General features: G+C 69.5%; 47 protein-coding genes and 5 pseudogenes (1 of these 52 cut by a window edge). 30 read left to right on the top strand and 22 right to left on the bottom strand.

Going from position 1 to position 56,431, the window contains the following annotated elements; genetic code table 11:
* The 7 genes from ACTWQI_RS00260 to ACTWQI_RS00230 all read left to right on the top strand — a co-directional run.
* On the top strand, window positions 1-59 hold the final stretch of the coding sequence (locus tag ACTWQI_RS00260; RefSeq protein WP_443266214.1) for an alpha/beta fold hydrolase. Its footprint begins 856 nt before the window's first position; only the last 59 of its 915 coding nucleotides appear in the window; its start codon lies beyond the left edge, outside the window; its stop codon occupies window positions 57-59.
* 354 nt (window positions 60-413) lie between these two features.
* A complete protein-coding gene (glnA, locus tag ACTWQI_RS00255) occupies window positions 414-1,775 on the top strand; it encodes a type I glutamate--ammonia ligase (protein ID WP_443266213.1) in 1,362 nt (453 codons plus the stop codon).
* A 346-nt stretch (window positions 1,776-2,121) separates the two neighbouring features.
* Window positions 2,122-2,661: a PadR family transcriptional regulator gene (locus ACTWQI_RS00250; RefSeq protein WP_443266211.1), complete on the top strand. Its 540-nt coding sequence runs from the start codon at window positions 2,122-2,124 to the stop codon at window positions 2,659-2,661.
* Window positions 2,658-3,350, top strand: coding sequence for an ABC transporter ATP-binding protein (locus tag ACTWQI_RS00245; RefSeq protein WP_443266209.1), 693 nt, complete (start codon window positions 2,658-2,660; stop codon window positions 3,348-3,350). The genes ACTWQI_RS00250 and ACTWQI_RS00245 overlap by 4 nt, the downstream gene beginning before the upstream one ends.
* A complete protein-coding gene (locus ACTWQI_RS00240) occupies window positions 3,347-4,981 on the top strand; it encodes a hypothetical protein (RefSeq protein ID WP_443266207.1) in 1,635 nt (544 codons plus the stop codon). The genes ACTWQI_RS00245 and ACTWQI_RS00240 overlap by 4 nt, the downstream gene beginning before the upstream one ends.
* A 214-nt stretch (window positions 4,982-5,195) precedes the next feature.
* Entirely contained in the window at window positions 5,196-5,444 is a 249-nt protein-coding gene (locus ACTWQI_RS00235) for a hypothetical protein (RefSeq protein WP_443266206.1), read from the top strand.
* 126 nt (window positions 5,445-5,570) lie between these two features.
* Entirely contained in the window at window positions 5,571-8,645 is a 3,075-nt protein-coding gene (locus ACTWQI_RS00230; protein WP_443266204.1) for a bifunctional [glutamine synthetase] adenylyltransferase/[glutamine synthetase]-adenylyl-L-tyrosine phosphorylase, read from the top strand.
* Window positions 8,646-8,830: 185 nt separating this feature from the next.
* On the opposite strand, the gene ACTWQI_RS00225 is transcribed toward ACTWQI_RS00230, so the two are convergent.
* The 6 genes from ACTWQI_RS00225 to ACTWQI_RS00200 form a co-directional block, all read right to left on the bottom strand.
* A complete protein-coding gene (locus ACTWQI_RS00225) occupies window positions 8,831-9,697 on the bottom strand; it encodes a phosphatase PAP2 family protein (RefSeq protein WP_443266201.1) in 867 nt (288 codons plus the stop codon).
* A gap of 84 nt (window positions 9,698-9,781) precedes the next feature.
* Window positions 9,782-10,804, bottom strand: coding sequence for a LacI family DNA-binding transcriptional regulator (locus tag ACTWQI_RS00220; RefSeq protein WP_443266199.1), 1,023 nt, complete (start codon window positions 10,802-10,804; stop codon window positions 9,782-9,784).
* A 25-nt stretch (window positions 10,805-10,829) separates the two neighbouring features.
* The gene (locus tag ACTWQI_RS00215; protein WP_443266195.1) at window positions 10,830-12,458 is read right to left on the bottom strand and encodes a glycoside hydrolase family 13 protein; all 1,629 of its coding nucleotides are present in this window, start codon (window positions 12,456-12,458) and stop codon (window positions 10,830-10,832) included.
* Between the two features lie 96 nt (window positions 12,459-12,554).
* Window positions 12,555-13,409 (bottom strand): sugar ABC transporter permease, encoded by an 855-nt coding sequence (locus tag ACTWQI_RS00210; RefSeq protein ID WP_443266193.1) that lies wholly within the window; start codon window positions 13,407-13,409, stop codon window positions 12,555-12,557.
* Window positions 13,406-14,425 (bottom strand): carbohydrate ABC transporter permease, encoded by a 1,020-nt coding sequence (locus ACTWQI_RS00205; protein ID WP_443266191.1) that lies wholly within the window; start codon window positions 14,423-14,425, stop codon window positions 13,406-13,408. Before ACTWQI_RS00205 ends, ACTWQI_RS00210 begins: the two co-directional genes overlap by 4 nt.
* Before the next feature lie 120 nt (window positions 14,426-14,545).
* Window positions 14,546-15,850, bottom strand: coding sequence for an extracellular solute-binding protein (locus tag ACTWQI_RS00200; RefSeq protein WP_443266189.1), 1,305 nt, complete (start codon window positions 15,848-15,850; stop codon window positions 14,546-14,548).
* 324 nt (window positions 15,851-16,174) lie between these two features.
* Between ACTWQI_RS00200 and ACTWQI_RS00195 the strand changes: the two genes are divergently transcribed.
* Entirely contained in the window at window positions 16,175-17,578 is a 1,404-nt protein-coding gene (locus ACTWQI_RS00195; protein ID WP_443266187.1) for an alpha-amylase, read from the top strand.
* A gap of 293 nt (window positions 17,579-17,871) precedes the next feature.
* A pseudogene (gene pulA, locus ACTWQI_RS00190) lies at window positions 17,872-20,445 on the top strand (pullulanase-type alpha-1,6-glucosidase); the annotation flags it as partial.
* A gap of 330 nt (window positions 20,446-20,775) precedes the next feature.
* Here the strand turns inward: pulA and ACTWQI_RS00185 are convergent.
* Together ACTWQI_RS00185 and ACTWQI_RS00180 are read right to left on the bottom strand one after the other, a co-directional pair.
* Window positions 20,776-21,357, bottom strand: a complete 582-nt coding sequence (locus tag ACTWQI_RS00185) for an HD domain-containing protein (protein ID WP_443266186.1) — start codon at window positions 21,355-21,357, stop codon at window positions 20,776-20,778.
* A gap of 13 nt (window positions 21,358-21,370) precedes the next feature.
* A pseudogene (locus ACTWQI_RS00180) lies at window positions 21,371-22,485 on the bottom strand (helix-turn-helix domain-containing protein).
* Between the two features lie 143 nt (window positions 22,486-22,628).
* On the opposite strand from ACTWQI_RS00180, the gene ACTWQI_RS00175 reads away from it, so the two are divergent.
* The 3 genes from ACTWQI_RS00175 (at window position 22,629) to ACTWQI_RS00165 (ending at window position 24,042) form a co-directional block, all read left to right on the top strand.
* Window positions 22,629-22,997, top strand: coding sequence for a DUF6415 family natural product biosynthesis protein (locus ACTWQI_RS00175; protein WP_443266184.1), 369 nt, complete (start codon window positions 22,629-22,631; stop codon window positions 22,995-22,997).
* A gap of 284 nt (window positions 22,998-23,281) precedes the next feature.
* Window positions 23,282-23,776, top strand: coding sequence for a glycine-rich domain-containing protein (locus tag ACTWQI_RS00170; protein WP_443266183.1), 495 nt, complete (start codon window positions 23,282-23,284; stop codon window positions 23,774-23,776).
* A 26-nt stretch (window positions 23,777-23,802) separates the two neighbouring features.
* A complete protein-coding gene (locus ACTWQI_RS00165) occupies window positions 23,803-24,042 on the top strand; it encodes a hypothetical protein (protein WP_443266181.1) in 240 nt (79 codons plus the stop codon).
* Window positions 24,043-24,163: 121 nt separating this feature from the next.
* Here the strand turns inward: ACTWQI_RS00165 and ACTWQI_RS00160 are convergent, their stop codons facing one another.
* The 3 genes from ACTWQI_RS00160 to ACTWQI_RS00150 form a co-directional block, all read right to left on the bottom strand.
* The gene (locus ACTWQI_RS00160) at window positions 24,164-24,892 is read right to left on the bottom strand and encodes a TetR/AcrR family transcriptional regulator (RefSeq protein WP_443266179.1); all 729 of its coding nucleotides are present in this window, start codon (window positions 24,890-24,892) and stop codon (window positions 24,164-24,166) included.
* 74 nt (window positions 24,893-24,966) lie between these two features.
* Complete coding sequence (locus ACTWQI_RS00155; RefSeq protein WP_443266177.1) at window positions 24,967-26,952, bottom strand: hypothetical protein; 1,986 nt, start codon at window positions 26,950-26,952, stop codon at window positions 24,967-24,969.
* Between the two features lie 71 nt (window positions 26,953-27,023).
* On the bottom strand, window positions 27,024-30,161 hold the full coding sequence (locus tag ACTWQI_RS00150; RefSeq protein WP_443267122.1) for an alpha-N-acetylglucosaminidase: 3,138 nt from the start codon (window positions 30,159-30,161) through the stop codon (window positions 27,024-27,026).
* 248 nt (window positions 30,162-30,409) lie between these two features.
* On the opposite strand from ACTWQI_RS00150, the gene ACTWQI_RS00145 reads away from it, so the two are divergent.
* The gene (locus ACTWQI_RS00145; RefSeq protein WP_443266175.1) at window positions 30,410-30,904 is read left to right on the top strand and encodes a hypothetical protein; all 495 of its coding nucleotides are present in this window, start codon (window positions 30,410-30,412) and stop codon (window positions 30,902-30,904) included.
* Window positions 30,905-31,073: 169 nt separating this feature from the next.
* Here the strand turns inward: ACTWQI_RS00145 and ACTWQI_RS00140 are convergent, their stop codons facing one another.
* Window positions 31,074-32,579: a DUF1996 domain-containing protein gene (locus ACTWQI_RS00140; RefSeq protein ID WP_443266173.1), complete on the bottom strand. Its 1,506-nt coding sequence runs from the start codon at window positions 32,577-32,579 to the stop codon at window positions 31,074-31,076.
* Window positions 32,580-32,917: 338 nt separating this feature from the next.
* Here ACTWQI_RS00140 and ACTWQI_RS00135 point away from each other — a divergent pair, with 338 nt between their 5' ends.
* Complete coding sequence (locus tag ACTWQI_RS00135) at window positions 32,918-33,691, top strand: hypothetical protein (protein ID WP_443266171.1); 774 nt, start codon at window positions 32,918-32,920, stop codon at window positions 33,689-33,691.
* A gap of 323 nt (window positions 33,692-34,014) precedes the next feature.
* Window positions 34,015-35,550 carry a PepSY-associated TM helix domain-containing protein gene (locus ACTWQI_RS00130; RefSeq protein ID WP_443266170.1) on the top strand — a complete coding sequence of 512 codons (1,536 nt, stop codon included), beginning with the start codon at window positions 34,015-34,017 and terminating at the stop codon, window positions 35,548-35,550.
* A 127-nt stretch (window positions 35,551-35,677) separates the two neighbouring features.
* Here ACTWQI_RS00130 and ACTWQI_RS00125 read toward each other — a convergent pair whose 3' ends face one another.
* The 3 genes from ACTWQI_RS00125 to ACTWQI_RS00115 all read right to left on the bottom strand — a co-directional run bounded on the left by ACTWQI_RS00125 (window position 35,678) and on the right by ACTWQI_RS00115 (window position 38,314).
* Window positions 35,678-36,262: a winged helix-turn-helix domain-containing protein gene (locus tag ACTWQI_RS00125; RefSeq protein WP_443266168.1), complete on the bottom strand. Its 585-nt coding sequence runs from the start codon at window positions 36,260-36,262 to the stop codon at window positions 35,678-35,680.
* A 437-nt stretch (window positions 36,263-36,699) separates the two neighbouring features.
* Window positions 36,700-37,719 carry a glutamine synthetase gene (gene glnII, locus ACTWQI_RS00120; RefSeq protein WP_443266166.1) on the bottom strand — a complete coding sequence of 340 codons (1,020 nt, stop codon included), beginning with the start codon at window positions 37,717-37,719 and terminating at the stop codon, window positions 36,700-36,702.
* A 202-nt stretch (window positions 37,720-37,921) separates the two neighbouring features.
* Window positions 37,922-38,314, bottom strand: a complete 393-nt coding sequence (locus ACTWQI_RS00115) for a VOC family protein (protein WP_443266165.1) — start codon at window positions 38,312-38,314, stop codon at window positions 37,922-37,924.
* Between the two features lie 277 nt (window positions 38,315-38,591).
* Between ACTWQI_RS00115 and ACTWQI_RS00110 the strand changes: the two genes are divergently transcribed.
* The 6 genes from ACTWQI_RS00110 to ACTWQI_RS00085 all read left to right on the top strand — a co-directional run bounded on the left by ACTWQI_RS00110 (window position 38,592) and on the right by ACTWQI_RS00085 (window position 45,918).
* Window positions 38,592-38,909 carry a MazG-like family protein gene (locus ACTWQI_RS00110; RefSeq protein WP_443266164.1) on the top strand — a complete coding sequence of 106 codons (318 nt, stop codon included), beginning with the start codon at window positions 38,592-38,594 and terminating at the stop codon, window positions 38,907-38,909.
* A gap of 65 nt (window positions 38,910-38,974) precedes the next feature.
* Window positions 38,975-39,481 carry a DinB family protein gene (locus tag ACTWQI_RS00105; protein WP_443266163.1) on the top strand — a complete coding sequence of 169 codons (507 nt, stop codon included), beginning with the start codon at window positions 38,975-38,977 and terminating at the stop codon, window positions 39,479-39,481.
* A gap of 917 nt (window positions 39,482-40,398) precedes the next feature.
* Window positions 40,399-40,845, top strand: coding sequence for an NUDIX domain-containing protein (locus ACTWQI_RS00100; RefSeq protein ID WP_443266162.1), 447 nt, complete (start codon window positions 40,399-40,401; stop codon window positions 40,843-40,845).
* Window positions 40,846-41,294: 449 nt separating this feature from the next.
* Window positions 41,295-44,129, top strand: a complete 2,835-nt coding sequence (locus ACTWQI_RS00095; RefSeq protein ID WP_443266160.1) for a hypothetical protein — start codon at window positions 41,295-41,297, stop codon at window positions 44,127-44,129.
* 199 nt (window positions 44,130-44,328) lie between these two features.
* Complete coding sequence (locus tag ACTWQI_RS00090) at window positions 44,329-44,853, top strand: GNAT family N-acetyltransferase (RefSeq protein WP_443266159.1); 525 nt, start codon at window positions 44,329-44,331, stop codon at window positions 44,851-44,853.
* 78 nt (window positions 44,854-44,931) lie between these two features.
* The gene (locus tag ACTWQI_RS00085; protein WP_443266156.1) at window positions 44,932-45,918 is read left to right on the top strand and encodes an LLM class flavin-dependent oxidoreductase; all 987 of its coding nucleotides are present in this window, start codon (window positions 44,932-44,934) and stop codon (window positions 45,916-45,918) included.
* A gap of 68 nt (window positions 45,919-45,986) precedes the next feature.
* Here ACTWQI_RS00085 and ACTWQI_RS00080 read toward each other — a convergent pair whose 3' ends face one another.
* Window positions 45,987-46,310, bottom strand: a complete 324-nt coding sequence (locus ACTWQI_RS00080; RefSeq protein ID WP_443266154.1) for a hypothetical protein — start codon at window positions 46,308-46,310, stop codon at window positions 45,987-45,989.
* A gap of 389 nt (window positions 46,311-46,699) precedes the next feature.
* Window positions 46,700-46,876: a hypothetical protein gene (locus ACTWQI_RS00075; protein ID WP_443266152.1), complete on the bottom strand. Its 177-nt coding sequence runs from the start codon at window positions 46,874-46,876 to the stop codon at window positions 46,700-46,702.
* A gap of 385 nt (window positions 46,877-47,261) precedes the next feature.
* On the opposite strand from ACTWQI_RS00075, the gene ACTWQI_RS00070 reads away from it, so the two are divergent.
* The gene (locus ACTWQI_RS00070) at window positions 47,262-47,714 is read left to right on the top strand and encodes a GntR family transcriptional regulator (RefSeq protein WP_443266150.1); all 453 of its coding nucleotides are present in this window, start codon (window positions 47,262-47,264) and stop codon (window positions 47,712-47,714) included.
* A complete protein-coding gene (locus ACTWQI_RS00065) occupies window positions 47,711-48,613 on the top strand; it encodes a phosphotransferase enzyme family protein (protein WP_443266148.1) in 903 nt (300 codons plus the stop codon). Before ACTWQI_RS00070 ends, ACTWQI_RS00065 begins: the two co-directional genes overlap by 4 nt.
* A gap of 149 nt (window positions 48,614-48,762) precedes the next feature.
* Here ACTWQI_RS00065 and ACTWQI_RS00060 read toward each other — a convergent pair whose 3' ends face one another.
* Window positions 48,763-49,758, bottom strand: a complete 996-nt coding sequence (locus ACTWQI_RS00060; protein WP_443266146.1) for a hypothetical protein — start codon at window positions 49,756-49,758, stop codon at window positions 48,763-48,765.
* 117 nt (window positions 49,759-49,875) lie between these two features.
* A complete protein-coding gene (locus ACTWQI_RS00055; RefSeq protein WP_443266144.1) occupies window positions 49,876-51,249 on the bottom strand; it encodes a hypothetical protein in 1,374 nt (457 codons plus the stop codon).
* Between the two features lie 1,079 nt (window positions 51,250-52,328).
* Between ACTWQI_RS00055 and ACTWQI_RS00050 the strand changes: the two genes are divergently transcribed.
* From ACTWQI_RS00050 to ACTWQI_RS00025, 6 genes are all read left to right on the top strand, one after another.
* The gene (locus tag ACTWQI_RS00050; protein WP_443266142.1) at window positions 52,329-52,592 is read left to right on the top strand and encodes a DUF6284 family protein; all 264 of its coding nucleotides are present in this window, start codon (window positions 52,329-52,331) and stop codon (window positions 52,590-52,592) included.
* Window positions 52,592-53,713 (top strand): conjugal transfer protein, encoded by a 1,122-nt coding sequence (locus ACTWQI_RS00045; protein WP_443266140.1) that lies wholly within the window; start codon window positions 52,592-52,594, stop codon window positions 53,711-53,713. Before ACTWQI_RS00050 ends, ACTWQI_RS00045 begins: the two co-directional genes overlap by 1 nt.
* A complete protein-coding gene (locus ACTWQI_RS00040) occupies window positions 53,713-54,081 on the top strand; it encodes an RRQRL motif-containing zinc-binding protein (RefSeq protein WP_443266138.1) in 369 nt (122 codons plus the stop codon). Before ACTWQI_RS00045 ends, ACTWQI_RS00040 begins: the two co-directional genes overlap by 1 nt.
* Before the next feature lie 102 nt (window positions 54,082-54,183).
* The gene (locus tag ACTWQI_RS00035) at window positions 54,184-54,450 is read left to right on the top strand and encodes a hypothetical protein (RefSeq protein WP_443266136.1); all 267 of its coding nucleotides are present in this window, start codon (window positions 54,184-54,186) and stop codon (window positions 54,448-54,450) included.
* A gap of 103 nt (window positions 54,451-54,553) precedes the next feature.
* Window positions 54,554-54,874: a DUF6251 family protein gene (locus tag ACTWQI_RS00030; RefSeq protein ID WP_443266133.1), complete on the top strand. Its 321-nt coding sequence runs from the start codon at window positions 54,554-54,556 to the stop codon at window positions 54,872-54,874.
* On the top strand, window positions 54,871-55,068 hold the full coding sequence (locus ACTWQI_RS00025; RefSeq protein ID WP_443266131.1) for a hypothetical protein: 198 nt from the start codon (window positions 54,871-54,873) through the stop codon (window positions 55,066-55,068). Before ACTWQI_RS00030 ends, ACTWQI_RS00025 begins: the two co-directional genes overlap by 4 nt.
* Window positions 55,069-55,255: 187 nt before the next feature.
* Here ACTWQI_RS00025 and ACTWQI_RS00020 read toward each other — a convergent pair.
* Window positions 55,256-55,579, bottom strand: a pseudogene (locus tag ACTWQI_RS00020) (transposase); the annotation flags it as partial.
* On the opposite strand from ACTWQI_RS00020, the pseudogene ACTWQI_RS00015 reads away from it, so the two are divergent.
* Window positions 55,575-55,774: pseudogene (locus ACTWQI_RS00015) on the top strand (IS5/IS1182 family transposase); the annotation flags it as partial. The pseudogenes ACTWQI_RS00020 and ACTWQI_RS00015 overlap by 5 nt on opposite strands.
* 23 nt (window positions 55,775-55,797) lie before the next feature.
* On the opposite strand, the gene ACTWQI_RS00010 reads toward ACTWQI_RS00015, so the two are convergent.
* Window positions 55,798-56,139 (bottom strand): hypothetical protein, encoded by a 342-nt coding sequence (locus ACTWQI_RS00010; RefSeq protein WP_443266129.1) that lies wholly within the window; start codon window positions 56,137-56,139, stop codon window positions 55,798-55,800.
* A gap of 165 nt (window positions 56,140-56,304) precedes the next feature.
* A pseudogene (locus tag ACTWQI_RS00005) lies at window positions 56,305-56,431 on the bottom strand (IS5 family transposase); the annotation flags it as partial.

Here is a 56,431-nt window from a genome sequence, read left to right as displayed (position 1 = left end):
CGGTCCTGGGCAGCGGGCCCCGCCTGGGCCAGGACGGCGGCCGGGAGGGTCTGGCCTGAGGCCGCGGGCCGTGCCGGGACCTCCGGAGCGTACGAGCAGCGGGCCCCGCAGGCAGCCGGGCGGTGACCGATCACCTGGCCGGTGTCCGGAGCGTCCCTTACCATGACCATGAAGCTCCCGCACCCCTACCGGAGTTCGTGACCAGCGGCTCGTCACTTATGTTGTGGGCCGCCTGCGGTGGTCGGGCTGCGGTGGGGCGGTCGGAGTCCGGACGAGGGCCGAGTGCGCGGATGCGAAACGCCCTCGAAACGGAGTGGAGCCATACTGGTGTGCCCCGGGTGATGTCCCGAGCTTGCTGCGCGAGCGGCCTGATCAGCTCCTGACCTGCGGTTACGTGTAAGGGATAGGTAGTTATGGATAAGCAGCAGGAGTTTGTGCTCCGTACGCTCGAAGAGCGCGACATCCGCTTCGTCCGCCTGTGGTTCACCGATGTGCTCGGCTTCCTGAAGTCGGTCGCCGTGGCCCCCGCGGAGCTCGAGCAGGCCTTCGACGAGGGCATCGGCTTCGACGGCTCGGCCATCGAGGGTTTCGCCCGGGTCTACGAGTCCGACATGATCGCCAAGCCCGATCCGAGCACCTTCCAGATCATCCCGTGGCGCGCCGAGGCCCCCGGCACGGCCCGGATGTTCTGCGACATCCTCATGCCGGACGGATCGCCCTCGTACGCGGATCCGCGGTATGTCCTCAAGCGCATCCTGGCCAGGACCTCCGACCTCGGGTTCACCTTCTACACGCACCCCGAGATCGAGTTCTTCCTGCTCAAGGACAAGCCGGTGGACGGCTCCCGGCCCATTCCCGCCGACTCCTCCGGCTACTTCGACCACACCCCGCAGAACGTGGGCATGGACTTCCGCCGCCAGGCGATCACCATGCTCGAGTCCATGGGCATCTCGGTGGAGTTCTCCCACCACGAGGGCGCCCCGGGCCAGCAGGAGATCGACCTGCGGTACGCGGACGCGCTGTCCACCGCCGACAACGTCATGACCTTCCGGCTCATCATGAAGCAGGTGGCGCTCGAGCAGGGGGTCCACGCGACGTTCATGCCGAAACCGTTCTCCGAGCACCCCGGCTCGGGCATGCACACCCACCTCTCGCTCTTCGAGGGCGACCGCAACGCCTTCCACGAGTCGGGCGCCGAGTACCAGCTGTCGAAGGTCGGCAAGTTCTTCATCGCCGGTCTGCTGCGCCACGCGGGCGAGATCTCCGCCGTGACGAACCAGTGGGTCAACTCCTACAAGCGCATCTGGGGCGGCTCCCAGCGCACGGCGGGCGCGGGCGGCGAGGCCCCCTCGTACATCTGCTGGGGCCACAACAACCGCTCGGCGCTGGTCCGGGTGCCGCTGTACAAGCCCGGGAAGACCGGGTCGACGCGCGTCGAGGTGCGTTCCCTCGACTCCGGGGCCAACCCCTACCTGGCGTACGCGGTGCTGCTCGCCGCCGGGCTCAAGGGCATCGAGGAGCAGTACGAGCTCCCGGCGGGCGCCGAGGACGACGTGTGGGCGCTGTCCGACTCCGAGCGCCGCTCGCTGGGCATCGAGCCGCTGCCGCAGAACCTGGGCGAGGCCATCGCGCTCATGGAACGCAGCGAGCTGCTCGCCGAAACGCTCGGTGAGCACGTCTTCGACTTCTTCCTGCGCAACAAGAAGCAGGAGTGGGAGGAGTACCGCTCCGAGGTCACCGCCTTCGAGCTGCGCAAGAGCCTCCCGGTGCTGTAACCGCAGGTCAGCACCGGCATCGCAGCTCTACGGCACTCCGGGCCGACGGTCTCGAACCGTCGGCCCGGAGGCGTCTTTAGTCGCTCTGGGCCGCCTGTGGGCCGTCTATGGACCGACCGTCGGCTCTCCGGCTGACTGAGCTGAGGACTGCGGAGACGCTGCCGTAGACGACACGGCGGTACGACGACGCGGGTACGGCACGTTCCAGCTCGCTCAGCCAGTCCCTGATGTGGCCAGGCTGGAACGAGCCGAGCGGGCGTGCCCCTCGACGTACGGGATCGCGTGGCGCCGGAGCTGCTGTCAGGCAACTTGACATCTTCTATTCTCTCAGAGAATAGTAGCGATCATGTCATTGGCGGCCAACGTTCTACTCGGGCTCCTTTCCGCTGGGCCCCAGCACGGCTACGAACTCAAACGGGCATACGACCAACGCCTGCCCAGAGCAAAGCCGCTGGCGTTCGGGCAGGTCTATGGCACCCTCGGCAGGCTGGAGCGTGACGGCCTCGTTCAACAGGCCGGTCGCGACCGCGAGGGAGGACCCGACCGCACGCTGTACACCATCACCGACGCCGGCCGCAGTGCGCTGGCCGGGTGGCTCGACACGGTCGAGACCCCGGCGCCGTACGTTTCCAGCACCCTGCTCGCCAAGGTCGTCGTCGCCTTGCTGGTGACCGGGAGCGACCAGGCCCGTGGCTATCTCATCGCGCAACGGGCCGCCCACACCGTACGACTGCGGGAACTGACATCGGTCAAGACCGACCCGTCGGCGTCGCTCGGTGATGTGATCGCCGCAGACTTCGCCATCGCTCATCTCGACGCCGACTTGCGTTGGTTGCGAACCACGCTCGACCGCGTCGCCGACCTGCACCAGGAGGTGCACTCATGACGCTTCTGCAGGCACGCGGCGTCGTGAAGTCGTACGGGCTCACACCCGCGCTTCACGGCGTCGATCTCGACGTGGCCGAGGGGGAACTCCTCGCCATCACCGGCCCGAGCGGCTGCGGCAAGTCGACTCTTCTGCACTGTCTGGCCGGCATCCTGCGCCCGGACGCCGGAGAGGTGCACTACGGCGGCCGGCGCCTTGACACTGCTTCGGAAGCGACCCGGTCCCGGCTCCGGCGCACGGACTTCGGGGTGCTGTTCCAGTTCGGCCGACTGGTCCCCGAACTCACCGCGGCCGAGAACGTCGCGCTGCCGTTGCTCCTCGCCGGCAGGGGGCGGCGCGAGAGCCGTGAGGCGGCACTGACCTGGCTCGAAAGACTCGGTGTCGACGAGCTGGCAGACGCCCGGCCGGGCGAGATGTCCGGCGGCCAGCAGCAGCGGTGCGCCGCCGCCAGGGCACTGGTCACCGAGCCCCGGGTGCTGTTCGCCGATGAGCCCACCGGCGCCCTCGACACGCTCGCCGGCGAGCAGCTGCTCGGCCTCGTGGTCCGGCTGGCCCGCGAGCAGGGCATGACCGTCGTCCTGGTCACCCACGCTGCCGGAGTGGCCGGCTACGCCGACCGCGAGATCGTTCTGCGGGACGGCACCGTCGATCCGACGGGGATCGGCATGACCGCGCAGGCCGCGTCGTGAGCGCCCCGACCACGACCGGCGACGCCCCGGTCGGCACGCAGGAACCCCGCGGCGGTCTTCCCGGCATCGAGATAAAGCCCGTGCCTTTGCTGCAGCTGGCCCTGGCCGGCACCCGGACCGACACGCTCCGCGTCCTCCTCACGGCGGTCAGCGCCGCGCTCGCCGCGGTCGCCGCCCTGGCCGCCCTTACCGTGCTGGCCATCCCGGCACCCCACGGCCTCGGGCCCGCTGACGGATCGGACGCGTGGTCCCGGCAGTACACCAACGCCCTGTTGCGCGAGCCGGGGTTGCGGCCCGGAGTGGCCTTCACCCTGTTGCTGCTGACCATCCCGGTGCTGGCACTGGCCGGTCAGTGCACCCGGCTGGGCGCCCCGGCCCGCGAACGTCGGCTCTCCGCGATCCGGCTGGCGGGCGGCACACCCCGCCAGGCGGTCGCCGTCGCCGCCACGGAGACCGGAGCGGCGGCGCTCCTCGGCAGCCTCGCCGGCCTCGGGATCCATCTGGCCGGGCGTGCACTGCTGCACCGGCCGGACGAGCACGGCATGCTGCCGCTGCCGACCGACGTGATGCTGCCCGTCGTGGCGCCGATCGCCGTGGTCGTCGGTATCCCCCTGCTCGCGATGGCCGCCGCCTGGGTGCTGATGCGCCCGGTCACCGTGAGCCCGTTCGGGGTGAGCCGTCGGTCCGCGCGCCGGCGGGCACCCCGGCCGTGGCCCGGCATCCTCGTCGCGCTCGGCGTCGGCGCGTACGTGCTGGGGCTGCCCCTGACCGCCCTGGGCGGGCGGGAGGACACGGGCCTGCCCATGTGGACGCTGCCTGTGCTGGTGTTCGGCGGTGCGCTGCTCGCCACGCTGGGCGTGGTCCTCGGGGTCGCCTGGGTCTCCCACACCGCGGGCCGCGTGCTGCACCGGTTCGCCCGCCGGCCGGCCACGCTGCTGGCCGCCCGGCAGCTGATGGCCGACCCGTGGAGCGGCAGCCGCACCTTCGGCGCCCTGCTGGCCGCCGTCGTCTTCGGCGCCGGAGCGGCAGCGGTGCGCGCCTTCTTCGTCGCCCGGGCCGAGGCGGACGACGCGATGCAGCGGCTGTCCGACACCGCCGCCGGCCGGCCGCACACCCCCGACCCGGCCGACGGCGACTTCTACCTCCGCAGCATGGACCTGGTGAACACCGCCGTGCTGGTGGCGCTCGTCGTGGCGGCCGGCGGCCTGCTCGTCGCGTTCGCCGAAAGCGTCCTCTCCCGCCGGCACACCCACGCCGCGCTGGTCGCCACCGGAGTGCCCCGGGGCGTGCTGAGCCGCGCGGTCGCCTGGCGGATGCTCGCTCCGGCCGTCCCGGCCATCGTGCTGGCACTGACCATCGGGACCCTGCTGGGGCGGGGGCTCGGGTCGGAGGCCAAATCCGGGCCATGGACCGTGGAAAGCTGCACACCGGGACGGGAGGTCTGCGCGGACGACGATGGGATCCGCGGGCGACTGGTGGAGATACCCGAAGTGGTGCGCGTGGCCGATTTCCCGCTCGCCGAAATAGGGGTCCTGGGAGTCGGCGCGCTGGCCCTGGTGCTGGCGACCATGGGCGCCGGACTGCTGTTCCTCCGGACCAGCACCGCGCCGGAGGAACTGCGAACCGGCTGACGTTCGACGGTGTTGCGCTGCTTTTAGACCTCTGGGTCGAAGGCGGGTGGGTGTCCGCCGTCGCGGCGGCGCCGCAGGCGGTGGCCCATCTGGTCTGAGAAGCCGTTGTCGCATCGAACGTGATCTTCTGGTCTTCGCTGGTCAGGCATGAACTCCAGGTCGCCAAGGGAGAGATGGGCTGTTCTGTCGCTCCTGAATGACACGGAGGGGCCCGATGGCTTCCGTCATGGGCTTGCTGGGGGCGCGGGAGGCGGATGCCCGCGTGCGGGTTGAAGCACTTCGTGCGGAGGCGGACCGGATTCTGGCCAAGCTCCAGCAGGCCGAGGCGGTGCTGGATCGACGGGGCATCGCTCGGGCAGAGCTGGCTGAGGCCCTGGCCACGCCCGAACCCGAAGAGGAAGCCGGGCAGGCCGCGGCCCTGAGCCTGGAGCTGGTTGCGGCGCGGATCGAGGGCGTCCCGTAGCTGGTCAGGGCCGGAGGTTCGTAAGCTCGTAGAGGTGGTGACCTCGCAACCGCGTCCGCCCACCCGGACGGTTAGGCTCGGCACCGGATCCGACGGGGCGCGGCTCGACGGACGGGAGACGAGGCGATGTCCGTATCACAGGGACGCACCAGCAGTACCTTCACCCGGCTGCTCCGGCACGGATTCACCGATCCGTCCACCGCGGAACGGCTGCTGGACGCCCCCGAGTTCTCCACCGTCCGTTCCGACCCCGTGCTGCTCGACGCGCTCGGCGCGACGGCCGATCCCGATCTCGCGCTGACGGGGCTGGTGCGCCTGGTGGAGGCGCTGTCCCTGCGGGACGAAGTGCGGGCGGCATCCGGAACGAGCGGGCGGCGGACGGAGGCCCAGACGCTGCTCGACACCCTCGTCTCCGCCAAGCCGCTGCGCGACCGGCTGCTCGGCGTCCTCGGCGCGTCCGAGGCCCTCGCCGACCACCTCAGCCGGCACCCGCTCGACTGGCACGCCCTGGTCACGTACGAGTCCGCGGACCTGCACCCGGGGATCGACGACTTCGAGCGCTGCCTGGCCGACGCCGCGAACCCTGACACGCTGCGCGCCGCCTACCGCCGCTGTCTGCTCACCATCGCCGCCCGGGACGTCTGCGGGACGATCGACGTCGCCGAGACCGCCGCCGAGCTGGCCGACCTGGCGACCGCCACGCTCCGCGCCGCCCTCCGCATCGCCGCGCTGCACGCCGAGGACGACGACGCCGCCTGCCGGCTCGCGGTGATCGCCATGGGAAAGTGCGGCGGCAACGAGCTCAACTACGTCTCCGACGTGGACGTCATCTTCGTCGCCGAGGCCGCGGACGGCGCCGACGAGGCCAAGGCCCTCCAGTCCGCCACCCGGCTCGCCTCGCACATGATGCGGATCTGCTCCGACTCCACCGCCGAGGGCACCATCTGGCCCGTGGACGCCAACCTGCGCCCGGAGGGCCGCAACGGCCCGCTCGTCCGGACGCTCTCCAGCCATCTCGCCTACTACCAGCGGTGGGCGAAGACCTGGGAGTTCCAGGCCCTCCTCAAGGCCCGCCCGGTCGCCGGCGACGTCGCCCTCGGCCAGGAGTACGTGGACGCGGTCTCGCCGCTGGTCTGGCAGGCGGCCGAGCGCGAGAACTTCGTCCCCGACGTGCAGCAGATGCGCCGCCGGGTCGTCGACAACATCCCCGCCGCCGATGTGGAGCGCGAGCTCAAGCTCGGCCCCGGCGGGCTGCGCGACGTGGAGTTCGCGGTCCAGCTGCTGCAGCTCGTGCACGGCCGCACCGATGCCACGCTGCGCAGCAGCACCACCCTGGACGCGCTGTCCGCGCTCGCCGCCGGGGGCTACGTGGGACGGACGGACGCCGCCGCCCTCGACCGGGCCTACCGCTTCCTCCGCTCGATGGAACACCGCATCCAGCTGTACAAGCTGCGCCGGACCCACCTCGTCCCCGAGGACGAGGTCGATCTGCGTCGCCTAGGCCGCTCCCTGGGACTGCGCACCGACCCCGTGACCACGGTCACCGGCGAGTGGCGGCGGCGCGCCCGCGAAGTGCGGCGGCTGCACGAGAAGATCTTCTACCGGCCGCTGCTCGACGCCGTCGCCCGGCTGGAGCCCGGCGAGGCCCGGCTCAGCCCGCGTGCCGCCCGCCAGCGGCTGGAGGCGCTCGGCTACGCGGACCCGGCCGCGGCCCTGCGGCACCTGGAGGCCCTGGCCTCGGGCGTCACCCGCAAGGCTGCGATCCAGCGCACGCTGCTGCCGGTGCTGCTGGGCTGGTTCGCCGACTCCGCCAACCCCGACGCGGGACTGCTGAACTTCCGCAAGGTGTCCGACGCCCTGGGAAAGACACCCTGGTACCTGCGGCTGCTCAGAGACGAGGGCGCGGCCGCCGAGAACCTGGCCCGGGTGCTGTCGGCCGGCCGCTTCGCCCCCGACCTGCTGCTGCGCGCCCCCGAGGCGGTCGCCCTGCTCGGCGGCCCCGACGAGCTGGCGCCCCGCGGCCGGGCGCACCTGGAGCAGGAGATTCTCGCGGCAGTCGGCCGGGCCGACGGGGCCGAGCAGGCCGTCGCCGCGGCCCGTGGCGTACGGCGCCGCGAGCTGTTCCGCACGGCCGCCGCCGACATCGTCGGGGCGTACGCCCTCGAGAGTGCCCCGGCCGCGGAAGGCGCGTACTCCTCGGTTGCAGGGCACGAGGTCGACGTGGTCGGCAGCGCGATCACCGACCTGACCGCCGCCACCATCGCGGGCGCCCTGCGGGCCGCGGTGCACGACACCTGGGGCGACGAGCTGCCCACCCGCTTCGCCGTGATCGGCATGGGCCGGTTCGGCGGCCATGAACTGGGCTACGGCTCCGACGCGGACGTGCTGTTCGTGCACGAGCCGCGGGACGGCGTGGACGGGCAGGAGGCGGTACGGGCCGCCGTCGCCGTTGCCAACGAGATGCGCAGGTTGCTCCAGCTGCCCAGCGCCGACCCGCCGCTGCTGATCGACGCCGATCTGCGCCCCGAGGGGAAATCCGGCCCGCTGGTGCGCACCCTGACCTCCTACGCCGCCTACTACCGGCGCTGGTCCCTGGTGTGGGAGAGCCAGGCGCTGCTGCGCGCCGAGCCCGTGGCGGGCGACCCGGAGCTGGGAGCGCGGTTCATCGAGCTGGTCGACCCGCTGCGGTACCCGGCGGAAGGCCTGGGCGAGGACGCCGTACGGGAGATCCGGCGGCTCAAGGCCCGCATGGAGTACGAGCGGCTGCCGCGCGGTGCCGACCCCACCTTGCACGCCAAGCTGGGCCGCGGCGGGCTGTCCGACGTCGAATGGACCGTACAGCTGCTGCAGCTGCAGCACGGCTGGGCCGAGCCCGGCCTGCGCACCCCGCATACCCGCGAGGCGCTGCACGCGGCCCACGCGGCCGGGCTCATCAGTACCGAGTACGCGCAGATCCTGGACGAGGCGTGGGTCCTCGCCACCCGGGTCCGCAACGCGGTGATGCTGGTCCGCGGGCGGCCCGGCGACACCTTCCCGACTGACAGCCGCGAGCTTGCGGCGGTCGGGCGCTATCTGGGCTACGGCCCGGCCGCCGCCGGGCGGAAGCCGGGGTCCGGCGGCAGCGGCGAGATGCTGGACGACTACCGGCGCGTCACCCGGCGTGCCCGGTCGGTCGTGGACGAGCTGTTCTACGGCGCGTAGCGGCGTCTGGCCCGCCAGGGCCTTTGTGCGGCCGATCGCCCCGGGCTAGCGCGCCGCTCCCAGCTACCCCAGTGGTTGCTGGCGAGGTAGGCCCCTGGCCTACGGCCTGGGGAACCCCAGGAGATGCCCCCTGGAGAGGCCCGCTCGACGGCCGTGAGGATGCCCCACCGCGGGGCTCAAACCGCTCAGACCGCGGTTCTGAGTTCGGGCTGCATCGTCACCTGGCGGGGCAACCGGTGCGGTACCCGCCCGTACCAGGCGTACGACAGCAGGTAGCCGAAGGACAGGCAGAGCACCCCGCCCACCGCGTCCAGCCAGAAGTGGTTCGCCGTCGCCACGATCACGACCAGGGTGAGCGTCGGGTAGCAGATGCCGAGCATCCGCACCCACATCACCCGGGACAGCATCACTATCGTGATCCCGCACCACACCGACCAGCCGATGTGCATCGAGGGCATCGCCGCGTACTGGTTGGACATGTTGGCCAGGTTGCCGGACGCCATCGACCCCCATGTCTCATGCACCAGCACGGTGTCGATGAAGCCCCGGCCCGACATCAGCCGCGGCGGGGCGAGAGGGTAGAGGTAGTAGCCGAGCAGGGCGACACCCGTGGTGATGCAGAGGACCATCCGCGTCGCTGCGTAACGCCCCGGATGCCAGCGGTAAAGCCACACGAGCACCGCGACGGTCACGATGAAATGCAAGGTCGCGTAGTAGTAGTTCATGCCCACGATCAGCCATTCCACCGAGTTCACGGCGCGGTTGACCGTTCTCTCCACGGCGATGCCGAGGGCCTCCTCCGCGCGCCAGATCCAGTTGGCGTTGCGCAGCGCCTCGACCTTCTGCTCCGGGACGGCATTGCGGATCAGCGAGTACGTCCAGTAGCTCACGGCGATCAGCAGAATCTCGAACCACAGGCGGGGTCTGTGAGGAGTCCGCAGCCGGTCGACCCAGGATCGCCGCAGCTGCGACGGAGGGGCCGAACGCTCCTCGATGGGTGGCGGAGTGGCCGTGCGGCGGCCTTCCAGAGTCCTCACAGTCGCTTCACCCATAGCGCGACAGTCTGCCAGATACTCGCCTGCTACCGATCATCCATCGGTCGGTTCCTCTTCACCCACGCTACGCCTTGGCATGCCCTAGTGCCCCTTGGGCCCCGCCGCAGTTGAACCCCGCACGACCAGCTCGGGAAGGAAGACGAACTCACTGTGGGGGGCGGGCGTCCCGGCGATCTCCTCGAGCAGCGCGCGGACCGCCGCCTGCCCCATCGCGGGGACCGGCTGACGGATCGTGGTCAGCGGCGGATCGGTGAAGGCGATCAGCGGGGAGTCGTCGAAACCGATCACCGAGATGTCGCTCGGCACCTCCAGGCCGTGCTGGCGGGCGGCCCGGATCGCGCCGAGCGCCATCATGTCGCTCGCGCACACCACCGCCGTACAGCCCCGGTCGATCAGCGCCGAGGCGGCCGCTTGCCCGCCCTCCAGGGTGTACAGGGAGTGCTGCACCAGCGACTCCGCATCACCGGCGGACAGGCCCAGTTGCTCGTCCATGCTGCGCAGGAAGCCTTCTATCTTGCGCTGCACCGGTACGAACCGCTTGGGCCCCAGCGCCAGCCCGATCCGCTCGTGCCCCAGCGCCGCGAGGTGCGTGACCGCGAGCCGCATCGCCGCCCGGTCGTCGGGCGAGACGAACGGCGCCTGCACCTTGGAGGAGAAGCCGTTGATCAGAACGAACGGCACGCCCTGGCCGCGCAGCTGCTCATACCGCTCCATGTCGGCCGAGGTGTCGGCGTGCAGCCCGGAGACGAAGATGATCCCGGAGACCCCCCGGTCCACCAGCATCTCGGTGAGCTGGTCCTCGGTGAAGCCGCCCGGGGTCTGGGTGGCGAGCACCGGTGTGTATCCCTGCTGGGTGAGCGCCTGCCCGATGACCTGGGCGAAGGCCGGGAAGATCGGGTTCTCCAGCTCCGGTGTGATCAGCCCGATCAGGCCCGCGCTGCGCTGCCGGAGCCGCACCGGCCGCTCGTAGCCCAGCACGTCCAGCGCGGCCAGCACGGACTGGCGGGTGGTCGCTGCGACGCCCGGCTTGCCGTTGAGGACCCGGCTGACTGTTGCTTCGCTGACTCCCGCCTGGGCTGCGATGTCAGCGAGCCGCGCGGTCACAGGATTGGACTGTACCGGTCGCATCTCAGACCGCCCACCAGACGCAGGTGTCGGCCGGAATGTGGACACTCCCGCCGGTGAAGTGCAGGGCCGCGGTGGCGAGCACCGGCCGTCCCGGCACCGGGAGTTCCACCTCCCGGTCCAGGGTGTTGAGGATGCAGACGAAACCGGGGCGGGACAGCGCGAGCACCCCGTCCGGCGCGTCCAGCCAGCTCATCTCGCCGTCGCCGAGCCCCGGCAGCCGCCGGCGCAGCGCCAGCGCCGAGCGGTACAGCTCCAGCGTGGAGCGCGGGTCGCCGGACTGCGCTTCGACCGACAGCTCGCGCCACTCGGCGGGCTGCGGCAGCCAGCTGCCGCCCGGCCCGAAACCGTACGGCGCCTCCTCGCCCGACCACGGGATCGGCACCCGGCAGCCGTCGCGCGTGCCGTCCTGTCCTGTCCCGCGGAAGAACGCGGGGTCCTGGCGCACCTCGTCGGGCAGGTCCACGACCTCCGGCAGACCCAGTTCCTCGCCCTGGTAGACGTACGTGGACCCGGGCAGCGCCAGCATCAGCAGCGCGGCGGCACGCGCTCGGCGCAGACCCGGCTCGCCGCCCCCATAGCGGGTGGTGTGCCGTACGACGTCGTGGTTGGAGAGCACCCAGGTCGTGGGCGCGCCGACGGAGGCCGTCGCGGCCAGCGACTCGTCGATCACCGAGCGCATCGCCTCCGCTTCCCACGGGCAGGTCAGGAAGTGGAAGTTGAACGCCTGGTGCAGCTCGTCCGGGCGTACGTACAGCGCCAGCCGGTCGGAGCTCGGCGCCCACGCCTCGGCGACCCCGATCCGGCCGTCGCCGTAGGAGTCCAGCAGCCTCCGCCAGGAGCGGTGGATCTCGTGCACCTCGTCCTGGTCGAAGAACGGCAGCACCTGCGCGCCGATCATCTTCGCCTGCTCGCGGGCCCCGATGTCCGGCATGTCCGGCGCCTTGACCATGCCGTGCGCGACATCGATCCGGAAGCCGTCCACGCCCAGGTCCAGCCAGAAGCGCAGAATCGACTCGAACTCCTCTCGTACCTCCTGGTTGTTCCAGTTGAGGTCGGGCTGCTCGGGGGCGAAGAGGTGGAGGTACCACTCGCCCGGGGTGCCGTCGGGCTCGGTCGTACGGGTCCAGGCCGGGCCGCCGAAGACCGACTCCCAGTCGTTCGGCGGCAGTTCGCCGGCCACACCCTTGCCGGGCCGGAAGTGGTAGCGGTCCCGGGATGCCGCGCCCGCCCCCTCCGCGAGCGCGGCCCGGAACCACACGTGCTGGTCCGAGGTGTGGTTCGGGACGATGTCCACGATCACCTTCAGACCGAGCTCATGGGCTCTGCGCATCAGGTCGTCCGCGTCCGACAGATCGCCGAACAGCGGGTCCACGGCGCGGTAGTCGGACACGTCGTATCCGCCGTCGGCCTGCGGGGAGGCGTAGAAGGGGGTGAGCCAGACGGCGTCCACGCCCAGGTCGGCGAGGTGCGGCAGGCGCTCGCGGATCCCCCGCAGATCGCCGATGCCGTCGCCGTCGCTGTCCGCGAACGAGCGCACGTACACCTGGTAGATGACGGCGCTGCGCCACCAGCCGGCCGCCTGGGGCTCGGCGGTGTGCTCGCGGACGGACGGGGCGAGGTCCTGGGTCATGGTGCGTCCCTATCGGGTAGGCCCAACCAACGGGGCAACAGGTGCGGTGGCTTGACGATGCGGGTCGATGCGCGGGGATGACGGACGGTGCGTGGCTCAGCCCTTGGTGCCGCCCGCGGTGAGTCCGGCGACCAGGTGCTTCTGGGCGTAGAAGAACAGCAGCCCGGCCGGGACCATGATCAGTACGGACGAGGCGGTCATCAGACCCCACTCGGCCCGGTGCGGTCCGACGAAGGTCTGCAGACCCACGGCGAGGGTGTAGTTCTCCTCGCTGCTCATGAACTGGGTGGCGAAGGCGACCTCGCTCCACGCGGTGAGGAAGGTGTAGAAGGCGGTCACGGCCAGGCCCGGCCGGGCCAGTGGGACGATCAGCCGCCAGAAGGTGCCGAACGGGGTGAGGCCGTCGACCCGCCCCGACTCGTCGATCTCGGCCGGGATGGTGTCGAAGTAGCCCTTCAGCATCCAGGCGCAGAACGGCACGGCCACCGAGCAGTAGGTGAGGATCAGGCCGCCGTAGCTGTCCAGCAGGCCCAGCTTTCCCAGGGTGTTGTAGAGCGGCACGATCAGCACCGCGACCGGGAACATCTGGAAGAGCAGGAAGGACCACATCAGCGACCCGTGGCCGGGGAAGCGCATCCGGGAGAGGGCGTAGCCGGCGCTCGCCGCGATGAGGACGCCGACCAGCATCGTGCCTGCGGCCACGACGACCGAGTTGGCGAACCACGGCAGGAATGCGGTGTCGCCCAGCACATGACCGTAGTTGGCGAGGGTGAACCCGGTCAGCTCGGTGGGGTGGGTCCAGCCGTTCTCGCCGCGCAGCGAAACCAGCACGATGAAGACGACGGGGAACAGCGCGATCAGCGAGGCCAGCACGAGCGTGGCGTGCAGGGCGACCGAGGCTCCCGTGGAGCGCTCGCCGCGCCCACGGACGCGTACGGCGGGGGCACTCATCGGACCGCCTCCTGACGGGTTAGCAGCTTGCGGTAGAAGACGGAGAAGACCAGCAGCAGGGAGAGGATGACGATGCCGTACGAGGCGGAGGCCGCGTAGTCCCGTACGCCCTGGAAGGCCAGCCGGTAGGCGTACGTCACGAGGATCTCGCTCTCGGTGCCGCCCGCCTGGCCGATCACCAGATAGATGATCGGGAACATGTTGAAGGTCCAGATGGTGCCCAGCAGGATGATGGTGCTGCTGACCGGCCGCAGGCCCGGCAGCGTCACATTCCGGAACCGCTGCCAGGGCGAGGCGCCGTCCATCTCGGCCGCCTCGTGCAACTCCCTCGGGATCGCCTGCAGCCCGCCGAGGATCGCGACCATCATGAACGGCACGCCCAGCCAGGTGTTGACGGCGATGACCGAGATCTTCTGGATCGTGGGGTCGCCGAGCCAGTCGACCGCGCCGATGCCCACCTTGCCGAGCAGCGCGTTGAGCACACCGTTGTCGGTGTTGTACATCAGCTTCCAGGCGAAGGCGGCGACGAACGCCGGGACGGCCCAGGGCAGGATCAGCAGCACCCGGTACAGGGACCGCCCCCGGACCGGCCGGTTGAGCAGCATCGCAAGACCCAGGCCGATCGTGTAGTGCAGGAACACACAGCTCGCGGTCCAGATCACGGTCCATGTCAGCCGCGGGTAGAACGACCCCTCCCGGCCGGAGAGGATGTTCCAGTAGTTGTCGAGGCCGATGAACTTGTAGGTCGCCGGGACCTCGAAGTCGCCGATCACCCGGCCGATGTTGGCCTCGTTGGCGTCCGTGAAGGACAGGAAGATGCCGCGGCCGAGCGGGTAGCCGACGAGCACGGCCAGCACCACGACGACGGGCAGCACCATCGCCCAGGCGTACCAGTGGCTCCGGTACGAGCGCCGGGCCCGGGTGAGCAGCCCGGGGCGTTGCGGCCGCTTCGGGCCGGAGCCCGCGGGCGCTTCCGTCGGCTCGATGCCACCGGGCAAGGTGTCGGCTGTGGTCATGGTTCCGGCTTTCTGCGGTTCTGCGACGGGGACGGGACCGGCTCGGCCGGCCGGGCGCGTGGGTCCTTCCCGCGCGAGGTGGGAGGGACCTCCGGCCGACCGAGCCGGGGTTGGTGTCGGTTACTGGCCGGCGATCTCGTAGTCCTTGATCAGCTTGGACTTCCACTCCTCGGCGAGGGCGTCGAGCCCGGCCTTCGGGGTGGCCTGCCCGCGCAGGATCTTCACGTAGTGCTGGTCGAAGGCGACGAACAGGTCACCGACGCCGGGGATGGCGGGGCGCGCCTTGGACATGGCGAGGGCGCCCTGGAACGCCTTCTTGACCGGGTCGGCCGTGACCTCTTCGGTGTAGGCCGACTTCCGGGTCGGCAGCGTGCCCAGCTCGGTGGCGGTGTACTCCTGGCTCGTGGCGGAGGTCATGAACTTCACGAAGAGGAGAGCGGCGTCGAGGTTCTTGGTGCCTCGGTAGATCGTGTAGTTGTGGCCGCCGATCGGGGCTGCGCCCTTGCCCGTGGAACCGGCCGGGACGGGCGCGATGCCGAGGTTGTCCTTGTCCTTGAAAGCCTTGCCGGTGTAGTCCTCGGCGGTCGACCAGGGGCCGTTGACCACCATGGCGACCTTGCCGTCCTTGAAGGCGGTCTGCATGTTGACGTAGCCGTCGGTGGTGGCCGGCTTCAGCGAGACGCCGGACTCGACCATCTCTACGGCGGTCTCAACGCCCTTGACGGCCTCGGGGGAGTTCACGGTGATCTTCTTGCCCTTGACGTCGAGCATGTCGCCGCCCTCGCCGTAGACGAACGGCAGGGAGAAGTAACCCTCGGGGTTGAGCTGGGTGCCCGCGATGCCGGTCTTCTTCTTGATGGTCTTCGCGGTCTCGATGAACTCGTCCCAGGTGGCCGGAGGCTTCGCGATCCCGGCCTTCTTGAAGATCTCCTTGTTGTAGAGGAGACCGAGGGTGTCGGTGACCTGCGGGACGCCGACCGTCTGGCCCTTGTATGTGGCAGTCGACATCGGACCGGGGAGGAAGTCGTCCGCGCCCTCCAGGGCCGCCGTGCCGTCAAGCGGCTGCAGATACCCGAGGTTGGCGAAACCGGCGGTCCAGCCCACGTCCGTACGCATCACATCGGGCGCGCCCTTGCCCGACTGGGCGGCGGTCTTGAACTTCTGCTCGGCGGCGTCGAAGGACACCGGGACCCGCTTGACCTTGATCTTCGGGTACTTCGCCGAGAAGTCCTGCACCAGCTTCTCGTACGCCGGGCCCTCGGCCTCGTTGGAGGTGTCCCACCAGGTCACGGTGCCGGAGACGCTGCCCGGGTCCTTGGCGGCCTTGGACCCGTCGCTCGCGTTGCCTCCACTGCCGCCACCGCAGGCGGCCGCGCCGAGGGTCACAGCGGTGACCGCGGCGGCGATCGATATGCCACGTCGCATAGGTACTCCTGATCGAAGAAGGCCCGGATCGCCCGTCTTCGGGTTTCTGCGTGCCGCCTGTCCCTGGCGGCCCGGGCTGGGCAGGAAGGTAACAGGGCTGCAAGCCTTGCGAAAGAGCTTGCAGCGAGAAACCCCCGAGATTTCCGGGCTGTGACCCCCTTGTGTCCTGGGTCTTGACCCGAATGGTTGAGGCTCGTACGGTCTCGGACGCGGAAAGCCGCTGTCGGCTTGCTGCAAGAACCATCATTCCAATGGCCTTACGGGCATGGCGCGTTGCCACAAGGCTGCACCATCACCCGCACCTCCCCCCACGCAGGAGGAATCATGGCCAGGAGATCTCTGGCGGCCGCCCTCGCCCTCGCGGCCGCAGTGGCGGTCACGTCGGCGGCAGTCCTCACCGCGCCCGCCGCGACCCCCCGGGCGCAGGCGTCGCCGCCGGGGAGCAAGGACGTCACCGCCGTGCTCTTCGAGTGGCGATTCGACTCGATTGCCCGGGAATGCCGGGATGTACTGGGTCCGGCCGGCTACGGCTACGTCCAGGTCTCGCCGCCCCAGGAGCATGTCCAGGGTCCCCAGTGGTGGACCTCGTACCAGCCCGTCAGCTACCAGATCGCCGGGCGGCTCGGCGACCGCGCCGCCTTCAAGAAGATGGTCGACGCCTGCCACGGGGCCGGCGTGAAGGTGGTCGCCGACGCCGTGATCAACCACATGACGGCCGGCTCGGGCACGGGCACCGGCGGCTCGTCGTACACGAAGTACGACTACCCGGGCACATACGCGGGCTGGGACCTGGACGACTGCCGCCATGAGGTCAGCAACTACCAGGACCGGTACCACGTCCAGCACTGCGAGCTGCTCAAACTGGCGGACCTGGACACGGGCGAGGAGTACGTCCGCTCCCGGATCGCCGCCTATCTCGACGATCTGCTGTCGCTGGGCGTCGACGGCTTCCGCATCGACGCCGCGAAGCACGTTCCGGTCGCGGACCTGTCCGCCATCAAAGGCAGGCTCAGCAACCCCGGCGCGTACTGGAAGCAGGAGACGGTCTACGGCGCGGGCGAGGCCGTGTCGCCGACCGAGTACCAGGGCACCGGCGATGTGCAGGAGTTCCGCTACGCCCGCGACCTCAAGCGGGTCTTCAACGACGAGCGGCTGGCGTACCTCAAGAACTACGGCGAGGGCTGGGGGTACATGGAGAGCGGCAAGTCCGCCGTCTTCGTGGACAACCACGACACCGAGCGCGGTGGCGACACGCTCAGCTACAAGGACGGCGCCAACTACACGCTGGCCAACGTCTTCATGCTGGCCTGGCCGTACGGAGCCCCGGACGTGCACTCCGGCTACGAGTTCAGCGACCGCGACGCCGGGCCACCGAACGGCGGCACGGTCGACGCCTGCTGGCAGGACGGGTGGAAGTGCCAGCACAAGTGGCCCGAGATCAGGAAGATGGTCGCCTTCCGCAATGCCGTGCGCGGCACCGGCGTCACCGACTGGTGGGACAACGGCAATGACGCCATCGCCTTCGGGCGGGGCGACAAGGGCTTCGTCGCCATCAACCACGAAGCCGGGCCGCTCACCCGTACGTACCAGACGTCGCTCCCGGCGGGCGGCTACTGCGATGTGCAGGCCAACCGGAGCGTCACGGTGAACGACTCCGGCCAGTTCACCGCGACGCTCGGCGCGAACACGGCGCTCGCGCTGCACGTCGGTGCGCGCACCTGCGGGTAATCCACGCCCCGTCGTCCGCACCCGAACCGCGCCTGCGGCGCGGCCACTTCCCACCCACCCGCGCCAAATGTGGGGCGGGTGGGTGGAAGACCGGCGCGAAGCGCCGGTGCATAGGTAGTGGCCAACCCATGCCACGTACCCGTCCAAAGGAGATGCCGACTGTGAATGGTTCTTCCCTGCGCAGTGCGGCCGCCACCGCGGCAGCGCTCTGCGTGGCGCTCGCGCCCCTGCTTCCGCCCGCCGCGGAGGCGAACGGGGCGCCCTCGCCTGCGTACGCCGTCCGGGACGACCTCGACCTCACCAAAGCCGAGGCGCAGTGGATCGACCGGGACACCGTGGTCTGGAAGGTGCAGGCCACGGACGCCACCCGTCAGCAGCTCGGCTACGCCCCAGAGGGCGGCGTCACCGTCGAGGGCGGTGCGCTGTCGGGCGAGGGCCACCGGTTGCGCCTGAGCCCGTCGTCGCTCACGGATGCGCAGAAGGCCAAGTACCCGCACCTGAAGGACTATCCGGCCTTCACCGTGGACCCGCGCGACCGGGACAGGATCCGTACGGCGCTCAGGGGCCAGCTCACTGCCACGCAGCGGGCGGCCTCCGGAGAGCTGCTCGCGGCGACGGGCGTGCAGATCGCAGGCGTGCTCGACGACCTGTACGCGGGCGAAGCCGCCCATGCGAAGCTCGGCCCGGTGTTCCGCAACGGCCGACCCACCCTGTCGGTCTGGGCGCCCACCGCGCGGAGAGTGTCGCTCGACCTGGACGGCAGGACGGTGCCGATGCGGCGGGACGGGGCGAGCGGCGTGTGGAGCGTCGCGGGCGCCGCGAGCTGGCGGGGTAAGCCGTACCGCTACGCCGTGACCGTCTGGGCACCGTCCGTCCAGAAGCTCGTCACCAACAAGGTCACCGACCCGTACTCCACAGCCCTCACGGCTGACTCCCGGCGCAGCCTGGTCGTCGATCTCGCGGACCCGAAGCTCGCCCCCAAGGGCTGGTCGACGCTGAAGAAGCCGTTGGCCGTGGCACTGCGCGATGCACAGATCCAGGAGCTGCACATCCGCGACTTCTCGATCGCGGACCATGCATCGAAGCACCCGGGGGAGTACCTGGCCTTCACCGACCGCGGCTCGGCCGGGATGACGCATCTGCGGAAGCTGGCCGAGGCCGGCACCTCGTACGTCCATCTGCTGCCGGCGTTCGACATCGGCACCATTCCGGAGCGGAAGGCCGACCAGGCACAGCCCGATTGCGACCTGGGTTCGTATGCCCCCGACTCCGAGAAGCAGCAGGAGTGCATCGGCAAGGCCGCGGCCTCGGACGCGTACAACTGGGGCTACGACCCGCTGCACTACACCGTGCCGGAGGGGTCGTACGCGAGTGATCCGGACGGCCCGGGCCGGACCGTCGAGTTCCGTCGGATGGTCCAGGGGCTCAACGAGTCCGGGCTGCGCACCGTCATGGACGTCGTCTACAACCACACGGTGGCCGGCGGCCAGCACGAGAAGTCCGTGCTGGACCGGATCGTGCCCGGCTACTACCAGCGGTTGCTTGCGGACGGCACCGTCGCCACCTCCACCTGCTGCGCCAACACCGCACCCGAGAACGCCATGATGGGCAAGCTCGTCGTCGACTCCGTCGTCACCTGGGCGAAGGAGTACAAGGTCGACGGCTTCCGCTTCGACCTCATGGGCCACCATCCGAAGGCCAACATCCTCGCCGTCCGCAGGGCGCTCGACGCCCTGACCGTCGAGAGGGACGGGATCGACGGCAAGAAGATCATCCTCTACGGCGAGGGCTGGAACTTCGGCGAGATCGCGAACGACGCCCGCTTCGTCCAGGCCACGCAGAAGAACATGGCGGGCACCGGCATCGCCACCTTCTCCGACCGCGCCCGTGACGCGGTGCGGGGCGGCGGGCCGTTCGACGAGGATCCCCGCATCCAGGGTTTCGCGTCGGGCCTCTTCACCACCCCTAACGGCTCTCCGGCCAACGGCAGTACGGCAGAACAGAGGTCACGTCTCCTCCACTACCAGGACCTGATCAAGGTGGGGCTGACGGGCAACCTCGCCGACTACTCCTTTACGGACAGCGGTGGCAAGCACGTCAAGGGCTCGGAGGTCGACTACAACGGCGCCCCGGCCGGTTACGCCGCTGCACCCGGCGATGCCCTCGCCTACGCCGACGCCCACGACAACGAGACGCTCTATGACGCCCTGGCCTTCAAGCTCCCGAAGGGCACTTCGGCCGCCGACCGGGCCAGGATGCAGGTCCTGGCGATGGCCACGGCCGCCCTCTCCCAGGGCCCGGCGCTCTCCCAGTCAGGGACGGACCTGCTGCGCTCGAAGTCGCTGGACCGCAACTCCTACGACAGCGGCGACTGGTTCAACGCCATCCACTGGACGTGTGCCCCGGCCGGCAACGGGTTCGGCCGCGGGCTGCCTCCGGCGGCGGACAACAAGCCCAAGTGGCCGTACGCCAAGCCACTCCTGGCCGAACCCGCCCTGCGCCCCGGTTGCCCGGAGATCACGGGTTCCTCGGCGGCGTACCGGGACCTGCTGAGGATCCGCACCAGTGAGCGCGAGTTCAGCCTGGCCACCACAGCGGAGGTCCAATCCGCCCTCTCCTTCCCCCTGTCGGGCAAGGACGAGACCCCGGGCGTCATCACCATGAAGCTCGGCAGGCTGGTCGTCGTCTTCAACGCCACGCCCGACCGGCAGAAGCAGACGGTTGCTTCACTGGCGGGTACGGCCTACGCCCTGCACGGCCGTCAAGCGAACGGCTCGGACCCGGTGGTGAAGACCTCGTCCTACGACCCCAACTCGGGCACTTTCACGGTCCCACCCCGCACGGTGGCGGTCTTCGAGCGGCACTGAAGCCCCCGGCCCTCGCCGCATGTGGGCGGCGAGGGCCCGGGTGCACCGAGTTCAGCCCACCGCAGCCGCCATGCCCTGGCTTCGTCCAGCATGCGTCGCACACCCCGGAGGAATTCATCCTCACCGCCCGCGAGTTCCGCGACCTGCTCGCGGTGACCGGTGTCATTCCACCTCGCAAACCCGGTCACTGGCCCATCTCCTTTTCCGTTCCGTCACGTACTGGTCGTAGAGCGTGTCCACAGCCGTCTGCTGCCCCCTCCCCGTCGTCCGGACGGGGAGCGCGTCCCTTCCACGGATAGCGCTCACGTGGCGGGCCGTTCGTATCTGGGGTCAGTGCTGCTTCTCCTCCATGGCAGCGCGTAGCCAGTCCATCGAGCCCTGGCTCAGCAGCTCGTCCGCGAGGCGGTTCGCCGTCTTGGTGACGAGTCGGCCGCGGCTGTTGTCGATCCACCGCTGCGCGTTCTCGTAGCCCTGCGCCTTGTACTCAATCCCTTGCAGCAGGCACTCGAGCTTGTCCGCGTCCCGCGCGCAGATGGCCTCGGGCGACTCCTTCGCCTCGTACTCGGCAACCAGCTCGCGCACCGTCGCGGCCAGCACCTCGGGCATGCCCGCCGTCTGGTCGGCGGTCACCTCGCGTGGGTCGGCTGACGGAGCGTACTTCTTCGCCAGGTGGTTCACGTCTCCGGTGCGGGTCTCCTGGCTGTCGTGCCACACCGCCAGGAACGCGGCTCGCGCCGGGTCGGCGCCCTCGAGCTTGGCGATGACCGAGGCGATCAGCGACGTGCGCCAGGCGTGCTCGGCGACGCTTTCCGGATCCCGCACTCCTGCCATCCACCAGCCGGTGCGACGGGCCTGCTTGAGCGTGCCCGCCTCGTACAAGAAGTGCGCCACCGCGGACAGATCGTCTGTCACCGTCCGTCTCCTCTCACGCCTCGGCGAGGCGGACGCGTACCGGATGCCCTCGAGTTCGCGGCGCCCGCGCGCCGACGACTCTCGGCTATCCAACATCACCGGCAGCCGGTCCCGCAGGGTACTGGCCGTGTCACTGGACCGCAGAAGGGCCGGCCGGACGGTGAGCAGCGCCCACAGCGTGTGAATGTTCAAGTCCACGTAGTCGTGGTGCGGTGCCAGGCCCCGTACCAAGTGACGCAGCAACTTGTCACCTTGCCACGGGCCCGGGTGGCGGGATGCGATGAAGTCGTCGGACAGCTCGAGGTGGTGAGCCTCGCCGATCCAGTACGCCCAATAGTTGAGGTTCGCGGCCTCGCCCGCGTCGTCGTCGGCGAGCGTGGTCGCGATGAAGTGTCCCATCCGTTCTCGGTCACCCTGTCGGGCCGCGACGGCGGCAACGGAGCGGGCATTGAGCCATCGGGTGAGCCAGTCGTCTGGACGCCCGGTGCCCTGCTGGTTCGCGAGCCAGTCGGAGGTGTCCGTCTGGTCGTCGTAGCCGGACAGGTACAGGGCCTGACGTCGGAGGAGGAACTGGTCCGGTCTGCAGGCCTGTTCCGCGGTACGGCGCATCTGCGTAAAGAATCGGTGCCGGTCGGAGGCTGGTAGCTCCGGGGCTGGGGGGACGGGTCCGCGCCGTGGTCGGGGCGGTGCGGGCAGGGAGCGGACGGGCTCGGGTGGCACGCCGTTGAGGGGCCAGGCGAGCAGTTCGACGAGGTCCCGCTGCATCACCCATGCCCCGAGCGGGCTGTCCTCCAGCGGCGCGTCCTCATCCAGCACGCTGGACAGGAGTACGTCGGCCTCCATCGCCCGCTCGAGAGCTGCCAGGAGCACGGGAGCGGTGCCCATCTGCAGGAGCCGGTGCCGGTGGACGAGCATCTGCCCGACCGGTACGGCAGTGAGCGGGCGCCGACCGGACTCCCATCCGGCGACGGTGTCAGCGGACACCTGGAAGCGCTCGGCTAAGGCTTCCTGAGTGAGGCCGTGCTGCTCCCGGATGAGGCGGAAGACGTAGCCGGAGACAACCCCGCCACGGGGCCGTGAGGAGGTTCCCTGACCGCCGGTCAGGGTGGACCGCGGTTTGGTCGACATTGCTCCCCCAGTGGCCCCGGATCGCGGTCGGCCACCCGTACCCGCGGTCACTACAAGCGCTGATCGCCGCTTCTTAACGTCGTAACCGTAGTGATGACCCGGCAACTCAGCGTAATAGGAAGGGTGCCTCCTTGAATGCCCCAATGCCTAAGACCAAGGGCACACGTAACCAGGGTGACGAGATCGACGTTGCCCGCATCGGGCTGACTATTGACCAGGCTCTGGCCGAGCGCCGCGTGCTTCCCCCGTATGAAGAGCTCTCCGACCTGGAGCAACGGCTGCGCGGACACATCCAGCTCCTCCTGCCGGTCGTACAGGAACACACCAGAGGCATGGACCGGGGCAGCGCGATGTGGTACCAGCGCCAGACCACCCTGGACAGCGTCCGCCACTTGCTTGACGGCGGAATGGGCGAAGGCCTGATGTCCGCCACGGTCCACGTGCACGAGCTCGGGCGCACCTGCCGCTTCCTGCTCGACTACTACCAAACCTCATGCGCGGCGCGCTCGTAGCCACCACGACGATGGACGCGCACACCGTCCGTATCGGCGACATGGTGACCGTCGCGGGAGACGTCCAGCGTGTGCGAGACATGCGCACCGTGTCAGGCGGCGGGGAGCGTTTTGACCTTCGCAGACGGCAGCGCAACCCTCCGCCAGGCGGTCGCCCTGACCGCCCACCGTCCGCGCAGCGCGACGGACAACGAAGCCCCCGCCCCGGTCGATCGGAGCCCTGGACAGGTCGAGTGACCGGGGCGGGTCAGGTAGCACCAGCCACCTACACCAAGGAGTACACCATGAGCATCCCAGGACCCGACCCGGACCCGATCCCTAGCGCCCGCGCGTTACTCGCCGAGCAGCAGTTCACAAGCGCCCGCAGCACGGTCATGGACGCCAACCCGGGCATGCCCGAGGACATGGCCGGCCGCATCGTCGAGGAAGGCATCAAGTTCGTCGTCGCCTGTGCCCGCTTCCCCGGCGTTGGCCTGGCCCCGTCGCGCATCGTCGACGAGGGATGGCACGCCCTGCTCCTCCACTCGGAGCTGTACGCCGACCTGTGCGCCCGCTTCGGTGAGTTCGTGCACCACTACCCCGGCTGGGACCCCACGCACTACGACCCGCCGATCCTCGAGCGCACACGGACCATGATCGGCGAGTGCGGGTACACGCCAGACGAGGAGCTATGGGGCCACCCCACTGAGGGCATGCTCGTGTCTGTGGCCGCGAACTGCCAGCACGCCCCCGAGTGCACCATCCAGCCCATGCCCGAGCCACGAGACCCCCGCGGCTGACAACCGCCCGCGCGTACGCTGAGGCCATGACCCGAGATCAGGCAAGGCACGTCGAGCGATTGCTGCAACTCTGCGGCAAGCCAGGCGTAGCAGCTGCGGTAGACCCGGCTGACCCGGACGGGGAATGGCGCATCTACGACCGGGTCGAGGAGCCCCGCAGGGACATCACCGACGCGTCCCGGAAGGCCCTGTACGCCGGAGCCCAGTCGTTCCCGAGCCCGTCTTCTTCCGGGGCGGTTCGCGGGTTCATCGTCCCCGGCTCCTAACATCCACCTACCGGCCCCGGTCGTCTGCTTCCCCGTGAGGGATGGCCGGGGCCCTCGCGCGATCCGCTCCTGCGTGTCCTCAGCGCACGCGACGCTCGGGATGCCGGCGCTGTCGCGTGCTTCAGGCGGAGGAGTCCAGAGAATCCTGCGGGGCGAGGGCGATCAGGCGGGTCACCAGGTCGCCGAGGGTGCCGTCCACCGACTCCTGGGCGACGATCCGCCGTACCAGCTCCGCACACTCCTCGTCATACGCCGCGCTCACCGACAGCAGTGCCATGAAGTCGTGGACCAGCTGCAACTCCAGCTCCGCCCGCGGGATGCAGCGCCCGTCGAGCCACGACAGGGCCGTCGTCTCACACACGCCGATCCAGGAGCGCACCATCAGGGCGACCCGTGGGCCCGGGGCGGTGACGCCGAGGTGGGCGAGCATGTGGTTGTACGCGGCCTGCCGGACCTCGTCGATCATCGCGGTCGCGCGCTCCGAGCCGACGGACATACTGCCGGACATGCCGCCGCGCAGGAGCGCTTCGAAACCGGGGCCGTGGTCGGCGACGAAGTCGAAGAAGCGGCCCATGACCCGCAGCAGCCGTACGCCGAGCGGGCCTTCCTGCGGTTCGACGAAGCGGCGCGTCAACTCGTCGGCCGCGCGGCGCACCACCTCGTCGTACAGACTGTCCTTGCCCGGGAAGTAGTGGTAGACGAGCGGCCGCGATATCCCTGCGGCGGTGGCGATGTCGTCGATGGACACCTCCGCGGGGGACCGTTGGCTGAACAGTTCCTGCGCCACCGCGATCAGCTGCTCGCGCCGTTCCTCCACGCCCATTCTGCGCCGGCGCACACCAGTCGTCATGCGCACACCTTAACTGCCACGCCGGGGGGACCGGCAGGCACCGGTGCTCAGGGATGCCCCGTGGCAGCGCCCGGTCAGCGCAGGGCCGTGAGCCTGCCTCCGTCGGCGAGACGAGCCGCCAACTCGGCCCGGGTGCCCGCCGAGGCGGTCAGGGCGAGCAGGCTGCCGCGTGCTCGGCCCTTCACCCCGCCCGAGGCCGAGATCGAGGTCACCTGGTGGCTGCCAGCGGCCACCACGTACCACTGCCCGGTGCGCGACTTCCAAAGCACGCCCGCCAGCACGTGCGGTGCGCGAGGGCCGCAGGCCGTCGTGTCCTCGGCGCGCGCGGCGACCGCACCCGGGTGGTTCGCCTTCGCGGCCGGTGGATGGAACTGCGCCATGACGCGGGTGCCCTTGCCCCGCCAGGTCTCCGCGCGTGTGCACACCCAGGCTGCCCTCCCGGCGCCCCCGGGCAACGGCTGCTCCGCGAACTGCCAGGCGTTCACCGCTCGTACGCCCATCGAGCGCACCGTCGGGAGGTGGCAGGCCGTACGCGACCAGCTCGTCCGTGCCGCGCTGTCGGTCACATCGCGCGCCGGCTCGGCGGGACTGCCGTACGTCAGCCGGGCCGGGGTCAGTTCGCCGAGGTCCGTCAGCAGCAGCGGGGTCTCGGCGCTCCCGGCCGCCCGAGCCGTCCGCAGCTCCAGCGCGAACCACGACGAGCAGACCGTCGCGGTCGCCGGGCTGGGCATCGGGTCGGTCACTCCGTCCCCGGTGCGGCGCAGCCGGTGCCCGGCGGCCGTGGGGCGCAGCAGATCGCGCAGCGTCGCGCCGGACACCCAGGGAGCCGTCAGATAGCGGACGTTGCCGTCCGTGCGCCCCACGACGAGAGCGGTCGCCGATGCGGCGTCCGCGCCGTCCGTCCGCGCGAAGTCCAGTGCCGCGCCGCCGTGGCGCTCGCCGTCCTTCGCCTCCGCGTAGCGCACCACCCGCAGTCCGTCGTACAGCAGCACCACGGCGGCCCGGTCCACCTCGCCCGCGTACAGCAACTGGGCGGGGCCGGGCGGCGGACCCGACGCGGTCCCCGGGGTCGCCGACACCTGCACCGCCCGGCCGGGCCGCGCCCAGACGGCGAGCGCACGGCGCAACAGGGGCCGGTCGTCGGTGCGATTGCCGCGCGCCGGCCAGGCGGAGAAGTCCATCCGGCCCGCGGTCCGCCAGGCGGCGTGCTCCGCCCGGGTCAGCTCGGCGGGGTCCAGGGCCTTCTCGGAAACCGGGTTGCGGGCATACGGCGGCGCGGCGGCGCCGTCCCTGCCCCAGCCTCCGCCAGGAAGCCCGAGCAGAGCGCCGCAGACGATCACCGCCGCCGTCACGACCAGGACCGCTCGCTGATGCTGTCGGCGGCGCAGCAGGTCGGTCGGCCGGGCCTGGAGCGAGCAGGGATCGAACTCCGGTGATTCCAGGAGCAGTTCGTCTCGGCTGCCGCCCGGCACGGCCACCCGATCCGCCTCGGTCAGCGCGGCCCGGGCGTCCCGGACCCCGGCGGCCTCCAGCAGCCGGCGCACCTCCCGGCTGGAGAGACGCTCCAGACCGCGCAGGACGTAGGCCGCCCGGGCGGCGGGGGACAGCGCCGACAGCGACTGGTCGAGGGCGAGCTCGTCGGCCCCGCCCGAGCGGGGGAACAGCCGGAGCCCCCACACCTGGGGGAACAGCGGGGGCAGCTGCGCGCGCCGCGGCAACTCCCAGCGCCGCCGCGGCCGCCCGACCGCCAACGCGGCCCGCAGCACACGGAGGCGTACGTACACATAGCCCGCGCCGGAGGCGCTCTCCTCCCCGCGCGGCGCGGGCAGCGCGGCATCCGTGGTGCCGTCGGCGCCGCCGCGGGGGAGCGCGCGCTGGGCGAGGGCGTGCGCGGTGAGCACCCTGCGGCTGCGTCCCAGGCTGGGCGGCAGCACGAGGTAGGCGATCCGCACGAGTCGCGGGTAGTGCTCGACGAGTGCGGCCTCGGCCTGCTCGAGCCCGACGGGCTCGACCCCGGCCGGGAACGTGTGGTGAGCGGCAGTCGCTTCCCGAGGAGTCACATTCAGCAGAACGAGCGAATCGTCCGATGGTCACCTGGCCGGCGGCGCGGCAGGGGGCCGACCGGCCCACCTCAGCTCAGCCGCCACCCGCTGAACTCGACCGTTCCCCGCGCCCCGCCGCCCCCGTTCGCGGCAGTCATGAAGATCCCCACGTCCTGGTGTGCATCGGCTCCCGGCACGGTCACGGTGGCGACCGTGCGCCAGCTCGTGCCGTCCACCGAGAACTCCCCGGTGTACGCGCCCGAGTCGGCGGCGCGCGACAGGCGCAGCAGCACCGGGGCCGTCGGTCCCGTGACCCGGCGGTACGCGTCGAGCGTGCCGTCGCCGTTGGTGTCGTACGACAGGACCACGCCGTTGGCCGGGGTCACCGCCAGGTTCACAAAGCCCGGGGAGCCCGCGGTCGCCAGGCGGTTGCGGACGATGATCCCGGCCCGCGCCCACGGCCCGGTCGCCTCCTGCGCGTCGACCCGTACGGTCGCGGCCCCGCCCATGGTGAGGCCGCCCTCGCGGTACGCCGCGCCGAACTCCGCCGTCCCCTTCCACAGGTCCGCGCCCGCCCCGTCGATGCCGATCCGGTCCGCCAGCTGTCCGAAGACCGCGGCGTTGTTGGTGACCGTCCGCCAGCCCGCCTCCAGCGGGTGCGCGACGAAGAGCGTGCCGGGCCGGGTGACGCGTACCCGGGCCTCGCCCTGCGGGCCGTACTCGGTGGCCAGTTCGTACGGCAGCGGCGTGAGAGGCCGGTCCAGGGGGCCGCCGGGAGCGGTCACCCGCCAGCGGACCGTGCCGCTGCCGCCCGCCGCCACCCGGGGCAGGGAGGTCGGCCCCTCGGGCGCGGCGTCGAGCCCGGACAGAGTGAAGTCGACGCGACCGGTCGCCGAAAGGCCATTGACATTGCGGAAGAGCGCGGTGACCTGCGCCCTGCCGCCCGGTGGCAGGGTGGACGGCTCGGCCGTGACCGCCACGCTTCCCTGGTACGGGGCCTTGGCCAGCACCTCGTGCACGCGTCTCGCGGTGCGATGGGCATCGGTGACCGGCCGCTGCGGATACTCCTTCCGCTCCCGCGTCCACGGTTCCTCGATCGCGTACCAGTCGAAGGCCCGCGGTGCACGGTCCTCGGCGAGGGCGTCCTCCAACTCGTCCAGGTAGGCCTGCCACTGCGGCAGATGGAAGTCGCCGATGAGGCCGTGCCAGTCGCGGTTGGCGTAGTTGGCGAGCCGTCCGCCGTCGGCCGTGACGCGGTCCGCCCAGGTGGTGACGAGCGTGCGGGCGGTCCGCTCCAGCCCGGCCGACTCCTCCTCACCGGCCGCCATCCGCCGGGCGTCGGCCAGCCACGGGCCGAGCAGGAACAGCCGGTGCGCGCCGGTCATGTCCTCGCTCAGGCGCATGAGCTTCAGCCACAGCCGGGACAGTGCGCGGAAGGTGTCCTGGTCCTTGCGCTGGTACGCGCTGCGCAGCTGGGGCAGCAGCTGCCAGGAGCGGTTGGCCAGCGCCTGCCGGGCGGCATCGGTGAGGTCGTAGCGGTAGGCGTCGGAGCCCCGAAGCTCCTCCCGTACGCCGAGCAGGGCGGCGAACGCGGTGTCGAAGCCGGCGGAGTCGAAGGCGGGGGTGTGGGTGGCGTAGTACGTGCCGGAGGCGGCGGTCAGGCTCGGCCGGGCGGCGAAGATGCTGTCGTGCGGGCGGCCGTCGCGGCTGCTGATCTCGTATGCGGTGGTGCGCAGCGCCGCGAAGGCCGCGCGTGCCTGCCGGTCGCGCCCGCCGTAGCGGAGCTCCGCGTAGTCCTCGAACCACGCCGCGCGCTCGACCGGTTCGCGGCGCCAGGCCAGCTCGCTGAAGAGTTCCAGCGCCGCCGGGTCGCGCTCGGCGGCCTCGGGCATGTAGGCCGTGCCCACGAGCTTGCTGCCCGGTTTGTCGCGCCAGGTGGTGAAGCGCTCCGCCCACATGTGCGTCTTGGCGCCGACCGTCGTCCGGCCACCGAAGTTGGGGATGGTGCCGAAGGCGTACGGCGTGTCACCCCAGTCCTTCTCCCGGTCGGTGACCCGCTCCAGGTCCGAGAGGCCGTCCACGACCAGCATCCGGTCCTTGTCCAGGGCGTCGAGGAGATCGCGGCGCGGATTCTCCTGCCAGCCGAGGATCACCCAGGTCGCCCCGGGACGGGCGGACTGCAGGGCCTTCTCGACGGCCCGCGCCGCCTCGGCCACGGGTACGTCCCCGGCGTCGCCGCCCTCGTGCAGCAGATCCATCTTGAAGTGGTCGACGGGGCCGAAGAGATCGTGCTGGTGCCGGTAGAAGGCGGCGGCCACCCGCGGGAAGGCCGTCGTGCGCGGGTCGAGCCAGTCCGGGCGTTTCAGGCCCGCCCAGGTGCCCTGTGGGACGGTACGCGCACCGGGGTTGCGCTGCTCGAAGCCGTCCGGGACGGTGCCGAAGTAGCCGGGGAGCACGGGCGCCATGCCCAGCTCGCGCATCCGGTCGCAGATCCGTCGGCCCAGCTCGGTGCGCTTGGCGAGGAGATCCGGGCTGACCGGGCCGCCGTACCCGCTCATGTTCTGCAGCAGCCACCACGGCTGGTGGGAGGGCGCCGGAAGCCACGCCCTGGCCTCCTCGTCCGGATAGCCGAAGTCCTGGAGCAGACGGTGGTAGACGGCCTCCTGCCCGGGGGTGACGAGGACCTGGTTGAAGCCGTGCAGCGCCATGACGTCGATCAGCCGTTCCCAGCGCGGCCAGTCGGCGTACGGTCCGGTGTAGCCGTCGTGCGTGTCGTTGAGTGCGAAGCGGATGGGGACCGTCGCGGAGCGCTCCAGGGGACGGGACGGCGCAGGCAGCCGACGGGGGAGGGCCAGCTGGCTGCCGGCCCAGGAGATATGTGCCCCGCACACGTACTTCAGGTACCAGTGGACACCCGTGAGCAGGACCGCCGGGCTGGTGGCCGATACCTCGATACGGCCGGTCGAACCGGAGACGCGGAAGCGCTCGCCGCTGTTGCCGCCGTCACGGCTGGGGGCTGCTTTGTCATCGGCGAGGGTGCCGAGCAGGAACTGGTCGGCGTGGCCGGGCAGCAGCCGCCTCAGCGCCGAGCGTGCCGGGGAGTCGTCCTCCGACGTGCCGGAGCGGGTGCCGTCGCCGGTGCCCGCGGCCACGGAGGCGGCACTGCTGCCGAGGGCCGCGGCGGCCCCGAGCGCTCCGGCGGTCCCCAGCAGTGTTCTTCGTGCCATGGTGCGGCGCCCGAGCTTCTCGGGGCGGTGCGTTTCGGTCACATGCGCTCCCACGGTGTGGTGGTGCGACGTCAGGAGTGTCCGGGGTGCACGTTAATGAGCCGGGTTGGGGGGAGCAATGGGGCGCGATTGAGACATGCGCGGGTGAACCCCGTATCGGGTAGTGCCGACGTATGCCGGCTGCCGTCCGGACCGTGCCCGCGATCCCGATTCGGAGCACCGTCCAGAAGCCATCCAGAAGGAGCAACATGCGTACAGCGAGCCGGGCCGTTCTCACGTCCACAGCGCTGGCGGGCGCCCTCCTCCTCGCGTCCGGGTGCTCCGGTGGCGAGGAGGAGACGGAGCAGAAGGTGCCGAAGGCCGCGACCGGCACCGTGGAGCAGCTGGCCGCGAAGGTGAAGTGCAAGCCGGAGATGCAGATCGACGCCGAGGAGCTGCGGCAGGGCATCTGCGAGATGAAGGACGGGAAGATCGTCCTGGCGACCTTCACCACCAACCAGGGCCAGCAGAACTGGCTGAGCGAGGCGCAGAACTACGGCGGCTCGTATCTGGTGGGACCGAAGTGGGTGGCCGTGGGAGAGATCAAGGTCCTCGGGTCGCTGCGCGGCCGGCTCGGTGGGCAGGTGGAGAAGTCCAATGCGCACGGGGGCGCGCACGGCGGCCACGGGGGCGGGGGCTCGCATGGCGGCGGGGGCGCGCACGAGGACGCCGAAGGCTCGCACGGAGGGGCAGGCTCCCACTGAGGCGGGAGTTCCCGCTCAGGCGGAGATTCCCACTGAGGCGGAGATTCCCGCCAAAGCACCGTGACCGGTGACGCCGGGACCCACTCCGGCGGCACCGGTCACGGTGACCAGGGAACGGCGGTCGGGCAAGCTGACCGCCCCAGGTGTTCCCAGGCAGGGCCGGGGCTGACTAGCTGCAGTCCCGGCCTTCGTTGATGCAGGCCACGGCTTCCTGCATCAGGTCCTCGGAGAAGGCGTTGATGAAGTCGCCGTGGTCGGTGATCGGCTTGTGCAACTGCTCGGGGAAGCTGTCGACCGCGAAGTTGCGCTCCGGCTGGACGTCGTAGACGAGCCGCTGCACCAGCTGCGGAATCGCCTGGAAGCCGTTGTCGCAGGAGCCGTCCTCATTGGCGAAGTCGACGTGCGTGCGGTGGTTGGCGCTGTCGATATTCTGACCGTCCCAGCAGCTCTGGAACTTGGATGTGCGCACCACCTGGCTGCCCTCCGGGCAGAGCGGGTACTTGTCCGCCAGCTGCACCTGGTCCTCGAATCCGGTGCAGCTCCACGAGGCATTGGCGTTGGCGTCACCGTTGGTGAACGCCTTGGCGTCGCCGGTGATGATGCGCAGGAAGCGCGGCATCTCCACGACGTCGCCGACCGGGCTTCCCTTGAATTCGAGGGTGACCTCCGACGGCGTCTGGATCTGGCCGATGTTGTCGTCCTGGCCGCCGCCGGGGGCATTCGCGTCCTGCTCGTTCTGGCCGTTCTGTACGCGCAGCACCGGCCAGTAGTAGGTGGACTGGTCTCCCTGGTTCTGGCAGCTGGTCCCACCATTGGCCAGGTCGTCGTCGGTCACGAAGGCGCCGATCGCCTCGTTGCCCACGTAGTCGTGCATGTGCTGGGCACCGTTGCTGACGCCGGGGGCGACGATGACGTTGTCCGAGTTGCGATTGCCGTTCTCGTTGACGCCGCAGTTGGTGGCGAAGGTGCCGGTGGACGCGTTGGCCTGCTGTTCCGGCTCGTTGACGTTCGGCTGGACCGTGGTGATGTCGACGAAGTCGTCGGGTGAAGGCCCGCCGACCTCGCCTTGGCCCTGATCCTGGCCCTGGTCCTGGCCTTGATCCTGACCTTGGTCCTGTCCCTGGTCTTGACCTTGGTCCTGGCCGTCCTGGTTCTGGCCGTCCTGGTTCTGGCCGTCCTGGTTCTGGTCCTGGCCGCCTCCTCCTAGTGCGTCGTTCTCCTTCAGCTCACATCCGGCCAGTTGCTCCAGCTCCTGCGGCCGGTCACCGCTGCGGTCCAGGATGGTCCCGATACGATCGATCGTGGCCTGGCGCTTGGCGGCGAGCGGGCCCATAACCGAGTTCTGCACCCAGTTCGGGTCGCGTTCGGCGGCCTCACGGTTATCGACCATGCGCTGGTACGCGTCGCCGACCTGGCGGTCCAGCAGCGCGAGATTGCGGTCTACTTCCAGCCGCGACTGCTGCGGCACGTTGGAAATCTCGTTGACTACCTCCGGACAGACGATGGTGGAGGCATTGCGCGCCGCGACCGGCTGGTCCTGGGAAGCGCCGCCATCTTGGTGTGCGTTGGCGGTGACGTTGATGGCGATCAGCCCGCCACCACCCAGCAACAGGGCCGCCGCCGCGGCGATGGCCCTTCCCGCAAGCGGGGAGCGTTTATGCGTTGTGTGTTTCATGGAACCCCTCTACGCGTCGTTCCGGAAGATGGGGGGACTCCCGGTCGAGAAGCTCCGTTTCATACGGTGAGCGTTCGCACGGCGTTCACGGGCGCACGAGGTTTTGTGGGATGCGCCAACGGCAAGTGACCGCAGAGCCGTTCAATTCCGGCACGAAAGCCGCCGCGACCCCGCGGCGGCTACGCCCGCTCGAGATCAGGTGAGAACGGCCGACACCTGGCAGTCGCCGTCGCCCCGACGCCACACGACCCGGCGCGTCGAACGAGGACCACCTCTTTCTCGGATAATTCGCTCTGGGCCTCATGGCTGAAACTCGGGAATGGCAACATGTCCGCACCATGACGAGCGCCCCTGGTTCGCTGACGCGACACGTGCGGGCCGCGGTCTTCGCCGCGGTGTGCGTGGTGCTGGCGGGTGCCGGGCACGTTGTGATTCAGGGTGACCACATACCGTGGCCCGCGCTGCTCGCGGCGTTCGGTCTGACGGCGGCCGCCGCCTGGTGCGCCGGGGGCCGTCGCAGGGGCGTCCTGCCCATCGGGGGAGGGCTGCTGGTGGTGCAGGGGGCCCTGCACCTGATCTTCACGGGCGGCCAACAAGCGGCCCGGCTCGACGAGATGCACGGCGTGCGGAGCGGCCACGGTTCGAGCGCCATGCCCCGCGTGGACGTCACGGCCGCCATGGACGCCGTTCCAGGAATGGCAGCCGCAGCCGCCACGACATCCGAGCCCGGGACGATGTCCGGGATCGTGACGCACCTCGAACACACCGGCCATGCCGGGTACGGATCGGCGGCGATGTTCGCTGCACACCTGCTGGCCGCCGTGTGCTGCACCCTGTGGCTGTGGCGCGGCGAAGCTGCGTTCTTCCAGCTGCTGCGCTGCCTGGGCGCACTCGCCTTCGTCCCATTGCGGCTGTTGCTGGCAGCCGCCCGGCGCCCGGCCGCGCCCCGGCCAGCACGGCCCCGGCCAGCACGGCCCCGGCCGGGCACCGGCGCCGCCGTCGCGCGGCTGCGGAGCGCACTCCTTGCGTACGCCCTCTCGCGGCGCGGGCCGCCGTACGCCGCGGTGTACAGCACCACCGCGCTCGTCTGCCCGCACGCACGAGGGATCTGAACCGGACGTCCTCGCTGCGGGCGGTGCGGCGAGCGTGACACCGCCACCGGTCCCGGCCGTCGGCCGGCCCGGTGAGCGGGCCCGCCCCCGGCCACCCGGCCGCGGACCAACGGCATCGGTGCCCATGGACGGCGCTGCGATCGTCACGCCGGAGACCGACGAACCACGGTCGTCGACAGCGGGGTTGCGCCCCTCCCCGGCGCATCACCGTTCCCTGCCTGCCGGTGTTCCGCCGTACCCGTGCCCCGGACTGCGCCGGGTGGCCGCTTCACCCTCCAGCTCTCTGCGGCATGCCCTGCGCATCCGCTGAAACGAGGAACACCATGTCCGTTGACGACCCCGCCCAGGGGACCGTGAAGAACCTGCCGGTACCCCGTGAGACCAAGCCGGAGCCCCCGGACCCTGATGCCCCGGAAATCCTCGACACAGCGACCGACCCCGACCCCGACCGCGACCCCGATCCCGGTGTCGGCAGGCACGGCGGATGGGCGGGCCCGCGCCCCCTCGTCGTGCGTCTGCACTTCTACGCCGGTCTGCTCGTCGCGCCCTTCCTGCTGATAGCCGCCCTGACCGGGACGCTCTACGCCACCTCCTACCAGGTCGAGAAGGTCCTCTACGCCGACGAACTGACGGTCCCGGTCGGCGAGTCCACCGTCCCGCTGTCGCAGCAGGTCGAGACCGCCCTCGACGCCCACCCGAACGGCACGCTCACCGCGGTCCGGCCATCCGCCGAGGAGGGCGCCACCACCCAGGTCGACCTCAGCGACCCGAGCGTGGCCGAGGAGAACGCCCTCACCGTCTTCGTCGACCCGTACACCGCCGAAGTGCGGGGCGCCGAGGAGACCTCGTTCGGCGCACTGCCCTTCCGCACCTGGGTCTCGGACCTGCACGGCAATCTGCAGCTGGGCGAGCCGGGCCGCATCTACAGCGAGCTGGCCGCCAGCTGGCTGTGGATCGTCGCCTTGGGCGGGCTGCTGCTGTGGATCAAGCGCAAGCGCGCCACTCGGGGCCCGCGGGGGCTGCTGCTCCCGGATCGCGCGGCGCAGGGCCGTAAGCGGACGCTCTCCCGGCATGGCGCGGTGGGCATTTGGGCCGTCCTGGGGCTGGTGTTCCTCTCGGCGACCGGTCTGACCTGGTCGACGTACGCGGGCGAGAACATCGACGTGCTCCGCGCCGAGCTGCGCAGTGCCACCCCGGCGATCACTGCCACGCTGGACGGCGGCGACTCCGGCGGCGGGCACGGCGACCACTCCGGCCACGGCGGTCACGGAGGCGAGGGGCACGAGGCCGGCAAGGGTCGGGACATCGGTATCGACCGGGTGCTCGAGACCGCTCGTGAGCAGCAGCTGACGGGCGCGCCCGTCGAGATCGCCGCGCCCGCGGATGGGACCAGCCCGTACGTAGTCAAGCAGATCGACAAGCAATGGCCGGTCCACCTGGACTCGGTGGCCGTTCACCCCGGCACCGGGGCGGTCATCGACGAACTGCGGTTCGACGACTACCCGTTGCTCGCCAAGCTCAGCCGCTGGGGCATCGACGGGCACATGGGTGTGCTGTTCGGTCCGGTCAACCAGATCGTGCTGATCGCACTCGCCCTCGGCCTGATCCTGATGATCGTCTGGGGCTACCGGATGTGGTGGCAGCGCAGGCCCACGAAGGAGCGACTGCTGAGCGTGGGGCGGCCCATGCCGCGCGGCGCCTGGCGGCGCGTGCCGCTGCCGGTACTGCTGCCACTGGCGGCGGTGACGGTCGCGATCGGCTGGTTCATCCCGCTGTTCGGGATCAGCCTCGTGGCGTTCCTCGCCGTGGACATCCTGCTGGGAGCCGTCGGACGCCGCCGCGCCGCCTCCCTCTCCTGACCGGGCCGTGGTCTCCGGTACGCCGAGCCGGGCGTAACCGCACGGGCCTCCTGGCCGTGCTCGAGGTCGCGGCAACACGGCGATCACCGGTGACACCGTCGATCGAAGGTGTCACCGGTGATGCGTGTCACGCCGTGGGCGGCTCGTACTTGTAGCCGACCCGGCGCACCGTCACGATCGCATCCCGGTACGCCGGGCCCAGCTTGCGCCGCAACCGGGCGACATGGACATCGACCGTCCGGCCGTCTCCCACATGCCCGTAGCCCCACACCGTGGTGACCAGCTGGTCGCGGGTGTGCACCCGGTGCGGATGGGCGACGAGGTGTGCCAGCAGCTCGAACTCGAGGTAGGTCAGGTCGAGCGGCTCGCCGTCGACGAGCGCGGTGCGCCGGGTGCCATCGACCCGTACGGGACCGGTGTCCTGCGGCACCGTCGCGGGTTCGGCGGTGCCCACCGCGGCAGCAGCGGCGAGCGCGAGGTCGGCCGGGGTCTCGTCGGCCGGTACGAGCACGAGGTAGCCGACCATCGGCGGCTGCCCCGGCAGGATGGGCAGAGTGTTCTGCGGCGCCGGCAGCCAGGTGGCGCCCCGCGGCAGGAATTCCGAGAGGTGGACCACCTCGTCCTGGTCGACGGCTCGGAGCCGGTGACGGACGGCCGGGGCGGACGGCGAGGGGACGGAAGCGGTGGACGACAGAGAACGGGCGTTCGGCATCAGGAGCTCAGCTCATTTCGCACGAGAGACCGTCGAGGGACGTCGTGCGCGCGGGCCGTTGGCCGGTCCGGGACCGGCGGCTGACTCGACGGGAGGTGTCAGCGGTGGAACGGGGCGGCCTGCGCGTGGGTCGCGCGACAACACACCCGGTCGAAGTCATGATGCTGGCGAGAAGGCCAGAACGGCTCGAGGTCGCCGAGACCCGGTGCGGAGTTCTGGAAGCTGGCCATACCCCTCATTGAAGCAGACGGGATGCCGAGAGTGCCCCGGCCCGGTCCCCGTTTGATACAGATCACTGGGGGCACCTCCCAGCGTTAGCTGGGGGAGGTCGGCTGGCCCGGCTCGCGAGCGCGCTTCCGCGACACACGGCGGCGCCCGCCGGTCCGATACGGACCGGCGGGCGCTTGCAGCAGAGAGCGACCGGAGAGACGAACGGGTCAGACCTGACCGGCCTTCTCCAGTGCCGTGCAGCAGGTGTCAACGATGAGGCGGGTCACCACGTACGGGTCCACGTTGGCGTTCGGCCGCCGGTCCTCGATGTAGCCCTTCTTCTCGACCTCGACCTGCCACGGGATACGGACCGAGGCGCCACGGTTGGAGACGCCGTAGCTGAACTCGTTCCACGGGGCCGTCTCGTGCAGACCGGTGAGCCGCGACTCGATGCCGGTGCCGTAGCTCTGGACGTGCACCAGCGGCTTGTCGCCGTCGCCCAGCGCCTCGCAAGCGGTGATGATCGCCTCGTAGCCCTCGCGCATGGCCTTGGTGGAGAAGTTGGTGTGCGCGCCCGCGCCGTTCCAGTCGCCCTCCGCCGGCTTGGGGTCCAGCGTCGCGGAGACGCCGAACTCCTCGGCCGTGCGGTAGAGCAGCCAGCGCGCCACCCACAGGTGGTCGGACGCGTCCAGCGGAGACAGCGGGCCCACCTGGAACTCCCACTGGCCGGGCATGACCTCGGCGTTGATGCCGGAGAGGCCGAGGCCCGCCTTCAGGCAGTTGTCGAGGTGCTTCTCGACGATCTCCCGGCCGAAGATCTCATCGGCACCGACGCCGCAGTAGTAACCGCCCTGCGGGGCCGGGAAGCCGTTCTCCGGGAAGCCGAGCGGGCGGCTGCCCTTGAAGAAGGTGTACTCCTGCTCGATGCCGAAGATCGGCTCCTGCGCGCCGAACTTCTCCGCGACCTCGCGCAGCGCGGCGCGGCTGTTGGAGGCGTGCGGGGTCATGTCCGTGTTCAGGACCTCGCACAGGACGAGGACGTCGTCGCCACCGCGGATCGGGTCGGGACACGAGAAGACCGGCTTGAGGACGCAGTCGGAGGCGTGGCCCTCGGCCTGGTTGGTGCTGGACCCGTCGAAGCCCCAGATCGGCAGTTCGGCACCTTCGGCGAGGATCTTCGTCTTGGAGCGGAGCTTGGCGGTCGGCTGGGTGCCGTCGATCCAGATGTACTCTGCCTTGTAGGTCACGGGGTGGGTCCTTTGTTCGGCGCAGGCTGCTGTGCGGGGCTGCGGTGTGTACGGGGGCAGCCTGGCAATAGGCGATTTCCCGTCCATTGCTCATATGTGAACCCCGTGTTACCTGCGGCGCCACGTCTCGGCGCAGCCGTACACCGTGATTCGAACGGCCGGCTGGGCACCGGAGCGGGGCTCGGGAGTCCAGCCCCGCGTGCTACGAGCCCAGGACTCCCTCCCGTACCAGACAGAACGGGTGCCCCGCAGGATCGGCGTAGACGCGCCAGCCGCGCCCGCCCTCCCCGGCATCGAGCAGTGTGGCTCCCAGGGCCAGCACCTGTCGCTCGGCGGCGTCGAGGTCGGTGACCCCTGCGTCGAGATGGAACTGCTGCGGATGGGCCGGGTCTGGCCACTGCGGCGGACGGTGGTCGGCGACCCGCTGGAAGGCGAGGACCTGGCCGCCCTGGGTGTGCAGCGTGGACCAGTCGTCGTCGATCTCCCACCGCGAATCCGGGCGGTCGACCTCGCCACCGAACACCTCCGCGTAGAAGCGGCCGAGGGCGCGGGGGTCCGGACAGTCCAGGACGATGCACTGCAGACGGCCGATCACAGCAAACCTTTCAACTCGCCAGCCCTATAGGGCATCCATGGTGCATGGGCACACGCGGCGCCGACGCATCGACCGCGCGGTCGCGAGCACGGCGGCTCTCGGCTGCCTCATCTGGGCGCTGGTGCTCCACGGCCGCTCGTAACGGCGCACTGCCCCCTGCAGCCCTCGGCACTCCACCCGTGGAAGTGCACCATCACGCGGCGCATGGCGGCGCGGAATTGGCCTCGCAGCGGGCTCTCCGATGTCCGCGAACAACCTCTCGAGGACAATGGCGCCCATGCATGACGCCACCTGGGACACGGTTGACCGACTTGCCGCCTGGCTCGACCGGGAGACCGGTCTCCCTCCCGAGCAGGACAGGCTTTTGCGGATGTTGAAGCTCTCGGAAGAAGCCGGCGAGGTCGCCCAGGCCGTCATCGGTGCGACTGGCCAGAATCCGCGGAAAGGCACCAGTCATACATGGGAGGACGTGCAGAGTGAGCTGTGCGACGTCATCGTGACGGCCATGGTGGCCCTGAGGTCCCTGACACCGGAGGCGCGGAAGGTCTTCGCCGAACACGTCGATCGCGTCGCCGGGCGGTCGCTGGGTGCTTGAAAGGCTGCCGACGCGGCGAGGAGCCGAGGACTGATGACCATCGTCGCCGTGGAAAGAGGAATGCCGTGCCCACCGAACGAATCGGCCCGCCCCCGAGCGCAGGCGAGCGCGAGATGCTGCGCGCCTACCTCGACTACCACCGCGCGACGCTCGCCATGAAATGCGACAGCCTCTCCGACGAGGACCTGCGCCGCCAGTCCATGCCGCCCTCGACGCTTTCCCTCCTCGGCTTGGTCCGGCACATGGCCGAGGTGGAACGCGCGTGGTTCCGCCGCGTGATCAACGGCGAGGACATCCCGCTCGTGTGGTCGGACGAGGGCGACTACCAGGTGGCGTACGAGGCAAGCGCGGCCACGCGATCGGAGGCGTTCGACGCCTGGCAGACGGAGGTCAACCATGCGCGGAGGATCGAGGAGGAAGCGGAGTCCCTCGACGTGACCGGCCACGAGCCCAAGAGCGGCGAGGAGGTGTCGCTGCGTCTGGTCATGCTGCACCTGATCCACGAGTACGCCCGGCACAACGGGCACGCCGACTTCCTGCGCGAAGGAATCGACGGGACGGTCGGGGCCTGAAGGGTGATCGGCGTGCCAGTAGTCACCGCTGTGAGGCCCTGCGAGTGCTCCATGCGCCGCGGCAGGCGCCGCACTGCCATGCTGTGGTTCGGGAGGAAGCATGGTTGAGGAACCTGACGAGCCGGAAAACGGCGCAGGCGATGAGAGTACGGGCTCCAAGCCCCGCCTCACGTCCCCTGTAGAGTCCGGGGGCATTGGGAGGGTCCCCGGCGCTGGTCTCGCGGCCCACGGCGCCGACGGCTCGATCGGACTCTCCACGGGCGGTGTCTCGCGGCCCGGTGGGGGCGCTGGTATGGGCGCCGTCCAAGGCGGTGGCATCGACTGGCAGACGGTTACCGTCACCATGGCACTGGTCCCGTTCGTGCAAGCCTTGGCATCGAGTTTCGGCACCAAGCTGGCAGGGACCATCGACACCGCCACGCGGTCGGCTGTCCGGAGATTCCTTCGGCGACAGGCCGACGAGGAGGCGCCACAGGCACGTACCGCAGTCCGAAGAAGAATCGCTCTCCTGGCCACTCCCACGGGAACTGAAGTGATTTTCTCTGACGATGTCCCTGTCGAAGCGTTGGCTCAGATACCGGCCATGAGCTTCTCAGAGCTCGAAGAGTCGGAGGGGCGCCCCGTTGTGGTGAGTTGGCTGAGTAATGCATGGCGAGCGCGCACTTACACCAGGCGGACCGTGATCGAATCAATCTGGGATCCCGAGGCTGAACAGTGGGTGCACTTGCGTCTGCCTCGTGTCAGTGCAGACAGTGCAGGCATTACGGATCTCATAGACGGGGAGGATGGTTTTCCTCCGGTCGCAGATCGTTCGCCTCGCGTCATCTCGGACGAGTGAGATGAGGGGAACGGCTTACCCACCCGTACCGGATGAGGGAGGACACCAACGCCGCGCCCTCAACCCCGCACTTGAATCGATGACGTTGCTGGTCGCGGCCGTGATCGTCCACGACAAGGCCGCCAACCGCGTCGTCCTGCTCCAGCGCAGTGATCAGGCGAAGTTCGCCCAGGGCAGGTGGGATCTGCCCGTCGGCAAGAGCGAGCCCGGCGAGCCCATCACGGAGACCGCCGTCCGTGAACTCCGCGAAGAGACCGGTCTGATCGTCAAGCCCGAATCCCTGCGTGTCGCGCACATCATCCACGGGGCCTGGGGTGTCGAAGCTCCCAACGGCTTCCTCACCATCGTCTTCGCCACCCACGAATGGTCTGGTGAACCCGAGAACCGTGAACCGAGCAAGCACGCCCAGGTCAGCTGGATCGATACCGACGCGATTCCCGAGGCACTCGTGGAGACCACCGCGAACGCCCTCCATGGATATCTACGAGACGGTCCGGAGGTGACGCTTCACGGCTGGGGTGAGTAACTCCTTCTGCGACGGAGGCCATCGAATCCACAGCAGTCGGGCCACCAGATGACGCGCCGTACACCGGCAGGCCCGAGTCTGTGCCTGATCAGGCCCGTCAGACCGATGAGAAGCGCAGGCGTCACGCGCCTCGTTACGGCCTCGCCCTCCCGTCGGGGGCGATCGCGCAGCCCGGGCTGCCGGTCCGGCGATACGGAGTGTCTTCGAGGGCGCGTGGGCCCGTACGTCCGGACGCTGCAGCCGCGTGGGTCTCTGGGCCGGGGCGGACGTTCAGGGGCCCCGGCGGCCCCGGCCGGGGCCCAACCGGCGCGCCACGCGACTCCGCTTCTGGCCATGATTGAACACCAACTCCCTTCACACAATTGGTATTTGGCAACTCCTGTAGCCGGAAGGACGGACACGGCAAGCTTGGGGAGGGTCAGCCATGACCGGGAGACGGGGGAGATGCGGTGTTTCCGAATGCGGCAGGGGCGACGGAGTTCCTGAGGGCCTTCAAGAGGGCGGTGTATCCCGACGACTGGAAGTCGCTCCGCGGTAGGCCGCTGCCGCCCGTCCTGCTGAAGACCGGCGGCGAGGGGGCGCGAGCCGCACAGCGGTGGGCCCAGGTCCTCCGCGCGCTGGAGGAAGCGCTGCGGCTCGACGGGCGCAAGGCCGTGTCCTATGCCCGGCCGCAGTCCTGGGCCACGGGACATCCCGGAGAGGAGCTGCTGACGCTGCACGTGGGGCGGCTGCTCCCGGTGGATCCTCCTCGGCGGACCGGGAAGCTGAAACTCCGCGACTTCGAGCTCGTCGACCAGCTCGTCGAGCTGGCCCGTGCCGTTGCCGACGAGCCCGATCTCGATGTCCCGGAGCTCCAGCGCAGCCTCTCCGGCAGGCGACTGCGCGACAGCGTGTACGAGCTGCGGGCCGACAAGGCCGACGGGGGAGTGCTGCACAAGCTCGCGCAACTGGCGACTCCGCCTGAGGGCGCGGGTGCCGTGGTGACCACGCTGGTCCGGCTGTTCGGGAAGCCGGTCTGCTACAAGCTTCCGCGACGGATCTGGGCCTGGAGCTGGAAGCGGCGTCTGCTCAAGTCGAAGAAGTACGGCTGGTACGCGCGATGGCTCCACATCAGCAGCCCGACCGGCACCTTCTTCGACCGGGTGTCCGACGCGCTCACCCCTCAGGCGGTGGCGATGCGTGGAAGCGCGGAGGCGCGCGAGCGGGCCCTCTTCGAGCTGGAGAAACTGCTGCTGCGCGCGCTGCTGGGGGATCTCCACCGGCGGCGCGCGGGCCGGTTCGGCCCCTGGGGGCGCCGTCGCCGCACCCGTCGTGTGGTGCTGCTAGCGCTGCCGCCCAACCAGGCGAACGAGGCAGGCGCAACCGACGCGGCCGGCGAGGCGGGAACTGGGGGCGCGGCGGAGGCGCGGGACGTCGTCCGCTTCCTCCGCGCGTACCGCAGCGCGATCTATGAGCCCGGCAGCGGTTCCCTGCTGGTGTTCGGGGTCGGCTGCCCGGACGGCTACGAGCTGGAGGAGCCCGGCCAGGAGTGGGACTGGCAGCGTTCCACGAATCTCGCCGTCCCGGCACAGCAGCTCACCCCGATGACCCCGGGCCGGCACACCCCCCGGATCCTGCAACCCACGGTGCAGGACGCGGACTTCGAGGGCGGGGGCCTTCCCGTCTCGGCCCTCCGGCCGCAGGGCTTCCCCTGGGGCCCGCGACCCGAGTTCGGGACCGAGCTGGCGGCCGTGACCGTGGCGCTTGCCCTGGCCGCCTACTTCGTGGCGGATTGGAGGCAGCCGCCACCGGACACCCACTGCCTCGACGGCAGCCCGGTGGCCATGCGCGTCGAACCCGAGCCGCTGCCCGGGGGGCCCTTCGCACAGGGTGTGCTCAAGGGGGCGACCGTCAAGGACGAGTACGACGCGGCGCGGCAGCGGATCGACGAGCTCAACGAGAGGGCCGTAGCCGCCGAGAAGAAGGGGGAGACCGTCAGGAAGGTGGTCTACCTCGGCTCCTCGGTGAGTGCCGATCCGGAAGAGGCCGAATACAACGGCGAAGTGCCGGAACTCCGCGGCATATGGCTGGCCCAGGCCCGGCTGAACAGCGAGGCCGCGGCGGACCCGGAGAACTCGAAAGTCCGGCTGGTCGTCGACGTGCGCGATACCGGCCATAACTTCAAGAACGCGGAAAGGGTGGCGCAGCAGGTCGTCGCCGAGACCAAAGAAGGCCAGAAATACCAGGATCACCGGACGGTGGTCGGAGTGATCGGATTCTCCGAAAGCCGGGCCGAGACGAAGGCGGCCGCCGCGACACTCAACGACGGCCGGGTGCCGGTGATCAGTACGACGGCGTCGGCCAATGAGATGCAGGAAGCCGGGGAGTACTACCGGCCCCTCGCGCCGAGCAATGACCGCGAGACCAGGGTGGAGGCCAAGTTCGCCCACTCTGGACCCATCATCGAGGAGTCGTCCGACCCCCGGAAGAACACCGGCTACTGCGTCTCCGCTACCCGGGCGGTGGTGGTCAAGGACCCCACTGACCTCTACAGCGATGATCTGGGCGACAGGTTCCGCAAGAACTTTCCGGGTCCCTCGTCCGTGATGGAGTACCCCGGCGGGGTGGCCAGTTCGGCGCAGACCGCCGAGAAGGTGTGCGCCCGCATGAACGAAGAGGGCGGGCAGCGGACCGTTCTGTACTGGGCGTCCCGAGTGGAGAATTTCAACGCCTTCCTCAACGATTACGTCGGCCGCACCGAATGCGCCTACCGGAACCTGACAGTGATCGGCGCCAACGAGCTGACGAACTCCGCCCTGGCCGGGAAATTCGACTTCGCGAAGAAATGGCTGCGGCTGTACTACACCGCCCACGTCCTGCCCGTACGGCATGAGGACATGAGCGGGGAAGCCGAGCGCTTCACCGATCACTACGCGTACTACGCAGGCGAGGACGACCCCTGGTTCAACGACGGGCACGGGCCACTGGGACACGACGCGGTGCGGGTGCTGTGGGACGCGACGGTGGACGCCAAGCAGAGCAGCGAGGAACAGGTGGACTCGGTGACCGTCAAATCCAAGCTGGACAACGAGATCCGGTTCCAGGGCGTCAGCGGCGTCATCCATTACCAGAAGGCGAATGAATCCAAACCGCCGCTCGACAAGGCGCTGGTCATCGTGCGTTACGCAGGGAACAGCCCGGGTCTCGTCCTGCGCTGCGGTGCCTTCAGCCTCAACGACGAGCGCGACGCCAGCAACTGGGGTCCCGACGGCGCCTACGACTGCCCGCAGGACACCCCGAACTGACGCAGCGGACGCATGGACGAGCGGGGCCGTACATAGACTCACGCACACCCGTACGCCGCCACACCGTCGTCCGCACGATGGTGGGTATTTCCCCCGCCACCGCCCGCTGTCACGATGGGGGAGACCGGGGGGGTGCCCGGCGTTCGGCAGGGATAGGCCGGGGTGGGAGGCATGCGTGGCAGAGGTGTTCGTAAGGCACTTGACGAGATGGCAGGCCGAGCAGCAGCGCGAGGCCATCGCGGACATGTACGTCGAGACCCACCGCCGGGCTCAGGGCGAGGAGTTCCACGATCGCCGGCAGTTCCTGCGGCGCCTCGCCGAAGACGTCCAGCGTCCCGGGTTCGACATGGTGATCGCCAACGCGGCGGGACCGGTCGGCTGCGGCTACGGCTTCCGCCTCGACCGCGAGGGCGGATGGTGGCGCGACTTCCTAGGGCCCGTGCCCTGGGACGTCGAGGAACTCACTGCTTCGGGACAGGTCTTCACCCTCGCCGAGCTGATGGTTCTCCCCTCCTACCGGCGGCGTCACCTCGCCACCCGGCTCGTGGACCAGCTGCTCGCCCCCCTCGATGCGGAGCTGGTGACGGCGCGCGTCGAACCGACGAACGTACCGGCCCGCAGCGCGCTGCGGGCCTGGGGCTGGACACGACTCGGAGACGCCCGGACCGACGCCCAAAACCCCGTGTTCGAAGTGTGGAGCAAGCCATCGCGCCGTGACCTGTGACCACAGCTCAAGGAGCTCCGGCGCGTCCGACGAGGGGGTTCCAGGGGCATCCGAACGCATGATCTCTATGCTGACGACATGTTCGGTATCCCTCTTTCAGCGCTGGAAGTCGCGATGGTCCAAACGGGCGCCCGAGCCGTGGATACCCTGCGGGACACCGCGGCCTTCGCACAGGGACTGGAACGGCTGGGCTACCACCGGATCTGGTACGCCGAGCATCACCACTCGCCCGCGATCGGCGCGTTCCCACCAGTCGTGTTGACCGCGCACGCTGCCGCTTCGACCTCGGTCATCCGTCTTGGTTCGGGCGGAGTACTGGCCCCAAACCACGCACCCATCACGCTGGCGGAGCAGTTCGGAACGCTGGCAGCCTTGCACCGGGACCGCATCGATCTGGGCATCGGCCGCGGCCCTGGCACCTTCGACGAGGCCACCGCACGGGCACTTCGCCGCGGAGCCGGACCGGCGACGGATGCGGAGTACCAGGGCGACGTAGCCGCGATCCTGTCCTTTCTGGTCGACGAAGTCGCACTCGATCCGCTGCCGGAGCCATGGCTGCTGGCCTCCAGCACCGCAGGTGCCGCTCTCGCCGGGGGACTCGGCCTGCCGATCGCCATCGCACACCACATCCGGCCGGACAACACCCTCGCGGCCCTGGAACGTTACCGGGCGGCGTTCACCCCGTCCCGTTGGTGCAAGCAACCTCGGGTGCTGTTGTGCGTGGAGGCGGTGTGTGCCGAGACGGAAGAAGAAGCCGCGTGGCGAGTCGGACCGATGGACGTCGTCAAAGCCGGGCTCCTCAAAGGATTGAGTGAGATGCCCTTCCCCACGCCCGCGGACGCGGCCGCCCACCCCTTCACGGCGAAGGAGCGACAGGCGCTGGCCGGCTTCCGTGCACAGCAAGCCGTCGGAACACCCAAGACCGTCGTACACCGGCTCACGCAACTGGCTGGTGAGACCGGAGCAGACGAACTGATGCTGACTACACCCGTCTACGACCTCCGCGACCGCATTCGCTCCTACGAACTCATCAAGAAGTACTCCGAGACCATGACAGCACCGTAGGAACAACACCGGACGCGGCGATGCACACGCCGAGGACCCCGCCGTGCACGGCAGTCGGCTGGGTGGCCTCATTCGACACTCTCCTGGGGAAGAGGCTTGGGTTGTGCGCTCCCGACGTCGACCCGCGCCACGTGCGAGAGGGGGTGCTGCTTGCCGGTCAGCATCGGGTCGAACCGGGTCTCTCCGGAGAGGTAGCGGCGGTAGAACGCCGAGATGTACGCCGCGCCGACCCGGCGCTGAGCGGATTCGCCGAGCTGTTTCTCGTCACGCTGCTCGCTGTCGGTGGTGTAGCAGCCCCCGGGGCCGGGCCGCTTCTGCTCGCTGAAGTCGATGTCGTCGTTGGCCAGGAACTGGCCGCTGCTCGGTGACCATTGCGTATTGAAGTGAGACATGCACGGCGCACCCCGCGAGGTTGCACCGAATTCCGAACGCCGTCCACCGGAGGACGTCCGGATCTGCTGTGGCGCACCGGGAGTGTCTGCTCAACGTGCAATCGATCTGACCGGGTGCGGCGCTGTCGGAGGACGGATTCCAGAAAGGCCGTCGGCCGTGCCTTCCGGTGAAGGAAGGACACGGCCGACGGCCTACGGATAGATCAGGCGAGCGGATTCGCTCTGACCTGCGACGTTCTTAGACGTCGAAGAACTGATGTCCCGTGGCGACTACCTCGGGCTCTGAGATCCTCAGCGGCGCTGACCAGTGGGGGAGTGGCCGTCAATGGTCGTTGTTGGTCACCCTGGGGCACCCTCCGACGGCCCACAGACGGCCCGGTGTGTGGTTGCTAGGCAGATCCAAGCCGGGCGTCTAGGACAATGTCGCGGACAGGCTTGCCCTCCACTGCCGAAAGATCGATCTCGTCCACCACTTCGGCCGCCGCGTCGTAGGTGCGACGGCAGAGCGCGCGGCCGTCGGTGCTTTCCCAGCTCCAGGGCATCGCCCCGCGGAACACCTTCTGCATGAGCTTGGCAAGATGGGGGCCCGCAAGTTCAACGTGTACGAGCCCATCGTCCGTGGATACCTCCGCTTCCTGCGGAAAATGCAAGGTGCCATACCGCGAGCTGCACCGCCAGCGCACTTCCTTCCACGTTGTAGCCGAGCAGACGAGATCGACCCGAGCGACCCCGGCAGCCTTCACCAGGCGCTTTCGATGCTTGCTGGGTTCCCTGACGCCTAACAAGCGCTCCTCCCTCCCTTGCCCCGGCGCTCTGTGCACGGGGTGACCAGTCCCTGCCCATCAGGGCGCGCCGAAATGCGTAGACGAAGGGGAAGCAGTGGAAGTCGTCCTACAGGCAACGACGTGCCACGATTGGACCAGCTGAGGAACGAGGAGAGGTGGAGGCCGAGTGTCGCAGGCCAGTCCGCGAGGTACGTACTTGCAGGTCTCTGAGTCGCTGCGTCAGAAGATCAAGAAGGGCGAGATCACAGAGGCGCTGCCGTCTCAGACAGCGCTCATGAGTACGTACAGCGTGAGCCGCAGCACCATCGAGAGGGCGCTGAGCGCTCTCAAGGGTGAGGGTGTGATCGAGTCTGTACAGGGGGCCGGCTGGTACGTGGCGGGGAGCGGTGATCGTCGTCCGTTGGTCGAGAAGGTGACCGACCTGTTGCGGGCCGACGGAGTCAAGGTCGGCGACCGTTTCCCCACGGAGAAGGAGCTGTGCGACCGATTCGGCGCATCGCGTACCGCCGTCCGCTCAGCTATCGCGCAGATGGAAGGTCAGGGGCTCATCGGCAAGGGGGCCACGCGGGGGCGGGAAGTCCGCGCGCTGCCGGTCGGACGGGGGACCCAGACAGCATGACGACCAGCGAACGCACCGAGTTCGACGCGGACGCGGCAGAGGACATCCTGCGGAAGGCATGCGCCGTCGCGGATGTGGACCCGGACGGAATCGAGATCCTGCGGTTCGGGGACCACGCGGTGTTCCGCATCGACGGCGGCCGGATCGTCTCACGGGTCGGCCGTAGTCCCGACCGGCTGTCGTCCGTGCGCAGGGAAGTCGCCGTGGCGCGGTGGCTCGCGGCTGAGGGGTACCCGGCGGCCCGGCTCGTCACGGAGGCGGAACAGCCCGTCGTCGTCGAGGGCCACCCCGTGACCTTCTGGGAGGGGCTTGCCGACGGCGAGGCGTACGCGGGTACGGGCGAGATGGGTGAACTGCTGCGGCGGCTCCACGAACTGGAGCCGCCGCCTTTCTCATTGCCTCCGCTTCGCCCCTTCGAAACGGTCCCACAGCGTTTGGAGCGTGCCGCGATCCCGGACGCGACCCGCGCGTATCTCGGTTCCATGGCTGAGCGGTTGGCGGCTGAGTACGACTATCTGCGGTTCCTCCTTCCCGCGGGGCCCCTGCACGGAGACTTCAACGTCGGCAACGTCCTGCACGACGGGGCTGGCTACCCCAAGGTCATCGACCTGGACGGCTTCGTCACGGGCCCACGCGAGTGGGATCTCATGCAGACGGCCATGTACTACGACAGCTTTGGTTGGCACACAGAGGCCGAGTACGCCGATTTCGTCGTCGGCTACGGCTTCGACGTCCGGCAGTGGTCGGGGTACGCCGTCCTCCGGAGCGTCCGTGAACTGCTCATGATCACGTGGCTCTCCCAGAACGCTGGCGCAAACCCGCGCGCGGCTGAGGAAGTCGAGCGGCGGGTAGAGACCCTGCGCTCAGGTGGCTCACGCCGTGATTGGGCGCCGTTCTAAGTCCTCGTTCTGGGCACGCTGTTGGCTTTTCTCTTCCGCCGCCTTGAGGCGAACTTCGCCTAAATCGTGGGGCGTTGGTGGATCCGCGGCACGGCATGAGACGCGCACGCGACAGTAGATCGTGCGTTTGGGGCCTGGACGACGCGGGGCTACTCGATCAGTTCAGGGAGGACGGCTGGGAGTTCGCTGACGGTACGGCTTGCTTCGGTACACGCTTTTTGGGTGCCTTCTTTTTTTGGGGGCTTCCGCTTCGGCTTATCGTCCTCAAGTGATGGCTCAGACACCCCCGCACCCATACGAGAGCTCGTCGCCAGTACCTCGTTAATGATCTGGCGTCGAACCTCTACCACATGCTCGCGGTCCAGGTTCTGGGCAAGTCGCTCAGCGGTCAGGTAGTAGCTGTTGAGTACCGGTTGGTCGAAGTACCGGTTCAGCTGCCCAATCGAGTCCCTGTACAGCGTCATGTACGTCCTACTGACGAACCCGGAGAGCAGCGTACTGAAGGCGGCTAGAGCTGCAATGAACCAGCGGATTTCTTCCAGGGGAACGTACGCGCCGCCGCATGCGGCTAGCACGAGCAGGAACAGCCCGACTCCCATCGCCATGCGGGACGACTTGAATGCCTTGTCGGCCTGCTCAGTGACGATCCGGTGATATCGGCCGATCTGGTCCTGATTCAGCTCCATGAGCGTGGCCAGCTCGGTGGTCTTGCGAAGCTTTTCGAGGGCCTCGCGATGGTAGTCGGCCTGAGCTTTCAGCTTTGCAGTGAAGCCCTCGTTCTGGTTCTTCATGTACTGCCGCCGGGTAATCAGGAAGAAGATCAGGGCGACAACTGCACAGGCGAGCGCGATCGTCATGATCCACACGAACGGCGTCGGATCAATCGGTTCGGCGGGCATTTTTGGCTTCTGAGGCGGCGTCTCCTTGTCTGCCTTGACCCATCCGTCTGTGAATAACGTGAGTGCGAGAGAAGCTGCGAACACGGCAAGGGCGGCAGCCGTGGCAGCGAACATCCGCCGTTGCCGCGCACGACGCTCGCTCGCCGCCGCGAGACGACCCCAATCTGGCACAGACGCTCCGAAGAAGTTCGCCTTCCAGAATTCACGGTCATCGTCACCGTCATTACCGGTCAGGGTCGTACTCATCCTACGCCCTCCTACTCACGATCAGGCACGGAAGCCTAGCCCTCGCTACTGACAGGCGCAGGGCCTTCGCCGCAAACAGCAGGACCACTACGACGAAGTGCAACGCGAGCAGGTCTGTCACGCCGCTTGCTGCCAGAGGCGGAAGCCGCGGGCCTGCTCTGCGAAGTCGCGGAACTCCGCGGCCCGCTGCATGCCTGGTGTGACGCGCCCCTGGAACTCTCGTACGTACTGCACGCAGCGCGCGGACTTCAGGCTCTCACCAAGTTGCAGGGCCGTCAGGGCGACGTCGAAGCCGCGGCTGATCTCCCCTTGGGCAACGTAGGACTCAGCCTGAACCATGGTCGCGAAAAAGTCGCTTCGGTTGTTGAGGCCGTCGCCGACGATGGACCCCGCACCACGCTCCGTGGCTTCGACGGATCGTCCCAGGTCACGGAAGCAGTGACCGAATTCGGCAGCAAGCTCCACTTCGTCGAAGTACGCGATCCATGGCGGGTCGCTGTCGGGGGTGCGGAGGCTGAGCTGTCGCTCTGCTTCGGCAAGCGCCAGGTCGCACCCGCGGGCGTCGTTCATACGGGCAAGGGCCCTGGCTTCCATGGCCCGGAACTGAGCCGCCAGGGTGGGCGTGAGGCTTGCTGCCGGCCCCATGCTCGCCGCGCGCGCCAGTGTGGCGGCTTCGCGGTAGTTGCCGACAAAGGTCGCTTGGTGACTCATTGCAGAAAGAATGCTGCTGCCCAAGAGCCTGTCACCTGCCGCTTGCGCCATCCGCAGGGCCTGAACGAAGTAGCGCTGAGCGGCACCGTGAAGACCGCTGTCGTACGTCATCCAGGCAGCGGTCAACAGCGCTTCGGCGACGGCGTTGTGCAGTTGCCTGCCGACGTCATCCGAGTACTGGCCGTCCAACATGGGCCGTACGTCCGAGTGCAAGTACTGGATCAGTGCCCGGCGGGCGTGGCCACCGCCGAACTGTCCGTCGAGCCTGGCGAACATGTCGGTTGTCGAGCGGATCATTTCCACGTCGGCCACGCCGACGGCCCTGGTACCGGATCCGGTGAGACTGTCGTCGGGAGGGGCGACGAGGAACCGCACGGATGCCTCGTGCCACGCGATGGAGTCCGGTTTCGCCTTGACTAAGACGTCGGATTCAGCGAGATCGGCGCGCCAGAGATCAGACACGGTCTTTGCCGTGTCTTCAGGGCGGTCCGCGAAGTCGAGGCCAACATCGGGCTGAACAGCGGCAGTTGCGGCGGCACCCATGCCGATGTCATCAAGCGTGAGTGATCGTCCTACCTTGCGGCTGAGCGCATCGGCTATGAAGTGGGGAAGGTCGCCGCGGGGGATGGCGCCCTTCAGCCAGCGGCTCACGTACGTGTGATCGCACGTGATGTCCTTCCCTGCGCGAGCAGCGGCGGTGATGACTGCACGAGCGAGCGCCTTGTGCGAGAAGTTGCCCTCTTCCATGAGCGCAGCCAGTTTGCCGTTCCGGTCTGCCATTGCTCCCCCTGGTCGCGGTCACTGCCACCATGGCGCCCCTACCACTCTACGCAGGTCAAGGCGGGGGTGTAGAGGGACTGCACCCCCCACTGCACGAGTACACCCCTTAGTGGACGCTCCTGAACTACGTTCCCGCTGGCAATAGTTGAGTCATCGCCACGGGGCAGTCGGCGGTTCCGAGATCAAAAGCCAGAGCGCTTGACGACGCGGAATCCATCTGCCAACGTGAGTGGTAGGTAATACAGACCACGCACGCCCGGAGGGGTGTGTACGACGCACGTGTAGAGGGCGGGGGACGCTGCAAGCCCGCTAAAGGCCAGGGGACAGGGCTTAGGCCCGACTGGCGAGGTGGCCCGGTGACCGCGAGCAACGGCCGGAGGGTGGGGACCTGGTCCCCCTTGCAGTGCAACACCCAGTGGACAACGGCGGAGAGGAGTTCTGGTGCATCGACGACATTGATGGGCGCCGCCGTGGTTGACCGGCTGGCGGCGCCTGGGCGTCATCCCGGTTCGCAAGAGGCGCACGCGCCTGCGGCCAATCCGGTCCGCCTCTTCCTGCCATCGCAGCGGCTAGCGCTGCGGCCGGTTGCCTCCTCCGCCCGTCTCGCACGGGCGGGGCTGAGGGGAGCCGGAACTGGTTCCACAACGGAGTGCGGCCCCGGTGGTGCAACACCGGAGCCGCGTACAGGCACCTGCGATGGAGGCACCTGTGATCACCAGTTTGACAGATGCGGAGCGGGCCGAGCTGGCCCGGAAAGCCCGCGAGGCGACCAAGCGCAGCGAGGACAACGCCCGTGCGCGGGGTGGCCGCTGATGGCCGACTCCGAGCATGAGCGGACCAAGCCGCCGCTGCCGGTGCGTCCGCCGCGTCCCCATCCGCATGCGGCTGTGATCTGCCGCTGATGTAACCGCCCCGATGGTCGTAGGCCGGGTTCGACTCCCGGCCGGGGCACTTCGGCTGCCGACGTGGCAGCTGGGCCGCCGGATCCACGGACGGCATTCCTGAAACGGCGCGCGGCCCCGGTGCTGGCACACCGGGGCCGCTGTTTGGGCCGTTCCTACCTGAGAGGAGCACGACCCGTGAAGCACATCGGTGCTGTTCAGGCGGTCGTTACCGCCGACGAGCCCAATCGCGAGCCGACGGCCGCGGAGCTGGACGCCATCGAGCTGGAGTGGCCCGTCATCCGGGCGAACATCGAGCTGCTAGACGCGCAGATCATCACCCTGGACCGCACGCCGACGGAGCTGGATCAGCGGCGGATCCGCCGGGCCCGGCGCAAGGTGTTGGCCGCGCGTCGCGCGCTGGCGAACCACAGCACCTCTGGTTCACCGGGGGTGGCCTGATGGAGTGCAGTTCGCTGACTAAGGCACAGAAGGCCGTTCTGGCCTGTGCGTTTGTGCCGATGCTCGCCACTGGCATCGCCGGGGGTGTGGGCACGTACAGCAACATCAGCCGGGCCTACGGCCAGGGCACCGCGCTGGGCGCGGTGGCGGCCGGTGAGGGCGCCACGGTGGTGCTGGCGCTGGTGCTGCTCGGGCTGACCATGCTGGGGCAGTCCTCCCCGTGGCCCGTACGCGCGGGCCTGTGGGCCCTGCCGGTTGCCGCCTCGGTCATGGCCGCCATGGCGGCCGATGATCCGGGCCGGACCGTGATCTACGCCGTGACCCCGATGGGCATGTGCGTGTCTGCGGAGGGCATGGCGTTCCTGGCCCGCCGCATCGTCGTCCACACCGACGGCCGGGACGCGGAGGCGGAGCGTAGGGCCGTCACCGTCGTTCAGGCCCTCGCCTTCCACCGGGCCGTCGCCGCCAACCACCCCGACGAGAAGGTACGGGGTCGATCGGAGCGCACGTCGTGGCGGCTGGCGCGGAAGGTCGGCGCCGGGGACGTAGCCCTTGGCGCGCGTCTGCTGGACGTCCAGCGCGAGCGCGTGACGACGGGTGCCGATGCAGCGCTTGCGGAGATGTTCTCCATCGCCGTCACGCCCGCCCCGATCCCGACCCCGACCGTGGACACGAATGCGGAGGAATCTACCGAGACCGAGAGGAATCGGTCTACGGCTGACCTGCCGGAATCGACTCCGGCGCTCGCCGTGCTGACTCGGGCGCGGATGCCCGATCCGGTGGCAGTCGACTGCGTGAAGTCGACTCTTCCCATCAAGCCCGTACCGGCGATCGCACCGCCCGCCCCGACGCCGACCAAGCCGATCCAGCGACGGACGGTGGCGGCCGACTCGCCCCGGCCCCGTCGGGCGACCGGTCGGGTTCCCGCCGCCGCTCGATCGGCCCGACCGAAGCGAACCCCGGCCCAACTGCTCGACGAAGCACGCACCGCGACGGCCGATTGGCCGGACGCGGAGCTGACCGCCGAAGGCATCCGCCGGACGGTTCGCACCTCCCCGAAGAACGCGCGGATGCTGCGGGACACGCTGCGTGCCGAGCGGGCCGGTGAGGCGGTGGCCTGATGTCTCCAGCGTTCGGCAAGTGCTACGACCCCAACGGCGCCCGGTACGGCGTACCCACCTTCCCGTGGCGGTTCGCCCCGGATGGTCTGGCCACGCGACGGCAGTTACGGGCCCGTGGCTTAAGGCCCGGGGGCCAACCGGTCGCGGCACAGGTGATGCGCGCCAACCGTCGGGCCGGGGGCGTTCAGCTCGCCTACCTCTACCGCATCGACGGTGCGAAGCCGGTCCGGCCGATGACCTCGCGCAAGTGGGGCGCACTCGCCCTGGCGATGCTCGCCCGCCGCACCTGCCCCGCCTGCCATACGGACGCCGGATACGTCATCCCCGCCTCGCTCGGCATGTGCGTGCCCTGCGCCTACCCCGACTGACCAGCGCCGCCAGCCCCGGCACATCGGCCGTGAGGGCGCCGGATCGAATCCGGCCCGGGGCACGCACCACCAACCCGATCACCGAAGAGACAGGAGACCACCGTGGGCTGGCTGACCCCGAAGTACCCGAAGTCTGACACCTCCGGAGCCACGGGCACCCCTACCACCCGCCGCGAGCGCCGTGCAGCCAAGCGACAGCCGGTGGACCACAGCACGATCAGCGAGGCCGACATCCGCCAGGCCGAACGGAACGGCTGGCGAGTGGACCGGCGCTCCCGGCACATCGTCATCGAACGCACAACCTCCAACGGCGGCTACGAGATGCGCAGCTTCACCGTCCTCGGCAACGGCCGCTACGGCAAACGTTGACCGGCCACCCGCGGCGCTCAGACCCGGACCCGGCGTGACGCTGCCGGATCGAATCCGGCCCGGGGCACCCCTGCACCATCCGCCCACCCGTGAAAGGACCCGTATGGACCAACTCCCCACCCCACGTCTGCCGACTGTCGTGCGGCTCCCGGACGGCACCTACGCCTACGCCGACCAGGCCGCGTTGCCGGTCCAGCAGGCCACGCAGCCGATATGTGGCTGCCAGCACGGCCCGCAGGCATCGGCTGTCCGGTCGTCGAGCTGGACGCCCGGCAAGGTCGCCGCGGTCGCCGGTGCCGTGTGTGTCTGCGGTGCGGTCGCCACGACGTTCTTCCTCGCTGCGGCCATCGCCTTCCCCAGCATCGCGGCCAGCCTGCTCGTCCTGTGGAAGCTCTACCAGTCCGTGCTGGGAGGCAAGCGGTGAACGCGAAGCGGCACAGCTGGGAGCACAAGCACGCGCACCGCAAGGTGTGCCGCCATTGCGGCCTGCTGGCCGACCAGCGGCCCCACCCCTACGCCCGCCGCTGGTGGACCGAGTGGACCCTCAACGGTCGCTGTTGGAACACCCTGAACGGCGACAAGACCCCGCCGTGCCCGCCCGTCCCCCGTGAGGGCTGACCTGCCCCTCCGTGCAGCAGGACGTGTGTAACGCACGCCCTGCTGGCGCGGTGGGGCCGGGACCGCCCCGGCCGCCGCCAAGCGCCTGCGCCGCGGACGCTGACAGCCCCTCAACCACCGTCCGCCTACGGCCCTTCACCACCCCCGGGCGGGGCGGAAGCCCTAGGGCCTGTTGTGAAAGTGCTGATCACAGCCATTCGTTGATGGCTGCGATCAGCACGGTCGCTTCGTAGCGGACGGCGAGTTTGTCGTACCTGGTGGCGACGGCACGGTGGCGCTTGAGGCGGTTGATCCCGCACTCGACCGCATGCCGCTGTTTGTAGTCGTCCCGGTTGAACTTCGGCGGCCGCCCGCCGCGTGAACCACGCTCCAGACGGTTACGGGCCCGGTCCGCGGGCACGGGGATCGTGGCCTTGATTCCGCGTCTGCGCAGGTAGGAGCGGTTGCTGCGAGAGTCGTAGGCCTTGTCGGCTCGCACACGGTCCGCGCGCTTTCGCGGCCTGCCGCACTCATCCCGCGCCATCCGCAGCCATCTGCGGTGCCGGGGAATCCGCGCGGTCATCCCGCAGCCGTTTGACCAGATCAGCCACCGCCTGCGGCGAGGCCGCCAGAGCAAACACCGTCGAGCGCTGCATCAACCGCCTCAAGCAGTGGCGCGGCCTGGCCACTCCACCTCGCCGGCATCCTCATCTGGACCCGACGCTAATCAAGGAGACAGAACCTAGCGGCTCACATCTGCTTAGTGAAGGTCTGGTGGGCGACCCACGTTGCCTGCGAAGCGGGGTTGTTGACGGCATGACCGATGCCTGTCAGGTTGCCGTCGACGTCAAAGGTACCCGTGTACTGACCATGAGTGCCGCTGCTCCAGTTAACTCGGAAAATAATTTGAGTATCGGTTACCTTGGAGCTGGCAATTGGGCCGCTGTCCTGGCTAATTGGCCCGCCTGGGTGGTCATAGGTTGCCGTATTTCCATCGATGGACCCGTTGTTGAATTGACGGTCAATGGCCATCTTGACGACCGGTCCGTTACTCTGAGTGAAACTCCAGGTTCCCCTGACATCCTTGGTCATTGTTGTCACCCTCAATGCGTCTGGGCTGATAGCCCCTTCTCTGATGGTATTGCGTGGGTTGAGAGGGTGCACCTTGCAGGAATCTGTTTACGCTACAACGAACCATGCCGCGCGCACGGCTGGCGGCTTCCTCGCCGACCGGGCTAGGGCCGGTGAAAGTGCTGGTCACAGCCATTCGTTGATGGCTGCGATCAGCACGGTCGCTTCGTAGCGGACGGCGAGTTTGTCGTACCTGGTGGCGACGGCACGGTGGCGCTTGAGGCGGTTGATCCCGCACTCGACCGCATGCCGC

It is taken from the genome of Streptomyces sp. KR80 (assembly GCF_052245555.1).
Taxonomy (GTDB): domain Bacteria; phylum Actinomycetota; class Actinomycetes; order Streptomycetales; family Streptomycetaceae; genus Streptomyces.
This window is presented reverse-complemented; position numbering and strand designations above follow the sequence as displayed.

What these genes read in the sequence shown, in the direction of transcription:
- ACTWQI_RS00030 (WP_443266133.1), top strand. Translation starts at nt 54,554, where the DNA reads ATGGACCAACTCCCCACCCCACGTCTGCCGACTGTCGTGCGGCTCCCG.
- ACTWQI_RS00065 (WP_443266148.1), top strand. Translation starts at nt 47,711, where the DNA reads ATGACGACCAGCGAACGCACCGAGTTCGACGCGGACGCGGCAGAGGAC.
- ACTWQI_RS00010 (WP_443266129.1), bottom strand. Translation starts at nt 56,139, where the DNA reads ATGACCAAGGATGTCAGGGGAACCTGGAGTTTCACTCAGAGTAACGGA.
- ACTWQI_RS00110 (WP_443266164.1), top strand. Translation starts at nt 38,592, where the DNA reads ATGCATGACGCCACCTGGGACACGGTTGACCGACTTGCCGCCTGGCTC.
- ACTWQI_RS00225 (WP_443266201.1), bottom strand. Translation starts at nt 9,697, where the DNA reads ATGGGTGAAGCGACTGTGAGGACTCTGGAAGGCCGCCGCACGGCCACT.
- ACTWQI_RS00195 (WP_443266187.1), top strand. Translation starts at nt 16,175, where the DNA reads ATGGCCAGGAGATCTCTGGCGGCCGCCCTCGCCCTCGCGGCCGCAGTG.
- ACTWQI_RS00125 (WP_443266168.1), bottom strand. Translation starts at nt 36,262, where the DNA reads ATGCCGAACGCCCGTTCTCTGTCGTCCACCGCTTCCGTCCCCTCGCCG.
- ACTWQI_RS00130 (WP_443266170.1), top strand. Translation starts at nt 34,015, where the DNA reads ATGTCCGTTGACGACCCCGCCCAGGGGACCGTGAAGAACCTGCCGGTA.
- ACTWQI_RS00135 (WP_443266171.1), top strand. Translation starts at nt 32,918, where the DNA reads ATGACGAGCGCCCCTGGTTCGCTGACGCGACACGTGCGGGCCGCGGTC.
- ACTWQI_RS00055 (WP_443266144.1), bottom strand. Translation starts at nt 51,249, where the DNA reads ATGGCAGACCGGAACGGCAAACTGGCTGCGCTCATGGAAGAGGGCAAC.
- ACTWQI_RS00075 (WP_443266152.1), bottom strand. Translation starts at nt 46,876, where the DNA reads ATGCAGAAGGTGTTCCGCGGGGCGATGCCCTGGAGCTGGGAAAGCACC.
- ACTWQI_RS00060 (WP_443266146.1), bottom strand. Translation starts at nt 49,758, where the DNA reads ATGAGTACGACCCTGACCGGTAATGACGGTGACGATGACCGTGAATTC.
- ACTWQI_RS00230 (WP_443266204.1), top strand. Translation starts at nt 5,571, where the DNA reads ATGTCCGTATCACAGGGACGCACCAGCAGTACCTTCACCCGGCTGCTC.
- ACTWQI_RS00210 (WP_443266193.1), bottom strand. Translation starts at nt 13,409, where the DNA reads ATGAGTGCCCCCGCCGTACGCGTCCGTGGGCGCGGCGAGCGCTCCACG.
- ACTWQI_RS00235 (WP_443266206.1), top strand. Translation starts at nt 5,196, where the DNA reads ATGGCTTCCGTCATGGGCTTGCTGGGGGCGCGGGAGGCGGATGCCCGC.
- ACTWQI_RS00215 (WP_443266195.1), bottom strand. Translation starts at nt 12,458, where the DNA reads ATGACCCAGGACCTCGCCCCGTCCGTCCGCGAGCACACCGCCGAGCCC.
- glnA (WP_443266213.1), top strand. Translation starts at nt 414, where the DNA reads ATGGATAAGCAGCAGGAGTTTGTGCTCCGTACGCTCGAAGAGCGCGAC.
- ACTWQI_RS00140 (WP_443266173.1), bottom strand. Translation starts at nt 32,579, where the DNA reads ATGAAACACACAACGCATAAACGCTCCCCGCTTGCGGGAAGGGCCATC.
- ACTWQI_RS00045 (WP_443266140.1), top strand. Translation starts at nt 52,592, where the DNA reads ATGGAGTGCAGTTCGCTGACTAAGGCACAGAAGGCCGTTCTGGCCTGT.
- ACTWQI_RS00145 (WP_443266175.1), top strand. Translation starts at nt 30,410, where the DNA reads ATGCGTACAGCGAGCCGGGCCGTTCTCACGTCCACAGCGCTGGCGGGC.
- ACTWQI_RS00080 (WP_443266154.1), bottom strand. Translation starts at nt 46,310, where the DNA reads ATGTCTCACTTCAATACGCAATGGTCACCGAGCAGCGGCCAGTTCCTG.
- ACTWQI_RS00175 (WP_443266184.1), top strand. Translation starts at nt 22,629, where the DNA reads ATGCCTAAGACCAAGGGCACACGTAACCAGGGTGACGAGATCGACGTT.
- ACTWQI_RS00245 (WP_443266209.1), top strand. Translation starts at nt 2,658, where the DNA reads ATGACGCTTCTGCAGGCACGCGGCGTCGTGAAGTCGTACGGGCTCACA.
- ACTWQI_RS00100 (WP_443266162.1), top strand. Translation starts at nt 40,399, where the DNA reads ATGACGTTGCTGGTCGCGGCCGTGATCGTCCACGACAAGGCCGCCAAC.
- ACTWQI_RS00160 (WP_443266179.1), bottom strand. Translation starts at nt 24,892, where the DNA reads ATGACGACTGGTGTGCGCCGGCGCAGAATGGGCGTGGAGGAACGGCGC.
- ACTWQI_RS00165 (WP_443266181.1), top strand. Translation starts at nt 23,803, where the DNA reads ATGACCCGAGATCAGGCAAGGCACGTCGAGCGATTGCTGCAACTCTGC.
- ACTWQI_RS00170 (WP_443266183.1), top strand. Translation starts at nt 23,282, where the DNA reads ATGAGCATCCCAGGACCCGACCCGGACCCGATCCCTAGCGCCCGCGCG.
- ACTWQI_RS00150 (WP_443267122.1), bottom strand. Translation starts at nt 30,161, where the DNA reads ATGGCACGAAGAACACTGCTGGGGACCGCCGGAGCGCTCGGGGCCGCC.
- ACTWQI_RS00250 (WP_443266211.1), top strand. Translation starts at nt 2,122, where the DNA reads ATGTCATTGGCGGCCAACGTTCTACTCGGGCTCCTTTCCGCTGGGCCC.
- ACTWQI_RS00200 (WP_443266189.1), bottom strand. Translation starts at nt 15,850, where the DNA reads ATGCGACGTGGCATATCGATCGCCGCCGCGGTCACCGCTGTGACCCTC.
- ACTWQI_RS00040 (WP_443266138.1), top strand. Translation starts at nt 53,713, where the DNA reads ATGTCTCCAGCGTTCGGCAAGTGCTACGACCCCAACGGCGCCCGGTAC.
- ACTWQI_RS00205 (WP_443266191.1), bottom strand. Translation starts at nt 14,425, where the DNA reads ATGACCACAGCCGACACCTTGCCCGGTGGCATCGAGCCGACGGAAGCG.
- ACTWQI_RS00085 (WP_443266156.1), top strand. Translation starts at nt 44,932, where the DNA reads ATGTTCGGTATCCCTCTTTCAGCGCTGGAAGTCGCGATGGTCCAAACG.